This window comes from Rhizobium sp. PRIMUS64, assembly GCF_023006465.1.
GTDB classification, from domain to species: domain Bacteria; phylum Pseudomonadota; class Alphaproteobacteria; order Rhizobiales; family Rhizobiaceae; genus Rhizobium; species Rhizobium leguminosarum.
The window spans coordinates 1-57,160 of the sequence record NZ_JALBGX010000023.1 but is presented as its reverse complement, the minus strand read 5'-3'; the positions used below and the strand labels follow the sequence as shown (position 1 = coordinate 57,160).

Below are 57,160 nucleotides of genomic sequence, written 5' to 3'. Positions count from 1 at the left end.
CTTCAACGGATCGGTCCTGGTGATCGAGAAGGACTGGACCTATCAGCGATCGGCGACGGCACTGTCTTCCAGCTCCATCCGCCATCAGTTCTCGAATGCGATCAATGTCAAAGTCTCGCAGTTCGGGACGGAGTTCATCCGCCACTTCAAGGAAAACGTCGCCATCGACGACGACACGCCCGAGATTGGTTTTCACGAGGCCGGTTATCTGTTCCTCGCCGAGGACGAACGCGGCGATCAGGTTCTCCGGCGCAACCACGAGACCCAGGTCTCGTGCGGCGCGGAGGTGACGCTGCTCGATCCGGATGGTCTCGGCCGCCGGTTTCCCTGGCTGAACCTCGAAGGATTGACGCTCGGCAGCACCGGTGAGCGGGGCGAGGGCTGGTTCGACAGTGTCGGTCTGCTGCAGGGCTTTCGCAAGAAGGCGCGCTCGCTCGGCGTCGAATACATCGAAGACGAAGTCGTCGCCATCAACCGAGAGGGAGACCGCATCGTTTCCGTGTCGACGAAGAGCGGCCAGACGATCGCCTGTGGCACAATGGTCAATACATCAGGCACCAACGGCAAGAAAATTGCCCGGATGGCCGGGCTCGACGTCCCCGTGGAGCCACGCCGACGCTCGCTGTTCGTCGTCGATTGCCGAACGCCCCTGGAAGGAAAGGTGGGGCTGACGATCGACCCCACCGGCGTTTTCTTCCGGCCCGAGGGCAAGTTCTATCTGATGGGCACCTATCCCAAACATGACCCTGAGGTAGATCCGAACGATTTCGACGTCATGCATGACGAATTCGACGAGGAAATCTGGCCGATCCTAGCGAACCGGGTGCCGGCCTTCGAGGCGATCAAGGCCGTCAATTCCTGGGCCGGCCACTACGACTATTGCACCCTCGATCACAATGTCGTCCTCGGACCGCATACTGAGGTCAGCAATTTCCTCTTCGCAAACGGCTTCTCGGGGCACGGTCTTCAGCAGTCGCCGGCCATGGGACGGGGTCTCTCGGAACTGATTACCTATGGCGGCTTCAAGACGCTTGATCTATCGCCATTCGGCTACGAGCGGGTAGTAGCACAGCGGCCCTTCCTCGAAGACGCCGTCATTTAACGAACAGCAGAGGGGCTCCCGATGACAAACGAAACATCCAAGCGCAGCGGCGGCCAGGTGCTCGTCGATGCCTTGCGCATCCATGGTGTCGAGCGCGTGTTCGGCGTGCCGGGCGAAAGCTATCTTGCTGCCCTCGACGCCCTTCACGACGTGGAAGACGCCATCGAATTCATCGTCTGCCGGCAGGAAGGCGGCGCCGCCTACATGGCGGAAGCCTACGGCAAGATGACTGGCAGGCCCGGCATCTGCTTCGTGACCCGCGGGCCGGGCGCGACGAACGCGTCCGTGGGCGTGCATACCGCCTTCCAGGATTCGACACCGATGATCCTGTTCATCGGGCAGGTGGCGCGCGATCAGATGGAGCGCGAAGCCTTCCAGGAAATCGATTATCGCCGCATGTTCGGCCAGATGGCGAAGTGGGTCGTCGAGATCGAGGATGCCGCCCGCATCCCTGAGCTCATCAGCCAGGCATTCCACCGAGCCGTCAACGGCCGGCCAGGACCGGTGGTCGTCGCTCTTCCCGAAGACATGCTGACCGATATGGTCGATGTCGCCGACACCCCGCCCTACAAGCGAGTTGAGGGCTTTGCCGGCCCGCCGCAATTCGAGGAATTGCTCGGCCTTCTCTCCGAGGCGAAACGCCCGATGGTTGTCGTTGGCGGCGCCGGCTGGACGCAGCAGGCCGTTGCCGACCTGAAGGCGTTTTCGGAAGCCTTCTGCCTGCCTGTCGCAGCTTCCTTCCGCTGCCAGGATCTGTTCGACAATACGCACGAAAACTATGCCGGCGACCTCGGTCTTGCCGCAGGGCCGAAGCTGATCCGCCATGTGAAGGATTGCGACCTTCTGATCTCCATCGGCGCCCGTCTCGGGGAAATGACCACTGGCGCCTATACGCTGATCGACATTCCGGTCCCGAAGCAGTTGCTCGTTCACATTCATCCGGGCGCGGAGGAACTGGGGCGCGTTTATCACGCGCGATTGCCGATCAATGCCAGCGTCGCGGGTTTCCTGTCGCAGGCGGCAAAGCTGAAGCCGCCGGCTGCGCCGGTGTGGAAGGACTGGACCAGGACGGCCCATGCCGACTATCTCGAAAATCTCGCGCATCCTGAGGTGCCCGGTCCGGTGCAGATGGGCGATATCATGGAATGGCTGCGCGGCCATCTGAAGCCCGACGCCATATTGACCACCGGCGCCGGCAATTATTCCGCCTGGGCGCATCGCTTCTATCAGTATCGCACCTTTCGCACCCAGCTCGGACCGACGAACGGTTCCATGGGCTACGGCGTGCCGGCGGCGATCGCCGCCAAGATCACCGATCCCGCGCGCACGGTCGTTGCCTTTGCCGGCGACGGATGTTTCCTGATGAATGGTCAGGAACTCGCAACCGCCATGCAGTATGACGCTCGCGTCATCTTCCTCGTCATCAACAACGGCATGTATGGCACGATCCGCATGCATCAGGAGCGTGAGTATCCCGGCCGCGTCTCCGGCACTCGCCTGACGAACCCTGACTTTGCCTCGCTGGCGCGATCCTATGGCCTCCACGGTGAGACCGTGGAAAGGACCGAGGACTTCGCCGGCGCCTTCCAACGCTGCGAGACTTCCGGCAAGCCGGGTCTCATCGAAATCCGGATCGACCCGGAAGCGCTGACGCCGAAAATGAGCCTGACGCAAATTCGCGACCAGGCGATCGCACAGGGAAAGTGATCGCAGGAAAAGGCGCCGCCTCAAAAAGCCGGGCGGCGCCGCAGCAGACCAGCGGAAAGTGAAGTCGCTTGAGGGGCGCCGACAAGGATCATCCCCAACGGCCAGCCAGCGGCGCTGATCCTTGATCCTTTCGGTCGTGGAAAACGGTAAGATAGGAGCGCAGGAAACGTCGCAGCAGGCGGATCATCCTTTCCTTCCCCTGACTTAATTCTCCGTTTCGCTGCTCGTCGGCTCATTGAGCATCGTGCGGTATCGATGGAGGCTTTCCTCCAGATGGACGATCAGCGCGGCCTTCGCAGCCTTGGCATCACCCTGGGTGATGGCGGCCAGGATCGCGGCATGTTCCTTGTTGATCTTCTTCAGGTAGGTGCTGTAGCCGCGCGCCGATTGGCGATGCTTGAGCACGAGGTCGAAATTGATGCTCTCTATCACCGCTTCCAGAAAACTCGGGAAGTGAGGATTGCGGGTGGCGCGGGCGATCGCAAGGTGAAACTCGAAATCGGCGCGTGCTTCGACCTCGGCATCGTCCGTCACCAGGTTTTCGAGGTTGTCGTAGGCGCGGGCAATTTCAGCCAGCGCCTCCGGCGTGCGCCTCGACGCTGCAAGGGCGACGGATTGTATCTCGACGCCGAGCCGCAATTCCAGGATCTGCATCGCGGAGCGAATGTCCTCGATGCGGCTGATTTCGAAATTGAGGGTCTTTGCGTCCTTGTCGCTCACGTAGACGCCGGCACCCTGTCGCGCGGTCACACGTCCGCCAACCTTGAGAGAGGTGAGCGCCTCGCGAATGACGGTTCGGGACACGCCGAACTCTTCGCACAGCTGGGCACTTGACGGAATTTTCTCGCCGGGAGCATAAAGACCGGAGTCGATCCGTTCCATCAGCTTCGCAACGACGATTTCCGCGAGATTGCCTCGTTGCGTGATGATTGACACTGGTTTGCTCCGATTTTCACGATCAAATTTAGCACATATCACATATCATGCCACGTCTGATTGCGGAATGTCGGCTCTTTCAGACATTATCTTATCGATGACCTGAAAGGGGTGCGGGAGGCGCTTGTTGTCGATTTCCTTCACCTGCGAGCGGCATGAATATCCGGTGGCCATGAGACTGTCGTTGTCGCCGGCGGCATCGACCTCCGGCTTCCAGTTCATCGCATAGAGGCGCTCGGAGATCGGTCGATTGCGGGCCTCGTGGCCAAAGGTACCGGCCATTCCGCAACAACCCGTTTCTGCTGCCTGAAGGTCGATGCCGAGGCTGCCGAACACCTGTTTCCATTGCGCAATGGAGGCGGGCGCATTGGTGCGTTCGGTGCAATGGGCCATCAACCGGAAGCTCTTGCCTTTGGCGGCGGAGGGTGATGCGGCAAGGCGGCCGAGGTTGGCGGCCAGCCATTCCTGCGGAAGGAGGATGCTCGCCTTCAGCACCCCCTTGTATTCGCTGCGGAACGCAAGCGTCATCGACGGATCGAGCCCCACAAGCACCACGCCCGCGTCATTCAACTGCTGAAGATAGTGCGCGGTCCGCCCGGCCGCAGCCTCGAAACGTCCGAGGTAGCCATGAACGTGCAGGGCTTTGCCATTGACGTGGGACGCGGCGAGGAACGGCGAAAGCCCCATTTTCCGCGCAAGCCCGATCGCGGCAAGGGCGACCTCAGGATCGAAATAGGCGGTAAACGCATCGGCGACGAAGATGACGCTCTGCTCCCTCTCACGCGGCGACAATGCCTCGATCCGCCGAGGGGTCGCAAGCGGCACGCCAAGGCGGGCGGCCTCCTTCGCCAGAGAGAGCCGCGGCAGGTGGGGCAGGGACGTCAGTCCGGCAACGCGCATCATCATCCTGCCGGCTCGCGTGCCGACGACCAGGTTGTAGGCCGGCCGTATCCGATGGACCAGGGGCAGGGTGGTCTCGATGGCAGCTACCAGCGGATCCTTCAGCGGACGGAGGTAGCGTCCGTAATAAAGCTCCAGGAATTTGGAGCGGAAGGCTGGGACGCTGACTTTCACGGGACATTGCCCCGCACAGGCCTTGCAGGCCAGACAGGTATCCATCGAAGCGCGGACCTCATGGGAAAAGTCGTCCCGATTTTGAGGATTCAGCGAGTTGAAGACACGCCGCGCGAAGCTCGCGAGTGGAACGCTCTGTCGCAGGCGTTTTGCCTCATGGCGGGGATCGATGCCCTTCTCGGCAAGCAGCCTCAGCCATTCCCGCATCAGAGCGGCGCGGCCCTTGGGCGAAAAACGCCGATCGCGTGTCGCCTTGTAGGAGGGGCACATGGGGCTCGTTTCGTCGAAATCGAAACAGGCGCCGTTGCCGTTGCAATAGGCGGCGTTGTCGAAGGCTGCGCGGATCTCGTTGCCGATGATGCGGTCGACGTCTCCCCGCAGCGGAACCTCGTCGATCTTCAGCAGCGCTTGGCCGCCGGAAGGCGTTGCGATCTTGCCCGGGTTGAGGCGGTTTTCCGGATCGAAAGCCCGTTTGATCTCCTGCAGGCTGGGATAGAGGTCGCCGAAGAATTCAGGCACATATTCGGAACGTACCCCCTTGCCGTGCTCCCCCCAGAGCACGCCGCCATATCTACGCGTCAGCGCCACGACGGCGTCGCTGACCTCCCGGACCAGCCGGACATGGTCATCGCGGGTGAGATCGAGGGCAGGCCGCACGTGCAGGACGCCGGCATCGACATGGCCGAACATGCCGTAGGAAAGGCCCGCGCCATCAAGCAATGCGCGGAATTCGCGAATATAGGCCGCGAGGTTTTCCGGCGGCACGGCGGTGTCCTCGACGAAGGCGACAGGCCTGACCGGTCCGTCCACATTGCCGAGCAGGCCGACCGCCCGTTTGCGCATCGACCAGATCGCCTCGACATCGGCATGATCTCGCGCGATCGTATAACCCAGGTGACGGGCATTCGCGCCCGTGGCAAGCGCGGCGGTCACCTCGGCCAGTTTGCGTTCGAGTTCAACTTCATCGTCGGCGAGCACTTCGGCGATATTGATGCCGTTCGTGGTTCCGCCTGCATTGTCGGGAAAAAAGCGGGCAATGCCCGTCCAAACGATGTCGCCCCTGGCGAGCCCGAGAACTTTCTCATCGACCGTTTCCACCGAGGCGACCTTGAGTGCCACAAGCGTGCGGGCATCCTCCAATGCGGTGTTGAAGTCCCCGTAGCGAATGTTGATCAATGCCGCATGGGCGGGGATTGGCAGAAGGTTGAGTTCGGCTTCGGCGATCATCGCCAGCGTTCCCTCCGAGCCGCAGAGGATGGCATTGAGGTCGAAGCGTCCGTCGTCCCGCCGGATGTGAGCGAGGTCGTAACCGGTCATATAGCGGTTGAGTTTCGGAAAAATCTCGGCGATCCGGTCGCGTTTTTCGCGCGCGATGCGGTCGACCGTCCTGTGGATTTCGCCGACACGGTCCGGTCGCCCGGCGATCTCCGCGAGTACCTCAGGATCGAGCGGGCGCGACCACCAGTCGGTCCCATTCGCAAGCACGATGCGCAATCCCAGCACATGGTTGCTGGTTTTGCCGTAGAGGCATGAACCCTGGCCGCAGGCATCGGTGGAGACCATGCCGCCGATGGTGGCGCGATTGGAGGTGGAGAGTTCAGGCGCAAAAAACAGGCCGTAGGGTTTCAGCGCCCGGTTCAACTGATCCTTGACCACACCCGCCTGGACCCGCGCAATTCTCCTGATCGGGTCGATCTCGAGAATGGAATTCATATGTCGCGAGCAGTCGACGACGATGCCCGACGTGAGGGATTGACCGTTCGTGCCGGTTCCGCCGCCGCGCGGGGCGACAGTGATCCCGCGAAAGGCCGGTTCCGACAGCACGGCCGCCGTAATCTGCAGGTCTTCGATGCCCTTGGGGAAGAGGATACCGGTCGGCTCGATCTGATAGATGGAATTGTCGGTCGAAAAAACGGTCCGGCTCGCCGCACCGGTTTCGATGTCGCCATCGAACCCTGCCTCGATGAGCCGCTGGAAGAATCCCACAGCGGGAAGGGGGATTGAACCGTTCGGCCGGAGGCGTGGAATCATTTCGAGACCTTCAGAATGCACTTGAGCTTTGTCGAAGTTGGCATATAAGTGATAACATACAATACTAGCGGCGTAACTGAAAATACTGAGGTGGAACTTTGAAGAACCAGACCGCAATCATCGTCGGCGGCGCTTCCGGGCTCGGATTGACGACGGCCAAGCTGATGATCTCGCATGGGGCGACCAGGATTGGGCTCATCGATCGCAATGAGCAACTGCTCGATGTCTCGGCCGCGGCGCTTCGCGCTCTCGGCGCCGAGGTGGCAACGGCGGTTGCCGACATTTCCCGGGCGGAAACGGCTCATCGCGGGTTCAACGAGATCGCCGGCAAGCTCGGTCGGATCCACGTGCTCGTCAACAGCGCCGCCATCTATCCGAGACGCCCTATTCTCGAGATCACCGACGAGGAATGGGACCTCGAAAATGCGATCAACGTGAAGGGTACCTATCATATGATGGTGGCCGCCGTTCTTCATATGCGCCAGCACGTGAACGCGCCTGCGGTTACCGGGCGGATTGTCAACGTGACCTCGGTCGATGCTTTCAAGGCTCATCCCCAGAATGCGCATTACGCCGCAACCAAGGCGGCTGTCGTCAGTCTGACGAAATCCTTTGCCCAGGAATGCGCCAAGGACCAGATCCTTGTCAATTCCGTCGCTCCTGCCGGTTTTGCGACGGATCGCGCCCGGGAGCTGGGATTTCTTCCGGAGCTGGCCAAGGCCAGCGCGCTTGGCCGCGCGGCCGAGCCGGTCGAAATGGCGGAGTGGATCGTCATGATGGCATCGAGCCGCAACACCTATGCCACCGGCGAAAATGTCGTCGTCAGCGGAGGCTATATCTATGTCTGAGCCGCTGCCCTATCAGGTCGCCCTTGTCACCGGTGCGACGAGCGGCATCGGTCGCGCCACCGTCGGCAAACTACGCGAGATGGGGCTGACGGTTTATGCCGTTGGCCGAAACGCAGAGGCGCTCGAGGAACTGGCGCGAGAAAGCGGGGCGAAGCCGGTCCGTGCCGATGTGCGCGATACCGCCGAAATCGTCAAGCAGCTTCACGGAACAGACGTCGACATCCTGGTCAACAATGCCGGCATTCTCTCGACACGGGCGACATTCAGCGAGATCGAACCGTCCGAGATCGATGCCATGATCGACATCAATCTCAAAGCCCCGATGCATCTGACCCGCGCATTCCTGCCTGCTATGGTCGAGCGAAAGCGCGGCCACCTGATCTATATCGGTTCGAGCGGCGGCCAGGCACCCTATCCGAACATGGCGGCCTACGGCCCGTCGAAGGCCGGGCTCAGCCTGTTTTGCGACAATCTGCGCTGCGACCTGCTCGGGACCTCGGTTCGAGTGACCGAGGTGGTGCCGGGCCGTGTTCAGACGGAGCTTTATCGAACCGCAATAGCGGGCAACCAGGCGCGGACCCTGCTTTATGACGGCTACCGTCCGATCCAGCCTTCCCACATCGCCTCGATCATCTCGAACGCCATCGAGCTTCCCGTCTTCGTCGACGTCGCCAGGATAGAGGTCTTCCCGACGGACCAGGCGACCGGCGGCGGCAGCATGGTCAAATTCCCTGAGCAGTAGGCGGGCGCTCGCTCGCTTCGAAGAGGCCGCGGGCCGCCTCGACCATCGACTGCAGGTGATCGGGGTCGCGCACGCCCTGTCGGTAGAGCTCGATGACGATGCTCGCCATTCGTTCGGCTTCGTCGCTGTCCCTTGCCACCCCGTAATCGGCGCTGAGCCTGTCGAAGACGCGCTGGCAGGTTTCAAGATCGCGGGAGTCCAGCGGCACCTGCGATCGGTTTTTGATCGTTTGAACCATCTCTATTCCCTCGGATGAGGCCCGCCCGGCGAGGCCGGCGGGCCGGCAAACGCCTTAGAAGTCCATGCCGGGGCCGGCGGGCATTGGCGGCGGCGCGTCCTTCTTGGGCTTCTCGGCGATCATGGCTTCCGTCGTGACGAGGAGGCCGGCGATGGAGGCCGCATCCTGCAGCGCGGTGCGAACCACCTTGGCCGGATCGATGACGCCCTGTGCATAAAGGTCGCCATATTCGCCCGTCTGAGCGTTCCATCCGTAGGAGAACTCGCTTTTCTCGCGCAGCTTGCCGACAATGACCGAGCCTTCCGCTCCGGCGTTTTCGGCGATCTGGCGAGCCGGCGCCTCGACCGCGCGGCGAACGATGTCGACACCGACGCGCTGGTCACCATTGGCGGTCTTGACGGCGTCGAGCGCCTTGACGGCGCGCAGCAGCGCCACACCGCCGCCCGGCAGAATGCCTTCCTCGACCGCCGCGCGGGTTGCGTGAAGCGCGTCGTCGACGCGATCCTTCTTCTCCTTCACTTCGACTTCCGTCGAGCCGCCGACGCGGATGACGGCAACGCCGCCAGCGAGCTTGGCAAGACGTTCCTGCAGCTTCTCGCGGTCATAGTCGGATGTGGTCTCTTCGATCTGGGCCTTGATCTGGGCCACACGACCTTCGATGTCGGACTTGGCGCCCGAACCGTCGACGATTGTGGTGTTCTCCTTCTCGATCGACACCTTCTTGGCTCGGCCGAGCATGTCGAGCGTGACGGATTCAAGCTTGATGCCGAGATCTTCGGAGATGACGGTGCCGGCGGTCAGGATGGCGATGTCTTCGAGCATGGCCTTGCGGCGGTCGCCGAAGCCGGGCGCCTTGACGGCAGCGATCTTGAGGCCACCGCGCAGCTTGTTGACAACGAGGGTTGCCAGGGCTTCGCCTTCGACATCTTCAGCGATGATGAGCAGCGGCTTGCTGGACTGGACGACGGCTTCGAGAACCGGCAGCATCGACTGCAGGTTCGAGAGCTTCTTCTCGTGGATGAGGATATAAGGGTCTTCGAACTCCACCCGCATCTTGTCGGCATTAGTCACGAAGTAGGGGCTGAGATAGCCGCGATCGAACTGCATGCCTTCGACAACTTCGAGTTCGGTTTCGGCGGTCTTGGCTTCTTCGACGGTGATGACGCCATCATTGCCGACCTTTTCCATGGCTTCCGCCAAAAAGCGGCCGATTTCGGCATCGCCATTGGCGGAGATCGTGCCGACCTGGGCGATTTCGGAATTGTTTGAGATCTTGCGGGCATTGGCCTTCAGTTCCGCGACGATGGCGGCGACCGCAAGATCGATGCCGCGTTTCAGGTCCATCGGGTTCATCCCTGAGGTAACTGCCTTGGCGCCCTCCTTGACGATCGCCTGGGCCAGCACCGTTGCGGTGGTGGTGCCGTCGCCGGCAATGTCGCTGGTCTTCGAAGCAACTTCGCGGACCATCTGGGCGCCCATATTCTCGAACTTGTCTTCGAGTTCGATTTCCTTGGCGACCGAAACCCCGTCCTTGGTGATGCGCGGGGCGCCGAACGACTTGTCGATCACGACGTTGCGGCCCTTCGGGCCGAGGGTCGCCTTCACGGCGTTGGCCAGGATGTCGACGCCACGCAACATCTTCTCGCGGGCTTCGGTGCTGAATTTGATTTCTTTAGCAGCCATGTCCTCACTCCTTCATAGGCAGCCAGAGCAATTCCAGGAAAAGTGCGTAGCGGTTTTTCCGTTCGGAATTGCGTCAGAAATAAAAGCTTGGAGCGGTTCTGCGTTTCCATGAAAAGCTGATGCGCTCCTGCCCTGCATTGACTGATGTCCGCAGGGATCTCATGCGGCCTGCTTCTTTTCGCCCTGGGCTTCGATGATGCCCATCACGTCGCTTTCCTTCATGATCAGCAGGTCTTCGCCGTTGATCTTGATCTCGGTACCGGACCATTTGCCGAATAGGATGCGATCGCCGGCCTTGACGTCGAGCGCCTGTATCTGGCCGGCGTCGTTGCGTGCGCCGGGGCCGACGGCGATGACCTCGCCTTCCTGCGGTTTCTCCTTGGCGGTATCGGGAATGATGATGCCGCCCTTGGTCTTTTCCTCTGAATCGACCCGGCGGACGAGAATGCGGTCATGAAGCGGTCGGAACGACATGTCTTCCTCCATCGACAAACAATGATGACGTTGTTCCCTAGCCGGACCGGATGACCAATCCGGGCGGGTGCGCAGCGCGCGAGCCGCGAGCCGTGCGAGAATGATTTGGTTCGACGGCTTTGCAATTCAAGAGGGATGAAAGAAAAATTAGCACTCCCTGCCCGTGAGTGCCAACGCCTGGCAGGGAACAGAAAATCGGCTCCCGCGTTCGAATGATGAAGGCGATGGCGCCGTACCGGAGGCGAGTTCGAGCTATACTGAACTTGAATCCGGATTTCGGCGTTCCCAACTCTTTGATGATCGAGGCTTAATGAGCTCGAGCAGCGTCCCACGTCTTTTGGAGTGAGTGACATGGAAGAGAAGACCAACATAATCAAAGACCTCAGTATCGAAGAACGCGAGGAAATCCTCGTCGATATCGCTAGAACGCTGGAGGACACGGCGCGTGAGGCCTACGTCGAAGGCAATACGCATTTCGCGACGCTTTCCAACAACATGGCTGAAGCGATCCGCGTCAATGCCGATGAACTCGCCCGTGACGATCCAGAAAATGCCGAGCTCGTATTTCAGCAGGCGACGGCGATGATCTCGCAATTCGAGGCCGTGCACCCCTATCGAATGGTGAGTATGGCCGTTCATTGATTGCCGCCCGGACGGTGCGGCTCGATCGCCCGCTCAAATCAATCGCAACCCACGCGGAACTCTCACTGCTTGCAAAGGTTATTGGATCACAACATCGAGAGGTGATCCATGATGACTTCCAGATCCAACGTGCCGCCCGAGAGCGGGACAGATGACGCTCGTTCCGCCGATACGGAGCGAGCCGAGACCGATCGCAAGCGAGCATTGGAAAATGCCCGGCGCAACGTGAGTTCGACATCAGATCGCGATAGCGGCACTGAAACCCCAAGCCTGAAGCTTGCGAAAGAATATCTCAGCCTTGGCGGCCACCGTCGGTCCATGATCGACGACAACATCACCGATGTTCGCCAATGGGATGAGGATCCACCCGAGGCCGAGCGGTTCTGGAAGGAACGGGTGGAGACGCTTTCGAAGGGCAAGCGCAAACAGGTGGAGGATTTTCTTCCAACCGTCAACACGCCGTGAAAGCGACTGGGCCCGTTCCTCGGATGGCTCATCAAATGCCCTTGGAGGCGATCATGGCTATAGACAAGCACGAGCAGATCCGTCGCCGTGCCTACGAGATCTGGGAGGCCGAGGGCCGCCCGGATGGCGCCGACGAGCGCCATTGGCTTCAAGCCTGCGACGAACTTGCCGGCGAGGATGAGCATGAGACGCTGCAGAACCTGCTCGATGAAGACGATAGGGATGATGCAGCGCTGCTTCAAGGCGCCGGTGAGAGCGGCGATCTCGATCGGCGGCCGGCGAGGCCTGTCCAGGCCGCCGTGGCTCCCGTCCCTGGCATCGAGATGACGACGGGCGAAAAGCCTTCCCGACGGAAGATCAGGAAGACCGAGGGACCGTGATCGCCATGCAGCATCTCGACCATGCCATCCAGATTGCTCTTACGGCCCATGAAGGTAAGGCGGACAAAACCGGCCGGCCGTTCTTCGAGCACTGCCAGCGGGTAGCCCTTCTGGTTTCCGGTGACGAGACGCGAACGGTCGCCTATCTTCATGACGTCGTCGAGAAGGGAAGCGGCTGGACGCTCGACAGGCTGAGGGAAGAAGGCTTTCCGCCGGCGATCATCTCGGCGGTGAATGCTCTGACAAGGCGGCCGGACGAGCCGGATGACGACTTCGTCAGACGTGCGGCATCAAACCCGCTGGCCTTGCCCGTCAAACGGGCCGATCTCGAAGATAATCTCCGGCAGGCCGAACAAGCTGGCAAGAAAACGGAAAAATACCAGCGCGGCCTGGATCTTCTGCGCGACATCAGGAACGGACAATAGGAGTTCGGACAAATTTGCGCAGTTCGCCTGCAACTGCCACCAAGGTTGGCAATCGGCGCAAGAGCGCACTGCTCGGCTTCCATGTCATGTGCCGAGCGCGACTGCAACCTGGCCTCCGCTTGCAGCGGCGGAGGTCGTTGGCTCTATTTCATGCTTTGTTGGTAAACCACACGGTCGGCGCGCCGAGCACGCCTCCCGTGCGCATCGCCGTCTTCAGCTCGTCCAGCTTGCTGAACGTTTGCGCCGCTTCAAGCGTGGCAAACTCGTGGGTGACGGTAATATCGTTCGGATTGTCGATGGCTCGATAAACGGCTTGCGCCGTCACCCCATTGGCCTTCTGCACCGGCGAAAACGCATCATATATCTTGCGCCAGGCGGCGTAATCGGAGACCTCGTGCCTTACGAATAACGTCGTCATATCATCCTCCCGCGTTGCATTTCCAGGTTTGGTTGAGAGGCGTTTTACGATTGCACGAGGAACACCATGGTCTCGGGCAAGACACCATCATTCGCCATCGCATCGGCCGCTGCCTTGGTCTGCATGAAGGCCATCAACTTTTCCATATCAGCAACGTCCATGACCAAACCAACGCGATTAGACGTTTGAGGGTCTGTAAACGTGCGAATGTTCGTGACGCCAATCGGTTCCAATACCTGCTTGCGGATGGGTGAAGCGAGCCAGTGCTTCGTGTCTTTGACATTGTGATGGACCATTATGGTAGGCATTGCATCCTCCTCTGGCCTTGAAAAATGAAAGGCCAGTACATCACTACGCTTTGCTAAACTTTAGTTCAACAATATTGCGATGAGGGGGTGTTTTGCTATTTCTACCGAAGATATAAATATAATTATTTGGAGTAATCCGAAAATATTACGGTTGGCCACCGGTTTTGGCGCGTGTTATTTTTCCGGCAATGGCTTTCGCAATAGTTCAGGCGTCCGCGACCGCCGCGCGAGAGACGACGGAGGTTCAGGATGAACGAACGCCGACCATTTGATCTCAGGGCCTATGTGCACGACATCGGAACAAGGTCATGCTTTATCTGCGGATTGGTCAGGAATGACCCCGACTTCTTTCATCATCGCGTTTTTGAAGACGACGAGACGATCATCTTCCTGAGCAAGTATCCCACTCTGCCCGGCTATTGCCTTGTCTGTCCGAGGGAGCACCTCGAGGATCTGGCGCGAGACATGTCGACCGATGAATATCTTCGACTACAGGAGAATGTGCATATTTTGTCTCGCGCGCTCAAAAGCGTGTTCGACGCCGAACGAATTTATGTGCTTTCGCTCGGCAGCCAGCAAGCCAATAGCCACCTGCATTTTCATGTCGTTCCCTTACCCTCTGGTGTGCCTCTTGAAGAGCAGCAATACCACGCGCTGATGGCGGAGTACGGGGTTCTGCAGATACCTGACGATCAAATGGCACAGTTGGCGCAGCGCATTGCCGAAGCATATCGTTCCGAGTTGACCGCCCGATAATCAACCGTCCGGCTCGCGGTTGAAACCCGGAAGCCAGTGCCTCCGAGCTACGTCCCGAGAGCGAATGCCGGCACCCCCGCGCCTTTCTCTCGAAAGAGCCGCTCCACCTCGTCGAGGCGGGGGTTGGCGGGCGGGTTATCGAGCGCATTTGCCCAATTCTCGCGACTGGGCAGGGCCATTGCCGCAGTTGCGAGCACGATGGTTCCGGGGCCGATTTCGCCGCGCAGCTGCGGCAGCAGGGTCTTGGCGTGGATGAGGTTGGTGTTTGGGATCGGGCTCATCGCATGGCCGGCCCTCGGATTGGGCGATAGATCCACGATAGCGCTGACGTCGGTCTGCCCGTACCAGACAGCCCGGCCATCCCTTGCATCGGAGCGGTCGGCATTGAAATCCGCGCGTTCGATCGCAAAGCCGCCTTCGATGGTGCTGAGGGCGCGCGGCGTAGCGATGCGGTGTAGGCGGATGTGCCACGGGTTTTCGGGAAGCAGCCAGGTTTCGATGGTGACGTCGTTCCAGGGGCGCCAGCGCGAATAGAGCAGGTCGCCTGTTATCAACGCCTCTTCGAGGGTTTCCCGCATGCGGAAATGGACGCCGTCGTCTGAGAGACCGATCATGCCGTCGAAGCTTGCGGCGGAGAAATTCCGGTCGTCGGCTTCGATGTTGAAAGCGTAGCGCGTGGAATAGACGAATTTCGAATATTTCTCGTTTGCGCCGAGCATCTTGTCGTGCTGCTGCCCCGAGGAGAGCACAACCACGTTTCCCGGCGTGTGCATGGCGACCATTCCCGCCGGCGTCAAAGCGACCGGCTCCGGAAATTCCGGCTGCGGCGCCTCCTCGGCGGTCCAGAACGGATGATCCCCCGCAAGAGCGAGCGGCAGGAAGAATTTCAGCGCCCAATAGGGTGACCCGGGAGAATTGTAGCTCTCGCTCATGAAGAGGTTCGGATAGCCGTAGCCGACGGAGAGAACGCCGTCGCGCTCGGCAATCGGCATCGCCGACCACCAGCGGATATGGCGCATGTAATAGCCCTTGATCTCAGCCCAGGGCAGCGCTTCGACGCCGGCAAAGGCAAGCGCGCCCCAAAAGCCGCCCGCCGCGAAGCGGTAGGTCTGGCTGCGGCCGAAGGCAAGTGCCGCGCCATCGGGGCCGAACCAGTGGCGGATATCCCCGGCAAAGGTCTGGGCGCGACGCCGGAAGCGGTCCTTGCGCGCCTCGTCGCCTCGCGCCAGCACCGCATAGATCAGGCCGTAGAAATGCATGGCGAAGGGAATGTAATGATCGACCCGCCGGACCGGTCCGTCGCGATACCAGCCTTCCCCGAGGTCGAAAGCTTCCAGTTCTTCGAGATAGGCGAGGGTTTTCCGGTGATCGAACGCCACGCTTACGCGTTCCAGCCCGAGATCGATGAGCACACGAAAGAATTTCCAGTTGTTGTCGATGAATTCCAGCTCGCGCGCTCTGAGAAGATAGGCAGCGACCGTCTTCTTATCGCTGTCGTCAAGCGGTTCCCAGATATGCTCGGGGACAAGCGCCAGGGCGAAGCCGACGGCGGCGAGCTCGACCAGCCGCTGATTGCGGTCGGTAAGATCGCCCCAATATTCGGGATGAGCAGGATTGGTGCCGTTTGCGAGCCCGCGCCGATAGAGCTCCCAATGCGGGAACGCACCGCCGCCGGCAGCGAGCGGAACAATTCCCCAGAGCGGCCGCGCAAATCCTTCCAGTTCCGCCGCTGCCCGGTCGAAGATCGCGCCGGCTGCACCGAGGCGCACACGAGCGCCGCCTTCGGAAAAATACGGCAGCAGCGGTTCGAACAGATCGATGACGGCCTTGGAGAGGTCGTCGCGTGTCTTCAGGGGATTGCCGAAAAGCGGATTGGCCCGGGCGGGATCATATATCATTGTCAGCTCGAAATTCATGAAAAACCCGATCGGCCGCGGGCGGATGGTAACCCGCGGCCGTCGATATCTCGTGGGCCTACTTGATGGCCTTCACGCCTTCGGTCATTTCCTTCAACCCGTCGTCGACGGTGGTGTTGTCGGTCATGATCGCGTCATGCACACGGTTGAGCACCACCTCGATCTTGGCGGCGTTTGGGTTGACCGCCATCTCAAGGTAGGTTTTCAACGGCTTCAGCGCCTCCTTGCTGGCCGCATCCTCAGGAAAGCCCGGCGTTGCCGCGATCTTGGCGCTGACGTCATCCGTCTTGAGCGCGGGGAAGGTGCCCGTCGACGCGATGACATCAGCGCCCTCAGGACCGGTGACGAACTTGATGAAATCGAGAGCTGCATCCTTGTGGTCGGAATTGGCGTTGACCGCCAGCCCGGAGATCTGCGCGGCCGTTGTCCCGGCCGCGACGCCGTCGGGATGCGGGAACTTGACGATGCCCCAGTTCTTGCTCTTCGATTCACCCGATTTCACCTTGGTGATCTGGGTGCCGACGAACCAGGTTCCCATCGGCAGCATGCCGATCGTGCCGTTGAAGAAGAGCGCCGAATAATGCGTGTTTGACGTCTTCAGGAAGGCGTAGGAGGGAATCGCCCCATCCTTCTGCAGGGTGAGCGCCCTATCGTACCAGGGCTTGAGGAAGTCGTAGTCGCCGTCGACCAGCGTGTGTTTTCCGTCGAGGACGCCGGGCAGCTGAACGGTCGACCGCCAGGTATGCAGGAGCGCGCCGTAGGTCTTGTTGGTGCCCATGCCGCCGGTAAGCTTCTCGGCAGTCGCGTCGAATTGCGCCCAGGTCATGTCATTGGTAGGGTAGGGGACGCCTGCTTTGTCGAATATGTCTTTATTGTAATAGACGATCCAGAAGTCGGAGCGGAACGGCAGCGAATAGACCTTGCCGTCGATGGTCAGTTCCTCGATCAGGCCGCCATAGGGAGCCGGGTCGATCTTCTGATCCTTCACGAAGCTGCTGAGATCGGCGATGTTGCCGGCGCGCACCAGGTTGGTGTAGCCCGGCACGTCCTTGATGGTGACGATGTCGATATCCTTGGAGCCGCCGGTCAGCTGCGTCGAGATCATCTGCTGATAGTCCTGCGAGCCGAGGTCCATCGGCTCGAACTTCACGTTGGGGTGTTTGGCCTGATAGGCCTCGATCAACGGCTTGTAATAGGCGGTCTTGTCCCAGTCCCACAAAGCCCATTTGAGCGTCACGGCGTCCTCGGCAAGCGCTGCGCCGGCCGTCGTTGCGGCCAAGGTGAAACCTGCCAAGGCAAGTCTCATCGTCCTCCCGAATTTATCCAAATACATTCCCGTTCTCCTTCCCTGGATCATCTCTGGATCAGTTGTTTTATGAAGCGTCTCGTATATGCGGTTCGCGGTGCGGCTGCGTTGCGTTTGGCAGGTCTAGAACCGTCACCGCCGCCCGATGGACGCCGAATGCGACGGCGAACATTCCGAGTGAAAAATTGAAGGTTGCCGGCATGAACACCGAAACCGGATAGAAGAGGATATGCGCCAGCCACAGGCTGGCGGCGAAGGCGAGCGCGGCTAGCGCCGGGAGCGGGCGGATGACCGAGGCGAGCGCGGCGAGGCGCAGCAGCCTAGAAGCCGGCAGATCGCGCATCACCATGAGAACGATGAGATGGCAGGCGAGGACCGCGATGAAAGCGGTGGCGACGAGGGCGATCGTCAGTGGTGCGCTCAGCAACAGATTGTCGCGTGCGCCGGCGGCATAGGTGACAATCGCATGGATACCGATTGCAAGCGCGCCGCTCAACGCCAGGCCCCAGGCGGTGGCGCGCCAGAAGTAGCGCAGAAAGGCTTCCGTGAAGTCCCGCAGCAGATAGGTGTTGCGATCTTCCACCAAGGCGACCGAGACCCGGGCCATGGCGGCGAGGGCTGCCGGCAGCGTCACGACGAAGAGGCCGGCCAGGATGAAGAGGATGTTCAGCTTGACCATCTCCCACCATTCGCGGACGAGGATCTCGGCGAACAGAGCAAGGCCGGTCCTCTTCGGCGCATCCTTCGCAATGCCCGGTCCCTCCCTCGTCCACATGTCCCGCAACCACTGCATAGCCGTCTCCCGCAGGCGCCTCAGTATAGAATCGAGCGTTCCGTTTCCTTGTCGAACAGCTGCGCATTGGTCATATCGGCGACCAGCGTCGCCTCCTCGCCGATATCAGGCCGGTAGCGCGGCGAGACGCGGGCGATGAGATTGCGCCCGCCTGCCACCATGTTCAGATGCACTTCCGAGCCCATGGGCTCGGCCAGTTCGACGACCGCCTTGAGGGGCGCCAGGTTCTCCGGTGCGATGTCGGCCGGCGGCAGCTCGTGGAAATTCTCCGGACGGATGCCAAGCACCAGTTCGCGGCCCTCGTAGGGGGCGATCCTGCCCTTGTCGAAATGGGCAGGCAGCGGCAGTTCCCGGCCGTCGAAGACGGCGATATAGCCGTCGTCCCGGCGCAAAATGGTCGAGGGCAGCATGTTCATCTGCGGCGCGCCGATGAAGCCGGCGACGAACATGTTGACGGGACGGTCGTAGAGGTTCTGCGGCGTATCCACCTGCTGGATGTGCCCGTCCTTCATGACGACGATCCGGTCCGCCATGGTCATGGCCTCCACCTGGTCGTGGGTGACGTAGATGAAGGTGGCGTTGAGGCGCTTGTGCAGCTTGGTGATTTCCGAACGCATCGTGCCGCGCAGTTTGGCATCGAGATTGGAAAGCGGCTCGTCGAGAAGGAAGACCGCCGGATTGCGCACCATCGCACGGCCGAGCGCGACGCGCTGGCGCTGCCCGCCCGAAAGCGCCTTCGGCTTGCGGTTCAGGAGATGAGAGATGTCGAGGATCCTGGCGGCGTCCTGCACCTGGGCATCGATGAAGTCGCGCGACACCTTCCTCAGCTGCAGACCGAAAGCCATGTTCTTGTAGACGGTCATATGCGGGTACAGCGCATAGTTCTGGAAAACCATGGCGATATCCCGATCCTTGGAGGGAACGTCGTTCATGACGTCGCCGCCGATCTTGAGCTCTCCTCCCGATATCTCCTCGAGGCCGGCGATCATCCGCAGCGTCGTCGATTTACCGCAGCCGGAGGGGCCGACCAGGATGATGAATTCCTTGTCAGCGATTTCGAGGTCGATGTCGTGGACGACGGTGAGCGCGCCGTAGGATTTGTTCAGCTCTTTAAGCGAAATGCTGGCCATCGGGTCCTCCTGAATTCACCAATAGGAAGACCAGCTGCGCGAAAGGCGCGTCAAAGCTTCCATGTAATAATAATCTCCCCAGGAGACGCATTCATCGACACCCTCGCCGCGGCAGGTGTTGAACGGCGATTTCTTCGAATAGGTGGCGTGCAGCACCAGGCCGTTGGAGACGGCTGGGTCCTTGACCGCGTAGTGATCGGCAAGGCTCTTCATCATGCGGCGCGCCAGGGTGCGATAGCGTGCGGCCGGTTCCGGCTCGACGAGATCGGCCATTTCCAGAAGGCCGCAGGCGGTGATCGACGCCGACGAGCTGTCGCGCGGCTCGCCGTCGCCGTCCGAAAAGACGAGATCCCAATAGGGCACCATGTCGGCCGGCAGCCGGTTGAGATAGAAGGCGAGCAGCCGGTCGAAGGTTTGGCGGTATTCCTCGATCCGCTCATAGCGATAGGAGAGCGCCATTCCCGAGATGGCCCAGGCCTGTCCGCGCGCCCAGGCGCTGTCGTCCCTGTAACCTTGCTTGGTGGCGCCGCGCACCGGCGCTCCCGTGACCGGGTCCATGTAGAAGGTGTGATAGGTGGAATCGTCCGGCCGAACCGAATTGGCGAGCGTGGTGCGGGCGTGAATGAGAGCGATCTCGCGATATTTCGGATCGCCGGTCTCGCGGCTCGCCCAGTAGAGAAGCGGCAGGTTCAGCAAGCAGTCGATGATGTAGCGGTATTCTTCCGCCACCCCCTTGCGGCCCCAGGCCTGGATGAACTGGCCGACGGGTTGGAAACGCTCGATCAACTGGTCGGCTGCCAGGATGGCGGCCCTGCGGCCATCCTCATCTCCGACAAGCTTCCAGGCGGCGATGCAGGAGGGCGAATAGAGAAAGCCCATGTCGTGATGATCCGTCTCGATGCGGTTCACGATCCGATGCAGGAACGATTGGACCTGGATCTGCGCGGCATCGCGGAAAACCGCCTCGCCGCTGTGCTCGAAAGCGAGCCACAGCTCTCCGGGCCAGAAACCCGCGGTCCATTGGTCGTTCGCCACCGCGGGATAGAAATTTCCGACGCTTGAATGGTTCTGCGAGGCATGGGTGAAGGCGGGAAGGTTGCGCCTGATCTGCCCGACGGCAAGATCGAGCGCGGCTTTGACCTCCTGGTCGGTGATCGGCTGCGGGGCGACGGACGAGACGGCGTTCATGGATTTAACCCTTCAGTCCGGTCGAGGCGATACCCTCGACGAAGAAGCGCTGGAGAGAGAGGAAGACGACGAGAACCGGAATGAGGGCGACGACAGAGGCCGCCATGATGAGCCCGTATTCGGCCGAATATTGCGAGATGAACATGCGAAGGCCGATCTGGACGGTCTTCAGCTCGGTCTTGGTCAGGTAGATCATCGGCCCGAGAAAATCGTTCCAGGTGGTGACGAAGGTGAAGATCGTCAGTGTCGAGAGCGCGGGCTTCGACAGCGGCAGCATGATGCGCGCCCAGATCTGGTACTCGTTCATGCCGTCGATGCGGGCCGCCTCGCAGAGCTCGGTCGGGATCGACATGTAGAACTGCCGCATCAGGAAGACGCCGAAGGCGGTGAAAGCCTGCAGGCAGATCAGTGCCAGATGGGTGTTGTTGAGGCCGAATTCGCGCATCAGCAGGAATTGCGGCACCATATAGACCTGCCAGGGCATGGCGATGGTGGCGATGTAGCCGAGGAACAGGGTGTTCTTGTAGGGGAAATTCAGCTTGGCGAAGGCGTAGGCGGCAAAGCTGGAGGTCAAAAGTTGCAGCAGCGTGACGATGATCGTCAGCTTCGAGGTGTTGTAGATGAAGAGCGCAAGCGGGATCTTCGTCCAGATATCGACGTAGTTATGCCATTGCGGCTCGGACGGTATCCACTCGATCGGGAAGGCGAAGACGTCGCGGCTGAGCTTCAGGGATGCCGAGAGCATCCAGGCGAAGGGCATCAGCATGATGAGCGTGACGGCGATGACGATGGCGTAGATCGCGACCGATTTGAGGGTCACCTTGCGTCCTGCGATCCTCATTCACCATCCTCCCTCTGGCGCCGGAACTGGAAGACGGTGACGGCGAGCACGAGGAAGAACAGAACGAGCGCAACCATGCTGGAATAGCCGAGATCCCAGGAAATGAAGGCCTCGTTGTAGATGTGGTAGACGAGGACGAGCGTCGAGGTGCCGGGTCCGCCCTGGGTGATCATGTAGATCTGGTCGAACACCTTGAAGGACTGGATCGTCAGCATGACGGTGACGAAGAAGGTCGTCGGCCCGAGCTGCGGCACCGTGACATGGATGAACTTCTGCCAGGAATTGGCGCCATCGAGATCGGCGGCCTCATAGAGCTCCGAATTGATGCCCTGCAGGCCGGCCAGATAGATGACCATGTAATAACCCATGTTCTTCCAGATGCCGAAGAGGATCACCGTCACCATCGCCCAGTGGCGATCGGCCGCCCATCCCGGCATGTTCTTGGGATCGAGGCCGAGCGTGTAGAGGATCATGTTCACCGGTCCCATCTCGGGATTGAAGATCATGTTCCAGACGACCGCGACGGCCACCAGCGAGGCGACATAGGGGAAGAACATCGCTGTGCGGAAGAAATCGCGCCCCGCGATCTTCTGGTTGAGAAGTACGGCAAGGCCAAGCGCGCATATGAGCGTCGCCGGCACGGAAGCGACCGTATAGATGACCGTGTTCCAGAACGCCGCGATAAAAGCCTTGTCATCGAAGAGCCGCCAGAAATTGTCGAGGCCGGCGAAGGTGATCGCATTCGAACCGTCCCAATGCATGAAGGCAAGCACGAAGGCGAACAGGATCGGGCCGAGCGTGAAGACGGCAAAGCCGATGAAGTTCGGCGCGATGAAGGAATAGGCGACGAGCGCGTTGCGGATCCTGCGCTGGCGCTTGGACAGGACCGCGACCTTCCGACCGGAGGTTGCCATGGCGCCATCCGTCGCGATGACCGAATTCGATAGGGACACCGATGCCTCCTCTTCCTCCAGCAACGACATAGCACATATCCGGTATTGGTCAAACAAGTTCTGAATAGGTCATACGAATTTTATGGAAAGCGCAAAATACATATGATAGGTGAGCATGCAGACCAAACGCCCATCGATGCTTTTCCGGTACGGGGAGAGACATGCTCAGCGAGATTTCAGGGGAGCTGCCGGATGTGCTGGGCGATTTCACGCCCGGGGCGGTCTGCTCCGATCGCGCCAGATGGAGCGCTGTGCCGCAAGCGGTACGGGATCTGATCATTCGCGAGGCCGAAGAGACGCTTGCGCGCGCCTTGCCGCTGATTGCGGCTTCGGATTACCGGGAGTTCACCGCAACGGGCAACCGCGCGCGCTTCGAGGAGCTTTATTTCACGCGGCGGCGGATGCTCAACAATCTGGTGCTCGGCGAACTCATCGAAGGCAAGGCGCGGTTCCTGCCGAAGGTCGTCGACGGCATCTTCCTGATTGCGGAGGAGAGCGGGTGGCAGCTTCCGGCGCATAACGCCTATGAACGAAGCGGCGCGCGCCTGCCGCTTCCCGACAATTCGCAGCCTGTCGTCGATCTCTTCGCCGCCGAAACGGCGGCGCTGCTTGCCACCATCGTTGCATTGCTTCGCGACGAGCTCGACGGCATCAGCCCCGAGATTACGGCACGCGTGGAACGCGAGATCGAAACCCGCATCCTTTCGCCCTATCTCGGCCGGCATTTCTGGTGGATGGGCCGCGGTCAGGAGCGGATGAACAACTGGACGGCGTGGATAAGCCAGAACGTCCTGTTGACGGTCTTCTCCCTGAAAACCGATCAGCCCACGCGTCACGCCGTCGTCAGAAAGGCGCTCGGCAGCCTCGACGCCTTCCTGAAGGACTATGCCGAGGACGGGGCCTGCGAGGAGGGCGTGCTCTACTACCGCCACGCCGCACTCTGCCTGCATGGCGCGTTGACCATCCTGGATGCCGTGGCGCCGGGCCTGTTCGCCGGGGTCTGGCAGCAGCCGAAGATCCGCAACATGGCCGAATATATTGCCCATATGCATGTGGCCGGCCGCTACTATTTCAACTTCGCGGATTCCTCCGCGGTGGTCGAACCCTGCAGCGCGCGGGAATACCTGTTCGGACAGGCGGTCGGCTCTGAGATGCTGGCTGAGTTCGCTGCATCCGACAGGGCCGCTTCCGACAATCCGCACCTGCCCGGGGAATGGAACCTCTGGTATCGCGTGCAGGAACTGCTGGTCGGCCCTGCAATCCCCGCCGCCGCCGAGCCACCTCCTGCATCCGGGCGCGATATCTTCTATCCCGGCATCGGCCTGTTCATCGCCCGCGACCGGCAGTTTTCGCTTGCCGTCAAGGGCGGCAACAATGGCGAGGGCCACAATCATAACGATGTCGGAAGTGTCACGCTTTACAAGAACGGACATCCGTTCCTGATCGATGTCGGCGTCGAGACCTATACCGCAAAGACCTTTTCGGCGCGGCGCTACGAGATATGGACGATGCAGTCGGCTTTCCACAACCTGCCGACATTCGCAGGCGTCATGCAGTCGGCCGGCGAAGCCTTTGGCGCGCGCGATGTCGAGGTCGAGTTTGACGAGGAGCACGCGCGCATATCGCTCGATATATCAGGCGCCTATTCCCCCGAGGCGCAGCTGCACAGCTACCGGCGCGTCGTTTCCCTGCTGCGCGGCCGCCACGTCGAGATCGTCGATACCTATGACGGGGGCAAGCCGGCGGTCCTGTCTCTGATGACATGCGTGGTGCCGACTGTCGGCCCCGATAGGATCGATCTGGCCGACCTCGGCAGAATTTTCGTCGATGGCACCGGCGAGATCGAAATTGATGAAATCGTCGTGGACGACGCCCGGCTGAGATCGGCCTGGCCCGAGAAAATCTATCGGCTGCGCCTGCCGTTTGCCGGCAGGCTCCTGAGATTGCGGATCGTCTAGAACAGGATGATTTTAGGCCGGGTCGGCCTGAAATCTGAATCCTGTTCTAAATTAAAGAGTTAGAGCATGATGTCGTCCGAAAATCGCTCACACTTTTCGGCATCATGCTCTGGGGAGGACGAGCATGGAATTGACGCTGAAGATCGTGGATGCCGATGGGGCAGTGCTGGCCAGTTCCACAGGCCGGGACGAGACGTTCCTGGTCTATCGCCAGAGCTATCGCGAAGGCGATCGCGTGGTCGTGGAGGTCTCCGAGCCCGGACATGTCTTCCTCTCCCTGGACGGCGCGATCCAACCCGGCCTGGTCTATATGAAGGAATGCGCCTATTCGCTCGCTGTGCCCTTCGGCGACAAACGCAAGCCCTATTCCCCGAATGCCTTCAGGGGCGATATCCACCGGCTATCAGCGCGAAGCACGCGGCCGGACGAGATCATTCACCGGCGCAATCTCGCTCTCAACCCCTGGGACGATCACGCCAATCGGACGCTGTTTCCGCATGCGCGCGCCAATGTCGAAACCCGGGGCGAAGCGGTCTTTGCCGCGCGTAACGCGATCGACGGCGAAAAGGCCAACGATGATCACGGCTTCTGGCCCTATACGAGCTGGGGCATCAATCGCGATCCTCACGCGGCGCTAACGGTGGAATTCGGCCGGCCGGTCAGGATCGACGAGATCGTTTTCTATCTCCGGGCCGACTTTCCGCATGATTCCTGGTGGGAAAAGGCCAGCGTCACCTTCTCGAACGGCAAGACCTCCTGTTTTCCGTTGGTGAAATCGGGCGTCGCTCAAGCCTTTCTGATAGAGCCCTGCATCGTCGAATGGGTGGAACTGCACAGGCTGATCAAGGCCGAGGACGCCTCGCCCTATCCGGCGCTGACCCAGATCGAAATCTGGGGAATCGAGGCGTCGGGTGCTGGAGACCAGGACGTCCCGGTTGCGGTCGAAGGCGATTCCGGGAGGGCTCATGGGCGCCTGAAAACTTCCGTTCCTGTCAGCGTTCGTCTTGACGACGCGGAGACCGATCGCAGGTGATACCATCTCCTTCTGCTTCGGTCGGGAACAGAGGCCAGGTATCAGCGGTGGAAACTGTGTCACGCTTGTCAGACCGTTTGCACGTGCTAGGAAGGTCAGATGAGACTGCTTGTGGTGGAGGACAACAAGGATCTGGCGGCCTGGCTGGGTAAAGCCCTGCGACAGGCGCAATACGCTATCGACATTGCCCATGACGGCGAGGACGCGGAGCATATGCTCAAGGTGGCGGAGTATTCGGCGATGATCCTCGACCTGGCGCTGCCCAAGCTTGACGGATTGACGCTGTTGAAGCGATTGCGGCAGTCCGGAAACAAGCTGCCGGTCATCATCTTGACCGCGAATGCGAGCCTGGACGGCCGTGTTGCAGGGCTTGACAGCGGCGCCGACGACTATCTCGCCAAACCCTTCGAAATCGCCGAGCTCGAAGCGAGGATTCGTGCGGTGGTCCGCCGCGGCCAGGACCGGGCATCATCCGAGATTACCGTCGGCAACCTGCGCTTCTCCGGCGGGACGCGGCAGTTTTTCGTCGCAGGCGAGCCGCTGCAACTGACGCCGCGTGAATATGCCGTGCTTGAGCAACTCGTCATGAAGCTTGGCAACACCGTCTCGAAAGCCGCCCTTTCCGAAAGCGTGTTCGGTTTCGACGACGAGGCGGATCCGAGCGCCATCGAAATCTACGTCCACAGGCTGCGAAAGAAGCTCGAGGGCAGTTCGGTTCAGATTGCCACGTTGCGCGGGCTTGGCTATCTCCTCAGACATGTCCAGTAGCCTCGTCACCAAGGTGGGCGCGACGATCGCGCGGCTCAGCCAGAGCCTGAGGGTGCAGTTGCTCTGCTGGGTGCTGCTGACCCTGTTCGGCGCGATCGGTTTCAATCTTTACGACAGCTTCTGGACGGCTGACGCCACAGCAAAGCTGGTGACGGATCGAACACTTCTGGCGTCGGCGCGCGTCATTGCCGAAGCCGTCCGTGTCGACGAGGGCGGCAATGTTCAGGTGGACGTGCCGCCTTCCGCGCTGGAGATGTTTGATACGGGCTTCGGCGACCGTGTATCTTATCAGGTCATCACCGCATGGGGCAGTCTGGTCAGCGGCTTTCCCGACCTGCCGTTGCCGGCCGTCCAGCGCACCGGTGAGGATCGCACGTTCCACGGTGCCGATGTTCGCGTCATGATGCTCGACCATCCTGTCGTCGGCCTTCCCGATGACGGCGCGATCTCCGTGACCGTCGCCGTTACGCATAACAGCCAGTATGCGATGCGAAGGCAATTGTGGCTCTCAGATTTTTCGAAGCAGTTCGTGCTCGTCTTCGTCGCAAGCCTGGTGACCATCCTCGGCCTGCAGCGTGGCCTGGCTCCTGCGCTGAGGCTGCGGGACGCCCTGCGCCAGCGCGGGCGCAACCGTCTCGATCCGCTGCCGCCGGAGATGGTGCAGAGCGAGCTGCAGCCGCTCGTTCACGCCCTGAACGACTACATGGAGCGCGTCCAGAACCAGATGGCCGCGCAGCGACGGTTCGTATCGAATGCGGCGCATCAACTGCGAACCCCCCTGGCGCTGATTTCGACGCAGGCGAGCGTGGCGGCCCGCGAAGCCGATGCTGCTCGCCGCGACGAGGCGCTTTTCGCCCTTCGCACCAGCACGAAACAGATTTCGCGTCTTGCCAGCCAGCTCCTCACCTTATCGCGGGCCGAGCCCGGAAGCCGGCGCCCCCGGAGCGATGCGACCGACCTTACGAAGGCTGCCCGCGAGATCCTGGAAGCGCATGCTGAAGAGGCGCTCAAGCGCAACATCGACGTCGGCCTGGAAGCCGTCCGCCCGGTCATTGTCGACGGCGACGCGACGATGCTGCGCGAGATGTTGGTCAACCTCATAGACAATGCGATCCGCTATACCCGCCCGAACGGACGGGTGACCGTCGCCGTCGGGCAGGCGGACGGCAACGCCGTCGTGACCGTCGAGGACAACGGGCCGGGTATTCCGAGCGGGGAGCGCGAACAGGTTTTCGAACGGTTCTACCGGATCATGGGGACTGAAGCCGAGGGGAGTGGTCTGGGGCTAGCGATCGTTCGGGAGGTCGTCGAAGGCGCTGGAGGTTCAGTCTCGCTCGATGACGCGGAAGGCGGTGGGCTCGTCGTGACGGTGCGGCTGCCGCTCGCTTAGACCTAAGTGCATCAAATGAAAAGAAGGCCGGGCATCGCGCCCGGCCTTCAGTTCGATCTGCCTTGGGAGGAGGTCGATTTGATCACTGGGTATCGAGGTGCTGCTGCGGACGCCATTTCGCCAGGCGGTTCTCGATCAATGTCATGATGTATTCGGCAAAAAGCGTGACGACCATGACGAGGAGGATTGCCGCGAACATGCCGGCCGCGTCGAACGTCCCCTTGGCGATCGAGATGAGCTGGCCGATACCGAAGCGGGCGCCGACGAATTCGCCGACGATTGCGCCGATGATCGCGAAACCGAAGGACACGTGCAGACTGGCGAAGATCCAGCTCATCGCCGATGGGATGACCACGGTGCGGGTGACCTGCCAATCCGAGGCGCCGAGAATGCGGGCGTTGGCGATCATATTGCGGTCGGCCTCGCGCACGCCCTGGAAGGCGTTTGCAAACACCACGAAGAACACCATGATGAAGGCGAGTGCAACCTTGGAGGGCAGGCCGAGACCCATGATCATGATGAAGATGGGGGCGAGAACGACGCGCGGTATCGAGTTGATCGCCTTGATGTAGACGGAGAAAATGTCCGACAGGAAGCGGTTGCGGCCAAGACCGATGCCGACGAAGACGCCGGTGATCGATCCCGCGAAGAAGCCGATCAGGGCCTCCTCCATCGTCACCCATAGATTATACCAGAGAGAACCTTCCGTGGTGCCCTCGGTTGCCCATTCGTAGAGGCGCTGAACGACGCCGCTTGGGCTCGAATAGAAGAACGGATCGATCCACTGCATGTTGGAAGACAGCTCCCACATGCCGATCACGAAGACCAGGATGGCGATCTGCCAGAAGCGCACCAGCGTCTTGCGCCGGCGCATTGCCTTCAGCGCCGATGCCTCGATTTCTGTGTCCGACGTGCCCGGCCGAAACATGGTGGCCGAACCGGCCTCAAGTGTGGTGTGTGCCATGATATCCTCCCTCAGGCCGCTTCGCTTGCGCGGCGGTAGCTGGTCTCGACCTCCTCGCGCAGGTCCTCCCAGATCGTCTTGCAATAGTCGATGAAGCTCTGCTCGTAGCGGATTTCCGACACGACGCGCGGGCGGGGGAGATCGATCGTATAGACCGACTTTACCGTCGCAGGGCCGGCGGTCAGGACGTAGACCTTGTCGGCGAGGGCGACAGCCTCTTCGAGGTCGTGGGTCACGAACACCACCGAGGCCTTGCGCTCCGCCCACAGTTTCAAGAGCTCTTCATGCATCACCGTGCGGGTCTGCACGTCGAGAGCCGAAAACGGCTCGTCCATCAGCAGGATTTCCGGCTCGTTGATGAATGTCTGGGCCAGGGAGACGCGCTTGCGCATACCGCCAGAAAGCTGGTGGGGATAGTGATGGAGAAATTTCGAAAGGCCGACGCGGGCCAGCCAGTCGCGTGCGCTCTTTTCCGCTTCAGTGCGCGACTTGCCCCGAAACAGCGGGCCGGCCATGACGTTGTCGATCACGTTCTTCCAGGGAAAGAGTGCGTCGGTCTGGAACGCGAAGCCGACACGCGGGTCAATGCCGGTGATCGGCCCGCCCATCAGCCGGACTTCACCGGCGCTCGGGCGTGCGAGACCCGTCACAAGATTGAGCGTCGTCGATTTACCGCAGCCGGTAGGGCCGACGACGGCGACGAACTCCCCGCGGGCGACCGTCATGTTGAAATCGCGCAAGGCCGTAAGGGACTTGCCGGTCGGCGAGACGAAGCGGCGGCTGACGTTGATCAGCTCGATCGCCGGGATCTGGTTCTTGTCATGTTGCATGATGATACCTGAGGCGTGCTTTGGGCGCGTGCACGCAATGCCCATGGATCGATCGGGAGGCCGCTTCCGGTTGGGACCGGAAGCGACGCGACGCCTTACTTGACGTTCTTGACGAACTCCGTCGTATAGGTCTTGGAAAGGTCGATCTGCTTGCCCTTGACGTTCTTGGAGAACTCCGAGAGCACGGCAAGCACGGTCTTCGGACCGTCTTCCGGCATGACGCCATCCGGTGTGAACATGCCCTTGCCGTCGTCGAGAGCCTTGATGTAACCGTCCTTGTCGCCGACGTAGAAGTCTTTCGGCATCTTGTCCGCGATCTCGGCAGCTGAATGCGTGTTGATGTAGCGCAGCGTCTTGACGAAGGCGTTGGCGAGCTTCTGCGCCTCTTCCTTGTGTGCGTCGACCCAGGAGGCTTCCATGTAGAGTGAGGCGGCCGGATAGGTGCCACCGAGCGCCTGACGGGTCGACTCGACCGTGCGCATGTCGACAAGCACGCTCGCCTCGCCGGTCTTGATCATGCGCGAGATCGTCGGCTCTGTCGTCATGCCGGCCTGGATCTGATCCTGTTGCATGGCGGCGATGAAGGTGCCGCCGGCGCCGACCGGGACCGTCACGACGTCGCCGGGCTTCAGGCCGGCCTTCGAGGCCATGAAGAGGGTCAGGAAGTTCGTGGACGAGCCGAGACCAGTGACGCCGAGGCTCTTGCCCTTGAAGTCGGCCGGCGACTTGATGTCAGGGTGCTTGCTCGAAACCATCTCGACTTCGCCCGGCGCCTGGCTGAACTGGACGATGGATTCGACGAATTTGCCTTTGGCCTGCAGGTCCACACAATGGTCGTAGAAGCCGACCACGCCCTGGACGGCGCCGGCCAGAAGCTGGTTTTCGGCATCGACGCCGGCAGCTTCATTCAGCAGTTCGACGTCGAGACCCTCGTCCTTGAAGTATCCCAGCGATTCGGCAAGCTTGGCGGGCAGATAGATCTGCTTCTCATAACCGCCGACCATGATGGTGATCTTATCGGCCGCATGTGCGGCGCTGGTAGCCAAAGATGCTGCGGCGAGAAGCGTCGAAAAAGCGACGGTGTGAAAAAGGCTGCGTGAAGAACGCATGGAAATCTCCTCCTGTGGTTTGCTAGCATCGTCGTCTCGCCACTTTGACCGTGTCTCCTCCACGATGCTGCCCCTTCCTATGACGTCGAAGCTTTCAACTAGCTTTCAGTCACGGATGGGTAAGCAGCCCGTGGAATTCCATCCATGCATCCCCCGTCGTGGCAAGCGCTTCAACGTGAAAATTGGGAGAGAATATGTCCGCGACCGTCATCGCGATCTGGTGACCGGTGGTGAGCAGCCTATGAACCTGCGGGCAGCCTTGCCCGCGCCGCGCTCGGCGGGCCGTCATTCAAACGGTTCCAGGCGCGGCGGAGCTGCCGCGCCGAGCCGAAGCCGGCGCGCATCGCGACGGCCTCCATGTCCAGCCGCGAACCAGAGAGCATCTCGCGGGCAAGAGCCACGCGCATGCGGTTGACGAAATCCGTAACGCTCATGCCCGTCTGCTCGTTGAACAGCCGTGAAAGGTTGCGCGGGCTGGCGCCGCTGAGGCGGGCGAGGGACGCCACCGACCAGTCCTGAGTGGGGTTGGCGACCACCGCATCCTGTGCACGGTGAATGACCGGGTGAATATGGTTGCGACCTTCAAGCCAGGGCGAAAGCTGCGGATCCGAGCCGCCGCGCCTGAGATAGACGACAAGATATCGCGCCACCGCAAGCGCGCAGGCATGCCCCACCGCTTCGGCGACGATATGCAACATGAGGTCTATGCCGGCGGTGATGCCGGCACTCGTGAGGCGGTCTCCGTCCTCGACATAGAGCCGGTTGTCCCGGACGCGCGCGGTGGGCGCGAGCCTGATCAGATCTTCCATACAGCCGTGATGGGTGGTGCATTCGCGACCGTCGAGCATTCCGGCCTCGGCAGCGAGCAATGCGCCCGAGCAGATCGAAGCCAGTCGAATTCCCGGACGGATGGCGCGCTTCAGCCATGCGATAATGGCAGCCTGGTCAGCGCGTTCCTGTTTGTCCCACGGACGACTGTTTGCCATCGGGGCGTCGGCGCTGCCGGCAATGACGACAAGCGCGCTATCGGGCAAGCGTTCCGGCAATGCGACGACACCCGTAACGGCAAGACCGATCGAACTGCCGACCGTCGCTGATGGGCCGATATAGGTGACGGTAAAGCGGACTGTGCGCTGTTCGAGGTTCGCCTTGCGCAGCACTTCGATCGGGCCGGCGACGTCGAGCAGCAGCACGCGCGGCGGCACGACGACGAAGACCGGGATATCGAAGGGCTGCGCGGCGTCCGTCATGCGGCGAGTGACTTTTCGCGCCCCGCCAATGCCTGTTCGACGGTCGCGATCCGAGCGAAACGGCCTGAGAGGACCAGTTCGGTCCGGTCCCGGATTTCCCTTGCGCTCCAAGTGCGTCCCGTTGCGTCGGTCATCGGGAAGGTCAGGGTCGCTTCGCCGACATAGTCGACCTGATAGCCGAGATCGGAGGCGTGTCGGGTGGTGGTCTCGCAGCACTGTTCCGTGCGAATGCCGGAGACGAGGATACGACGGACGCCGTTCTCGGTCAGCCACACGTCGAGACCGGAACCGACCAGGGCGCTGTGGCGCCCCTTCCTGAACGTCGCCTTGGGAGTGATCCTGAGCGGGGCGAGTGTGCTGACGAATCCGGATGCTTCCGAAAACGGCCCGTTTTCATCGACATGGAAGATCTGGATGATGGGTATTCCATCGGCTTCCGCGCCGTCGATCAGAGCCTGCTGACGATCGATGTAGGCGGATGCCAGGTTTTCATCCCAGTAATCGCGTTGTCTGAAAGACTCTTGGGCGTCGATAACGAGAAGGACAGTATCATGACCGGACATTTTTTGCTCCATGGCGGTTGATCATGAAGCCATATTCGGCAATTTGATGGCACGAGAAAATGCGCGCACCGGACAAATAGCGGACAATTCGCGCCAATCGCTGCGGACGCTTCCAGACAGTTCCGGGATCAACTATCAGCTCGTAAAGCTTCGCAGATCCTTCAGCAGGTTGCGGTACCTTGCCTGGCTACCGACCAGGTGCTCACGCATGGCGTTGCGGGCAGCCTGATCGTCCCTGTCGGAGATGGCGATGACGATCGCTTCGTGCTCCCTGTGTATCAGCTTTCGGTAGGCGGTCTGCTCGGCTGTCCTTGTTTCCGGGACCAGCCGCGACTGCGGGATGATCGCCGAGCCCTGGGACTCCAGGAACTGCCGGAAGAGCGGATTGTTCGTGGCTTCGGCGATGGCGGCATGGAGTTCGAGATCCGCCTCGCGAATGGAGTGATCGCTCTCGATGCACAGGAGGATTTTCCGGTGGCATTCGAAAATCGCCTCCTCCTGCGCGGGCGAGCGGCGCAAGGCCGCAAGGCCCGCCGCTTCGATTTCGACAGGCGTTCTGATCTCGAGCACTTCCAGATCGGAAACAACGCGGGCCTTGTCGGCTTTCCCAGCGGAGAGAACCGGATCGGCGCCGAGGACGAAGATACCCGCTCCCTGTCGCACCTCGACAAGCCCGTCGGAGCGAAGCGCGGCCACGGCCTCGCGCACGACGGTGCGGCTGACGCTGTGCGTTTCGGTCAGTTCATGCTCACTCGGAAGCTTGTCGCCGGCCGAATACTGGCCGCTCAATATGGCTTGCCGGAGGCTTTCGCCGACCTGTGAGACCAGCGACCCGGAGCCTTTGCTGCGATCCTTCATCTGCATAGCCACGCACGCCCCCGCATCGGCTTTGATCCGCATGCCGTTCAAACGCGGCATTGCGAAATTCACAATTCATCACACATGTATGACAAATTTTTCCGACTTTCAATGGATAAGGGCCGGCCAGTGAAAATCCGGCACTGCGCTTACATCTCTCGACGCGGCTTTGGCATATGCGTGAGGACCGGTGGAAGCACTCACAACCGCCTGGTCGATTCCCCGCGTACGAATCTCGGCGTCAGGATGAAGTCCTCAGGCGGCGCGGCGGCACCCTCCGGGCTTGCTATTCTTGCCAGCAGACGCTGTGCCGCCAATTCCCCGAGCTTCTGCGCATCCTGCACCACCATCGTGATGCGAGGCGTGATGACATTGCTCCAGGGCACGTCATCGACCATCGCCAGCGATACGTCGTCAGGGCAACGGAAACCCATCTCCTGCATCACCTGCAGTGCTGCGAGGCCCGTCATGTTATTGGCGCCGATGATGGCGGTCGGCCGGTCGCGGCGGGTCAAGAGCCGCATCGCCTGTGCATGGCCGCCGGTCCTGGTGTAGCCGCCTTCGACCACCAGCGAAGGATCGATGTCGACGCCGGCGCCGGCCATCGTGTTCATGAAGCCCTTCAGGCGCTCGTCGGCGGTGTGCAGGCCGCTCGGCCCGGAGATGAAGCCGATGCGCCTGTGGCCGAGCTGCAGCAGATGTTCCGTCAGGATGGTGGTGGTCAGCGGATTGTCGGAACCGACAAAATCACGCTCGGCGCCCTCCACTTTCTGGTCGAACATCACGATCGGGGTTTTGAAGTCGCGCAGGAACGTGGCGTACTCCTCGCCGCGCCCATTTGCCGCCAGCGCAATGCCGGCGATCTTCTGCGCCTCCAGCCGCTCCAGCAGCGCCCGTTCAAGATCGGCCCTGCCGGAGGAGTCGGCGATCAGGACGAAATAGCCGTGGTCGAGCGCCTGGTGCTCGATCTCTCGACGGATGTCGCCGAAGAACATGTTGCCGAGATTGGCCGAAACGAAACCGATCAGCGAACTGCGTCCGCGCGCCAGCGTCTGGGCCACCGGGTCGATGCGGTAACCGGTCGATTTTATCGCCTGCTGGATGCGGTCAAGCGTCTCGGCGCCGACCCGCTTCGGGCTGTTGAGCGCCAGCGAGACGGTCGAGATTGAAACCCCCGCAAGGCGCGCGACATCTCGTATGGTGGTCATAGCTATCGAACCGGTTCTAATGTCTTGTTATGTCCGATTTTATTGGTCGGCGCAACATGCATGCCTCAAATCGGTTGTTTTGCAGGGATCGCTTTTCTGGTCTTGTGCTCGCGAATTTCGGCTTGACAGATATTGGATCAGGCGAGATGATCATTTACCGAACCGGTTCGATATGATGTTGAACCGGAAAACAGGGAGGAGAAACCTGTGATGAGTTCGGAACGCCAGCCGGAAAATCCGGCATCGGGAGGGGCGGACAAACACGCCTGGTTCAGCCAGGATCGCCTGGGCATGTTCATCCATTGGGGCCTCTATGCCTTGGGAGCCCGGCACGAGTGGTTGAAGAACCGCGAAGAGCTGACCGACGACCACTACCAGCGCTATTTCGACAATTTCGATCCCGATCTCTACGATCCCAAGGAGTGGGCGCGGCGGGCACGTCTTGCCGGCATGAAATATGTCGTGGTGACGACCAAGCACCACGAGGGTTTCTGCCTCTGGGACAGCAAGGTGACGGACTACAAGGCGACGAACACGCCCTGTGGCAAAGATCTGCTCACGCCGCTGGTCGACGCCTTCCGTGCCGAGGGGCTGAAGATTGGCTTCTACTATTCGCTGCTTGACTGGCACCATCCCGATTTCCCGATCGACGTTCACCATCCGCTACGCAACCATCCCGACGCCAAGGCGCTGAACGCTGGCCGAAACATAGCCAACTACGCTGCTTATATGCGCGAACAGGTGCGCGAGCTTCTGACCGGCTTCGGCCGCATCGACATCATCTGGTTCGATTTCAGCTATCCCGGGCGCGAATATCGCGGCCTGCCCGGCAAGGGGCGCGCCGACTGGGAGAGCGAGCGCCTGGTCGATCTGGTGCGCGGGCTGCAGCCTGAAATCATTGTCAACAACCGCCTCGACCTGCCGCCCGGCAATCTGCCAGACGTGACGACGCCGGAGCAATATACACCGCGCGTGGCCCCCGCCATCGCCAGCCAGGGGGTACTCTGGGAAGCCTGCCACACCTTCAGCGGCTCTTGGGGTTATCACCGCGACGAAGATACCTGGAAGAGCCCGGAACAGATCATCCAGCTGCTGATCGATTCTGTCGCGCTCGGCGGCAACCTGCTGATGAATGTCGGTCCGACCGGCCGAGGCACGCTCGATGCACGCGCCATTGGCGCGCTCGAGGTCTATCAGAACTGGATGGAAGTCAACGCGCGCTCTATCTACGGGGCAGGGCCATCCGGCCATCCGGTGCCGGCCGGCTGTCGTTATACCCAGCGCGGCAACCGCCTTTATCTGCATGTTTACAACTGGCCTTACCGCCACATCCACATCGAAGGTCTCGCTGACAGGATCGCCTATGCGCAGTTCCTGCATGACGCCAGCGAGGTGCACTGGCTGAGCCATGCCAAAGATGTGGATTCCAATATCGGCGTGACGGTGCCGGAAGGCATGATCACGCTCGAACTGCCGGTCCGGCGCCCGGACGTTACCGTGCCGGTGATCGAGATCGTCCTGAAGGCGTGAGCTCGATCGCACTCGCGTGTCCTTTGCGTTCATGGAGGGAGGAGAAACCCATGAAGGTTCTGAAGAAAACGCTTTTGCTTGCCGCTATCGGCAGCAGTCTTTTTGCCACCGCCGCATCGGCCGAACAGGTCAACCTGACCTGGCAGATGTGGACCGGCTCCGAAACCGACACCAAGAGCTGGCAACACCTGGCTGAGATGGTGACCGCCAAGTATCCCGACATCAAGGTGACGCTGACGACGACGGGCTGGGTCGATTATTGGACGAGGCTGCCGGTGCTGGCGGCATCGGGACAACTCGCCGACATCGTTTCCATGCAGTCGCTGCGCATGCCGAACTTCTATTCGCTGCTCGAGCCTCTGAATGACCGGATCGAGGCTGACAAATTCGACGTCGGCGCCTTTACCCCCTCGATCATTGGCGGCATGTCCGTCGAAAAGCAGCTTTACGGCCTGCCCTACGATGTCGGTCCGTGGGTCATCTATTATAACCAGGACGCGCTCGAAGCCGCCGGCGTACCGCTGCCGAAGCCGGGCTGGACGCTTGCCGAGTTCACCGATGCCGCCAAGAAGCTGACGAAGGACGGCAAGTACGGCTTCGGTATCACTCCGACCAACTATTCGGTCCTGGCCGCGGCCTGGGGCGACAAATACGTCAACGACGCCGGCGAGCTTGACTTGACCAGTGCGAGCGCAGTTGCCGCCGCCGAGAGAGTGATCGGTTTCGCCGCCAAGGATAAGATCGCGCCGCTGGTTCCCTCGGGTGGCGCGGATCCCGGTGATGTCATCCAGGGGCGGTTCAATTCGGGCAATGTCGCCATGTATATCGACGGCCCCTGGTCGATCATCGGCATGAAGGATCAGGCCAAGTTCAAGATCGGCCTCACCACCCTGCCGCGCGATGAGGGCGAACTTTCCGCCGTCACCGCAGGCTCCGGTTTCGGCATCGCCACGACGAGCAAGAACAAGGATGCTGCCTGGAAGGCGATCCAGGTGCTGACCAGCCCTGAAGCCTTATCCTATCTCGCTGAGCAGGGCCGTGCCCTGCCGGCGCGCACGGCGTCGCAATCCGCCTGGTACAAGGTGGCGGCCAAGGACATCACCAATGGCGGCGAGGCCATCGACTATTCCCTGGCGCACTCCGTGCCCTACGTGATCACCAACAACTGGGCGGCGGTGGAAAACCTGTTCAACCAGTATTTCCCGCCGGCTTTCGCCGGCAGCGCCGATGCCAAGCAGACGATGGAGTCTATCCAGAGCCTTGCACAGCAATAGAGCCCGCGCGTCCGACAGGACGCGCGGTCGCTTTGAAATCTGCGCATGATCCTATCGGAAAATCGATTCCGATTTTCGGGTCATGCGCCAGCTCGCGCTGCGGCAGGTCCTGCCGCGCATGGAGGAAGACATGTCGCAAAGCGCTGTTGCCGCAGTTCCCTTGCAGCCCGGTCAGCCACGGCGCTTCCTGAAGCCGGAGACGCAGACAGCCATGCTGTTCCTGCTGCCGAGCTTCCTCGGCTTCATGGTCTTCATGGCGCTGCCGATCCTGGCGTCGCTGGCGCTCAGCTTTACCAATTGGCAGCTGATCTCGACGCCATCCTTCGTGGGCTTTCAGAATTATATCAGGCTCTTCACTGTCGATCCGGCCTTCTACACCGTATTGAGCAACACGCTGTTCTTCGCCGTCGAGTATCTGGCGCTGAATATTATCGTCTCGCTAACGCTCGCGGTCTGGATATCGAGCCTGAAGCGCGGCAAGGCGGTCTTCCGGGTGATCTTCTTCCTGCCGACCTTCACGCCCACCATCGCCGCATCGGTGGTATGGCTGCTGATCTTCACGCCGGACGGGCTGGCCGACAGCATCATCCGCGCGCTCGGCCTCGGTCTGCCGAATTTCCTGTTGAGCTCGAGCTGGGCCATGCAGGCGGTCGTGCTCGTCACCCTGTGGGCGAATGTCGGCTACAACGTTGTGATGTTCAACGCCGCGCTCGACCTCGTGCCGAAGCATTACCTCGAGGCGGCGACGATCGACGGTGCCAATGCCTGGCAGCGCTTCTGGCGCATCCGCCTGCCGCTCATATCGCCGACCATCTTCTTTGGCACCGTGATGACGGCGATCACCTCGCTGCAGGTCTTCGACGAGATATTCGCGATGACGCGCGGCGGCCCGGGCTCGGCGACGGCCACGCTCGGTTTCGCCATCTACCAGAAGGGCTTCACCAACTTCCAGATGGGCTATGCCTCCGCATTGGCCTGGGTGATGTTCGTCATGATCATGGCGCTCACCATCCTGCAATTCCACATGCAGCGCAAATGGGTGCATTATGACGATTGATCCGACCTCACGGCATCCGCATTCCGTGTCCCAGCATCGTCACCGCATATTGCGGCGCGTCGGCACCTTCGTCAGCTACACGGCACTTTCGCTGATCGCACTGCTTTTCCTCTTCCCCTTCTTCTGGATGGTGTCGAACGCGGTGCGCTCCAATGCCGAGGTGATGGCCGTGCCGGTCCGCATCTTCCCCGAGGAGTATCGTTGGGGAACATTCGTCGAAGCCCTGGTTTCCCTGCCGTTCGGAACCTTCCTGTTGAATTCCTTCGTGGTCGCCTGCGGCGTCACGGCGATCGTGATTGCGGTATCCTGCCTGTCTGCCTACGCTTTTGCCCGGCTAAAGTTTCCCGGCCGGGAGGGGCTGCTGCTCACCTATCTCAGTACGCTGATGATCCCGCAGGTGATGCTGGTCATCCCGCTGTTTCTCATCGTCAGCAAGTTCGGCTGGATCAACACCTATCACGGCATGATCCTGCCGGTCGCCTTCAGCTCCTTCGGCACCTTTCTGCTGCGGCAGTTCATCCTCGGCATTCCCAAGGATCTCGACGAGGCGGCGATGATGGACGGGGCTTCGCGCCTGCGCATCCTGGTCACGGTCATCGTTCCGCTTGCCATGCCGGCCATCGGCCTCTTGTCGCTGTTCACCTTCATCGCGCAGTGGAAGAGCTTCCTCTGGCCGCTGATCGCCACCAGCGGCGTTGAAAAAGCCACGCTGCCGCTCGGGCTCACCCTGTTCCAGACACAGCAAGGCACCGCGTGGAACTACATCATGGCGGGTGCGACGATCTCCATGCTGCCGGGCGTCGTCCTAGCCATCGTGCTGCAGAGGGTGATCTACAAGGGTATCACCGTCAGCTCCGGCTTTGGTGGACGCTAATAGTTAAAAAACAAAGATTTAAGCGCATCGCATCAAGTTTGTTGTGATGCCCTTCAAGTCCGCTCGGTTGCCGCCCAAGAAGGCGCTCGTGCCGTCGCAATCATCTCCTCGCGCCTAACTTTTGCTTCCGGCCGAAAAGTAAAATTTAACCAAAATTTGAAATAACGCATTTCATATCCGAATTGTGCAGGGGAATTCATGAAAACGGCCACGCTTGCATCCATCGCCTTGGCGATATCGATCTCTGCTGCCCATGCCCAGACGATCGGGGTTTCGATGTCCGATCTCGACAAATTCAGAACGGTGCTTCTCAACGGCGTCGTCTCGCATGGGCAGACGATATCCGGCCTCAAGCTCGTCACCGAGAATGCCAAGGGCGACAACGAAGTCCAGAAGCAGCAGGTGCAGAAGCTCATTGCCGACAAGGTCGACGCGATCATTCTTGCCGTCTCCGATGGCGACCTTGGGCCGCAAATGACCAAGATGGCGGCAGATGCCGGCATTCCGCTTGTGTACATTAACAACGTTCCTTCCAACCTGTTGGACCTGCCGGACAATCAGGTGGTGGTCGCCTCCAACGAGAAGGAGTCCGGAACGCTGGAGACCAAGCAGGTCTGCGCGCTCCTCAAAGGCAAAGGCCGCGTCGTCGTGCTGATGGGCGAACCCTTCCACGCGGCCGCCCGCGCCCGCACCCAGGACATCTCCGACGTCATCGCCACGCCGGACTGCAAGGGCCTTCAGATCGCCGAGCGGCAGGCCGCCTATTGGTCGCGCGATTATGCCGACCAGCAGATGCAGGAATGGCTGTCGGCCGGCGTCAAGTTCGATGCGGTCATCGCCAATAATGACGAGATGGCGCTCGGCGCGATCCGGGCCATGAAGAAAGCCGGCATGCCGATGAAGGATGTTGTCGTCGCCGGCGTCGACGCGACCGACGACGCGCTCGCCGCGATGGTGGCAGGCGATCTCGACGTCACCATTCTCCAGAGCGCCGTCGGACAGGGGGCCGCCGCTGTCGATGCCGCCGTCAAGCTGATCCGCAAAGAGAAGGTACCGCGCGAAAACAACGTTCCCTTCGAACTCGTCACACCTGAGAACATTGCCACCTATCTGCCGAAGAGCCAGTGAGCATAAGAGGACTATGATGTTGCATATCTGGAATAAATTCGGCATTCGCGCGCAGATCACCTCCGGCTTCGTGCCGCTGATCCTGTTGATGAGCCTGCTCACGGTCAGCGCGATCTCGGGCATGAATGGGCTCGCCTCCATCTTCGCGTCCTATCGCGCCACGGCTGGTCAAAGTCTCGCCATCTCGGACTACAGCGACCAGCTGAACGAGATTCAGATGTCGGCGGAAGCCTTCCGCTCCACGCCGACGCAGGATGTCGTCGATCGCTTCCGCGCCGGTGTGAAAGCGTTCGACGCCGACGACCCGCGTTTTGCCGGCAACAAGGACCTGCAGTCCGGCCTTGCGGCGATCCGCCAGGACATTGCCGCCTACGGCAAGGCTTTCGAACAGATCGTCTCCCTTCAGGCCAGGCGTGACGCCTTGATTTCCAAGGTCACCGAATTCGGCCCCTGGACCAGCATCGCGCTCAACGACGTCGTGCGCAGCGCCTGGCGCCAGAACGATGTGGCCCTGTTGCAGATGACGGCAGCGACGCTGGAGGCTTTGAACCGCAGCCTCTATTTCTCCGAACGTTTCGTGCATTCCAACGATTTTGCGGCCTATGACACCGCGCAGGCGGCACTCGCCGAGGCGGTCACGCTCAACGAAGCCGCCGCCAAGGCCGCGAAGAACGAGCTGCAGAAGAAGCGCCTGATGGGCGCCGGCCAGCTCATGCAGAACTACACCGCCCGTCTCGGCGACATGAAGGACGTCTTGCAGGCCTCCGGCAATATTCGCCAGACGCAGCTCAGCGTGCTCGCTCCGAAAATATCAGGCGGCTTCAAGGACCTGCAGGCCACCGTCACGGGCGCGCAGAAGACCCTGGACGGTTCGGTGGACGCAACGGTTGCCTCTGCGACCAGCACGACGCTGGTCATCAGCGGGCTGCTGATCGTGATCGGTCTCGTCCTTTCCTATTTCGTCGGCCGGCTGATTTCCTCTGCGGTCCGTAACATGGCACAGTCCATGGAGCAGCTTGCCCGCGGCGAGGAAGGGATCGTGATAACGGGCGTTGAGCACCGCCACGAACTGGGGGCCATGGCGCGTTCGCTGAAGGTTTTCCAGGAAACGGGGCGCGCCAAGCTGATCGCCGAAGCCAATGCCGAACGCGCCCGCCTGGCCGCCGAGGAAGAGCGGCTCCGCCAGGAGGCGGAGCGGCTCAGCGATGCGCAGGTGATGGAGCATGCCTTCCGCCAGATTTCCGTCGGGTTGGACGCGCTTTCCAAGGGCGATCTCACCGTCCGCGTCGGCGAAGTCGACCATCGCTATGTGAGGATCCGGGATCATTTCAACAATTCGGTCGCGAGCCTCGAAGAGGCGGTCGACTCGGTCATTCGCGCCGTCGCCACCATCCGGTCCGGCCTTGCGGAAATCTCCACGGCGTCCAACGATCTCGCCCGCCGCACCGAGCAGCAGGCAGCCTCGCTGGAGGAGACCGTCGCGGCGCTGGGTGACGTGACCCGCGGCGTCAACGGAACGGCGGAGGGCGCAAGCCGCGCCCAGGGTGTCGTGGCAACGGCCCGCACCAATGCCGAAAAGGGCGGCGAGATCGTTGCCCGCGCCATCGACGCGATGACGGAAATTCAAAATTCGTCGTCGAAGATCGGCAACATCATCAGCGTCATCGACGAGATCGCCTTCCAGACCAACCTGCTGGCGCTGAACGCCGGCGTGGAAGCGGCGCGCGCCGGCGAGGCAGGCAAGGGCTTTGCCGTCGTCGCCCAGGAAGTCCGCGAGCTCGCCCAGCGCTCCGCCAACGCGGCAAGGGAGATCAAGCAGCTGATCTCCACCTCCTCGGCGCAGGTCAAGACCGGCGTCCAGCTGGTGGGTGAATCCGGCCTCTCGCTCGAACAGATCGTCGAGCAGGTCACCGCCATGAATGCGACCGTGGCCGAGATCGCCGTTGCCGCCCGCGAGCAGGCGACGAGCCTGCGCGAGGTCTCGGCCGCCGGCGACCAGATGGACAAGGTGACGCAGCAGAACGCCGCAATGGTCGAAGAGACCACGGCGGCCGCCCAGAGCCTGACACATGAAACCGAAAGCCTCGCCGAGCTGCTGCGGCGGTTCAGGACGGGCAGCGGCCGGGCGGCGGAACATCGCCACTACGCGATGGCATCCTGACGTTCGGATGCAGGCAAGCAAACGCCGCCGCCTCGAAAGGGCGGCGGTGAGCGAATGTCTGGCGTCGCTTCAGTGGCTTCCGGATGCCGGACCGGCGGAGTGGCCGGCAATGCTCTTGCGAACGTGACGAACCGCTGTCCAGACGGCAAAGAGCACGAGCGGGATGGCGCCGAGAACGGCGAGCTTCGCCACGTGGGGATCGACACCCAGTTCGGAAATACTTTCGAGGCAGATCTTCGCCAGGCCGACGGTGTAATAGGTGATGGCGATGACGGAGAAGCCTTCGACCGCCTGCTGGATATGAACCTGGATGCGCGCCCGTTCTTCCATCGATGTCAACAGCGATGCGTTCTGATCTTCGAGCTGAACCTGCACGGTGGTTCTAAGGAGGTCTCCGGCAAGGCTGACGCGTTCGGCCAGTTCATCGAGGCGGCGTTCGGCGGCTTCGACCGAGCGGACGGCTGGTTGAAAGCGCCGATCGATAAAGGTGCCGAGCCGCTGGCGCTGTTCGACACGTTCCTCACGAAGCTCCGACACTCTGCTCGCGACAATTTCGGCATAGGCTTTCGTCGCGCCGAAGCGGTGGCGGGCGAGCGCCGAGAAGTTGAGAACGTCCGAAGAGAGCCTGGTCACCTCGGAAAGCAGTGCCTTGTCGACCTTGATCGCACTCTGCATATGCGCGATCAGCAGGTCGAGGCGTCGGTCGAAGACGGAGAGCTTCGAGACCGTCTCGCGGGCCATCGGCAACGCCAGCAGCGCCATCATCCGGTATGTCTCGATCTCCAGGAAACGCCTGACCATGCGGCCGGTGCGATAGGCATTGAGGTTGCGGTTGAAGAACAGAAATTCGACGAAACCGCTGTCGGTCAGCCGGAAGTTCGAATGCACTTCCGCGTCGCCGCCGCCGACCTGAGAGGCGACATAGTCGAGCCTCGGTTTTTCCGGACGCTGCCCGTCCTTCTCGTCCCGCACCAGCACCCGAACGGCCGCGATAATCTTCCCGTCGATCTGGCGGCAGCAGGCCTGAAAGGCTTCAGGCGGATTGCTGCCGGGTTCGGCCGACGCGGGAACGACGAAGGTCAGGGTGAGGAACTCGGTATGCGCCTCCCACTTCAGCCGGCCGTCGCCGATGCGGCCGATGCCGTGGTTGCCCTCGCGGGTCGTGGAGACATCCTCCAGTCCCGGCAGGGAATTCGGTATCTGAGGAGGGGCATTTTCTCCAACGATAGCGACGTGCCACACATCCGTGTCGCCATCGAAGTAAAGCGACGGCCGCGCGTGGAGCTCGTTGTGAAGTTCCCTTCGCAGCGGATGCTCGGAGCCCATCGGCATGGAAATGCACCTCTATAAGGTAGACAGTCGCTGGGTCGCCGGACGTAACCGGGTTGCCGGCATGTGTGAATTGACCTGGATCCGCAGGCTGACGCAGACCGATAACGCCTATAGCCTCTCCCAAACCGGATGTCACGACGCCTTCGCCAGCGGAGGCGCCATGCACGAAACGAAAAAGCCACGGCCCTGTTGCGAGGCCGTGGCTGCAGCATGCGCGCATTGTGCGGGACAACGCGTGACCGGTTACTTGGCGGCGAGCGCCTCGTTGACCTTGTCGACGTCGGCACTCATTGCCTTGAAGGTCTCGTCTAGGGAGAGCTCGCCGACGATCAGCTGGCTCATCCTCTGAACGATGAGCTGATAGATGGCGGAGGATCCCTTGAGACGTTCCAGGTCCCGGGCTGCCTGCGGCACGCTATTGCGGCTTCCGAGGAAGACGGCCATCGCCTCCTTGGCATTCTTGCTCTCGAGCTTGTATTGCGGGTCCTTGATGTCGGCGCCCGTCAGGATGACGTAGTTTTCAGCGATTTCACGCTGGACCTTTTCAGAGCCAAGGAATTCGATGAACGCGGCAACGGCCTCCGGAGACTTGGTGCGCTTGAAGCCGACGATCGCGGTGCCACCCGGCATCGCATAGCAGCCGGCATCGCCGCACGGCGCGCTGATCGCCGTCCAGTCGAAGGCGTCGCCGATCTTCTTCTGGAACGGATTGACCATCCAGTTGCCGGCGAGATAGGTCACGACGTTGCCGTTGACGAACTCGTCACCCATGTTCTTGTACTGGGTTCCGCCGGCAGCACCCCACATTTCCTTCGGGAAGGAGCCGTCCTTCGTCCAGCCGTAGAGATCCGTGACATAGCGCTTGGCGGCATCGTCGGGGAAGAAGAACTTGCCGTCCTTGACGTAGTTCGAGCCGTAGGAGAATGCCGCGCCGGAGAAGCGATGGCCCGAGCGATCCATCGTGAAGGGGATCTGGGCACCGGTCGCCTTGGCAACACGCGCCGAAGCTTCGACGATGTCCTTCAGCGTGGCGGTGGGCTTCGGAAGCGGTTCGCCGGCCTGTTCGAACAGCGTCTTGTTGACGAAAGGCAGGTTGAAGGTCTGCGACGCGATATAGCCGTTGATCGACTGCGGATCGTTGACGCCGGGGAAGCGAAGTGTGTTCAGGCTGTCGCCGTGCAGCTTAGCGAAGCCATCCGGGTCCTTCATGTAGGGACGCATGTCGAGGTAATAGGGGGCAAGCTGCCAGTCGGTGATCTTGGCGATGTCAGGGCCTTCGCCGACGGCAAGCTGTACCGGCAGCTGCTTGGCGACCGCATCATAGCCCGAAGAGACGAAATTGACCTTGATGTCTGGATGCGCCGTCTCGAATTCCTTGCTGAGCGCTTCCATCCGCTCGACGTAAGCCTGGTCGTCGTCGGTGAACAGAAAGGTGATTGTCTTGGTTTCCGCCATGGCCGCGCCGGACCATGCGAAAGAAGCGGTAGCCAGCGCCACTGCGAGGGCACCTGAAAGATAGGTTTTCATTTTCATCCTCCCATGAAAACATTTTCATCAATCGCGGCCTCGGCCATCGATAAATCAATTTCATATACTTGACATTCGTTCCGTCAAGCTATTTTCTGCGGCAATAGCGATGTTTTTGAGCAATTTGCAAAAATAGCGCGCACAAAAACCTAATGAAAATATTTTCATAGGATTGCGGAGGAGGCGGTCTGTGAAAACGGAATGCATCAAGCAGCCGGACGATATGGCGCCAGCATACAGCGTGGCTGAAGGGCAAACGATCACGGCATGGGCCGTTTCCGGCCTCATCGCCAGCTATTTTCCCGGCGAGCCCGCGCCGGCCGAAGACCGCGTGAACTATCGTTTCATCAACGGTTTCGTCGATGTAGGCGACCTGCCCTGCCGCAAGGCGTTCTGGTCCACCATGGTGGGGCGGCCGCTCTCGCCCGACACCTCCTGGCCGACCGAAAGCCTCAATCTTCCCGGCTCGAACCGCCGCGTCGAGTTCACCGGCTTCTGGCATGTGCCGACGCATCTCAGGCGATGGCTGAAGGGCACGTTCAGAACGGAGACTGCGCGAACGCTCAATCTCAGACTGAAGACCTGCGGCGGCGTTCGCATATGGGTCAACGGGCAGGAGGCGGTGCGCTTCGAACCCTTCAAGCGCAATGTCGAGAGCGCGACCGACATAAGCCTGTCCCTTGAAACTGGCGACAACCAGATTCTCGTTCACACCGAAGACCTGGCCGAGCGCGACACGACGTGGTTTTTCGAGCTCGAGATCCTGGACGAGGAGCCGCTCTGCGTATTGTTGCCCGTATCGCTGGATCAGAATGAGGTCCGCGAGCTGGAGGCCCTTGCCCGTGGCGTCCGCCCGGCCCGCGACGTCTTCGTCAATCAGCCGCTGGAGATCATATTCGGCACCGCGCCCGAACGCGACTTGCCTGTCGAGATCAAGGTCATCGGCCATGGTCATGAACGGCCCGTTCTCGCGCACTCACGATTGACGCTGCGCGCCCATCAGAGCAGCCTCACGGCCGACGATGTCTGGAACATTGCGGACGGTTATCACGGCGTCCACATGACGATCGGCTCCGGCACGGGCTCGGTCACCCGCGTCATCGATGCTGCCTTCATGAGCAGCATTTCACCGTTGCCATCAGAGGCATCGCTCGCCGCCCGCAAGCGGCAGGCGCTCGAATACAGCGCCCGCTTCGGCGCAAACCGCGTCGGGCGCCTCATTGCGATGATGGAAACCGGTCACCACGACCAGGAAAGCTTCGACCGCATCATCGACGCGACGCTCGCCTCCATCGATGCGCGAGAGGATTGCTCGGATTTCATCATGGTGCCGCTCTTGTGGCTGCTCGGCGCCTATGCCGACCGGATGTCCGATGCCGTGGTCGCTCGTATCCGGCATTCCGTTCGCTCCTATCGTTACTGGGTCGACGAGCCGGGCAACGACGCGATGTGGTTCTGGAGTGAGAACCATGTGCTCTGCTTTCATACGAGCCAGCTGCTGGCGGGACTTCTTCTGCCCGACGAGGTGTTTTCAGCCTCGGGCCGGACGGGGCGGCAGCAGGCGGAAATAGCCGGCGAGCGGCTCGGGCGCTGGTTCGACAGCGTCGAAGCCCATGGATTGGCGGAGTGGAACTCGGCGGCCTATTACCCGATCGACTTCATTGGCCTGCTGGCACTGGAGCGCTGGGCCGAGATGGCGATGTCAGCGCGCGCCCGCGCCCAGATCGATCTCATCTTCCGCATGATCGCCCTGCATACGCTCGCAGGCGTTCCGGCCGGATCGCAGGGGCGCGCTTACGACAAGGAGTTGCGTGCCGGCCCGCTGACCGAGCTTGCGCCCTTCGCCCAGGTCGCCTTTGGAACCGGCTGGTTGAACAACGGCGTTGCGGCATTGACCATGTTCTGCGCCGGCGGCTACGAGCCGCCCGACGATCTGGCCGAGCTTGCAGCACTTGCGCGGGGAAGAAGCGTCGAGGCGCGTTATAGCCAGGGGCTCGAGAGCGGAAAACTCGTGCTGTTCAAGAACGAGGCGGCGCAGCTTTCGACCGTCGTCGATCACAAGACCGGCCAGAAGGGACATCAGCAGCATGTCCTCGACATCCGGCTGGCCGGCCACCCGATGGCGAGGCTGTGGGTCAACCATCCCGGCGAGGACGATCCCTGGGGCAATCAAAGGCCATCCTATTGGGCCGGCAATGGCATCCTGCCGCGCGTTGCCCAGCATCGCGACGTCGCCCTGCTGATCGAGGACACAAGCGACGCACGCCATGCATGGACGCACGCCTATATCGGCCGCGACGGCCTGGACGATCTCATCATCGAAGACAAGTGGCTCATCGCGCGATCGGGCAGGGGATTTTCCGCGCTCTGGGCGTCGAACGGGCTGGAGCTGATCACCGACGGCCCGACCGCCGGCCGCGAGGCGCGCTCACACGGATCGCTTTGCGGCTGGGCTGGTATCGTCGGATGTGGCAACGACGACGCCTTCAAGGCTTTCATCGAACGCCTTTGCCGGACGGCAATTTCCTTCGATCACGGGCTTCGGCGTCTCTCCCTGACGCCGCCGGGTGGCCCGGCGATCTGCCTGTCCTATGCCGACGGCCTTTCGATCGGCGGCGAGGCGAGGCCCTTCACCCACGATCAGCCGCACCCGATCCTCACCCACGACAGTGCTGCCTCCGGCGCCGGCACTGACGGACCCTTCTACTCTTGAAACATAGGTCTCCAGCATGAACACAACATCTGTCGATAACGCCGCGCTCCTGACGACGATCGATCGCGTGGCAACGGCTTTCAGCCGGCTCAGGGGCATCAAGGAAGGTCTCGTGTCCGGAAATTCCGCCTCCGGAATCCAGTTCGACGAATGGGACTGGGAAGTCGGCGTCGGTCTCTACGGCTTCCTGCGGCGCGCCATTTCCACCAATGATCAGAAGGCGATGCAGGAACTGGTGACCTGGTATGCCGGACAGATCGAACGCGGCCTGCCGCCGCGCCAGATCAACAGCACGGCGCCGATGCTGCCGCTAGCGATCCTCGTCCAGCATGTCGACCGTCCGGATTTTCGCGCTCTCGTCGAGGATTGGGCCGAATGGCTCGTCAAGGAACTGCCCAAGACCGAGGACGGCGGCTTTCAACACGTCGTCAAGGAGCGCCTCAACGACGGCGAGTTGTGGGACGATACGCTGTTCATGGCCTGCCTGTTTCTCGCCCGGGCCGGCGTGCTCTGCGAACGCAGCGAATGGATCGACGAGGCCGTCTATCAGTTCGTGATCCACACCCGTTACCTCTCCGATCCGGTCAGCGGGCTCTGGTATCACGGCTGGACCTTCAACGGGCGGCACAATTTCGCCAATGCCTTCTGGGCGCGCGGCAATGCCTGGATCACGGTCGCCATCCCTGAGCTCTTCGACCTTGTTCCGACGCTCGGCGAGAAGGACCGGCGTTTTCTGTCGAACGTCCTCGTCAGCCAGGTGCGCTCCTTGAAAGCATACCAGCGGCCGGATGGCATGTTCACCACGCTTCTGGACGATCCGTCTTCGCCGTTGGAAACCTCGGCCACGGCAGGCATTGCCTATGGCATATTGCGGGCCATCGATGCCGGCATTCTCGACAAAGACGACAGGGCCTATGCGGAGCGCGCGCTTGCGGCGGTGTTGGCGCAGATCGACGAAGAAGGCGTCGTCCACGGCGTCTCGGACGGCACGCCGATGGGCCATGACCTCGATTTCTACAGGCGCATCCCCAACGTGCCGACGCCTTATGGCCAGGCGCTGACCATGCTGCTCCTGACGGAAGTCTTTCTCGAGAACGGCGAACGCCAATGAGCTCGGTGTCTCTTGTCGCGATCGAGCCGGCGGAGGGCGACGATACGGTCCGCCTGCAGGCGGCCATCGACGGCTTGTCGGCTTCGGGCGGCGGACGCGTGGAGCTCACGGCGGGTATCCATGTCTGCCGCGGGCTCCAGCTCAAATCCGGCGTCGGCCTTCATCTGGCCGCCGGCGCGATCCTGCGTCCCGTTCCGGATTATGCCGCCTACACGCATACGAGTGTTTCGGTGATTGCCGAAAAGTCGGATCGCGGCATGATCGTCGCCAAGGATGCGCGGCGGATCAGCCTGACCGGGGCGGGTCGCATCGAAGCCGGTTGCGATAGCTTCATTGTGGGGGACGACGAGACCGTCGGAACCTTCATCCCGGCCGAATTTCGGCCCCGCGTTGTGGTGTTCGAAGGCTGCGACGAGGTCGAGATCAGCTCCATCCATATCAGCCGCTCGCCGATGTGGACGTTGCACTTCGTCAACTGCACCGATGTCGCCGTCAGGAACGTGACCATCGACAACGACCGCCGCCTTCCCAACACGGACGGCATCGTTCTGGATGCCTGCCGCGGCGCCGTCATCGAGGACTGCCGGATATCGACGGCCGACGACGGCATATGCCTGAAGACGAGCATCGGTCCTGATCGTGTCGCCATCGGGCGATGTGAAAACATTCTCGTCCGCCGCTGCTCCGTTCAGAGCCTCAGCTGCGCGCTGAAGATCGGCACGGAAACGCATGGCGACGTCACCAACGTCGTGTTCGAGGATTGCAGCGTCTCATCCTCCAACAGGGCGCTCGGCGTCTTTTCGCGCGACGGCGGCCGGATATCCAACGTGAGGTTTTCGAGAATTGCGGTAGAGTGCCGCGAGACCCCCGATGGTTTCTGGGGCTCGGGGGAGGCGCTGACCGTCAATGTTGTCGACCGTGTCACGGAACGCACGGCGGGCGCCATCGAAAATCTCATCGTCGAGGACATAACCGGGCGGATGGAGGGGGCGATCACAGTCATTTCGACCTCGTCGGCCGGCATCGGCAACGCATCGCTGGCGCGCATCGCCTTGGACCAGCAGCCTGGGCAACTCGGCACCGCGCGGTCCTACGACCTGCGTCCGACGAACGCGGACCTTTCCCCAAAGGCCGATGGCGGCGGTCGGGCCAATGCCTGGACCCGCGGGTCGGACGGCCGGGTGATCGGTCTTGAGCACTATCCGGGAGGAATGCCGGCCGTCTACGTGGCGGGGGTCACCGGGATCTTGATGAACGAGGTGCGGGTCACAAGGCCGACACCGCTGCCGCAAGGCTGGAACAAAAACGACGCCGTCTTCGAAACGGCGGCACCTGATGGGAGTGGGGCATGGCAGAACTGAAGCTTTCCAACGTCAACAAGTCGTATGGCTCGGTCAAAGTCCTGCATGACGTCGAACTCGATATCAAGGACGGCGAGTTCGTCGTCTTCGTCGGTCCGTCGGGATGCGGCAAGTCTACCCTGCTGCGCGTCATCGCCGGCCTCGAAGAGGTGACGTCGGGCGCAATCGCGATCGGGGCGCGCGACGTCAGCGCGCTCTCGCCGGCCGAGCGCAAGATCGCGATGGTCTTCCAGTCCTACGCGCTCTATCCGCATATGAGCGTTCGCAAGAATCTCGCTTTCGGCCTGGAGAACCTGAAGTTCAAGCGCGCCGAGATTGAGGCGCGGATTGCCGAAGCTGCCAGGATGCTGGCAATCGAGCCCTATCTGGACCGACGCCCGAAGCAGCTTTCGGGCGGCCAGCGCCAGCGCGTGGCGATCGGCCGGGCCATCGTGCGCGAACCGGATATTTTCCTCTTCGACGAGCCGCTGTCCAATCTCGACGCGGCGCTGCGCGTCCAGACCCGGGCCGAGATCACCAAGCTCCACCGCGACATCAAGACGACGATGATCTATGTCACGCATGACCAGGTCGAGGCGATGACGATGGCCGACAAGATCGTCGTGCTGCGCGCCGGGCGGGTCGAGCAGGTCGGAGCACCGCTTGATCTGTTCGACAGCCCGCGCAATCTCTTCGTCGCGGGCTTCCTCGGCTCGCCGCGCATGAACATCATCAAGGGCAAGGTATCAGGCATCGGCGAAAGCGGCGTCACCATCGATGTCGGCAATGGCGGCAAGATCGTCAGCGATGTCGATCCTGCCGGCATTGCGGTCGGCCAGGCCGTTCTCGCCGGCATCCGGCCCGCGCATTTTTCACGCTCCAGCGAGCAGGGCCTGCCGTTCATCGTCCAGTATCACGAGGGCCTCGGCACCGAGACCTATGTCTACGGCAACCTTGCAGGACAGGACGAGCAGATCATCATTCATGAGGCCGGCCATTTCGCGCCGGCGCCTGGGGATCATATCCTGATCGACGCCGCCCCGGGGCGGGTTCATCTGTTCGATCCCGAGAGCGGCCTGGCTTTTGTCCGGCGGCCCGGACAGGGGAGGCGCTGAACATGGCGGCGCTCAAGGCAGGTGCATTGCTGTCACAGGCAGGCGAAGCGGCGATGAGGGTGGTCGAAGCCCCGATGAATGCGATCGAGCGCATCTTCGGCCGCAAGCGCATGCCATGGCTGTTCCTGGCGCCGAACCTCGTTCTGTTCGCCATCTTCACGTTCCTTCCGATCGCGATTGCGATTGGTTACGCCTTCACCGGCGGCACCAATCTTTTCGTGTCGGAGCGCCCCTTCGTCGGCCTGGACAATTTCCGCACGCTGCTTTCCTGCGGCAATTATCTGCAGCCGGGAACCTGCCAGGAATCGCTGTTCTGGACCGCTGTGTGGAACACGCTCTGGTTCGTGGCCTTCAATGTCGTCGCCACATTGCTGGTGGCGCTGATCACGGCGCTGATCCTCAATCGGGCGATCGTCGCGCGTGGCTTCTTCAGGGCGATGTTCTTCTATCCCGTCTTGCTGTCTCCCGTCGTCATCGGCCTCATCTGGAAATGGTTCCTCGATCGCAACGGGCTGCTGAACGCCTTCTTCCAGATGATCGGCGTTCCCCCTGAAATCTTCCTGCTCGATGTCGGCTGGTCGCGCTTCTTCGTCGTCGTCGTATCGGTCTGGTTTCACATGGGTTTTTACACCCTCATCCTCCTCGCCGGCCTCCAGGCCATTCCGAAGGAGCTATACGAGGCTGCCTCCATCGATGCCGCCTCGCCACGCCGCACGCTGTTCAGGATCACGCTTCCCCTCTTGGCCCCGAACCTCTTAGTCGTGTTCATTCTGTTGATGATCAAATCCGTCCAGATCTTCGACGAGGCCTGGGTTTTGACCAATGGCGGCGGGCCCGGCACGGCCAACAGCTTCATCGTCCAATATATCTACCAGATGGCGTTCGGCAGCGATCTTCGCCTCTTCGGTCTCGCATCCGCGGCATCGGTTCTCATGGGGCTGGTGCTTCTGGTTCTCACCCTCATACAGCTGCGCATCGGCAAGCGAATGGAGTCCTGAGATGAACCCGATCAGCTTTTTCACGCGCACACGCCGGGCCGGACGCATCGATATAACCGACATATTGTCATGGGTCTGGCTGATCGGCGGAACCTTTGTGGTGTTGCTTCCGGTCCTCTGGGCGGGCCTCTCCTCGCTGAAGCCGGCCGCCGAGATCACCCGGTTTCCGCCGACGCTGCTTCCCCGGGCCGCCGTCGAACAGACCGTGCCCGGCTTCGACAAGCCGCTCAGCCTCTGGCAAGTCACTGTCGACGGCCAGCAGCGTGAAATGGCCATGGTCCGCCGCATCGGCCTCAAAGCCCAGATGGTCGACCCTGCAAATCCGGGACCACCCGTCAGCGTCGACGTCAAGGGGATGACGCCGGTACAGAAGCTGACGGTCGCCACGCAAAATTACACCGATCCGCTGACGCGCTTCAACTTCCTGACCTTCCTCAAGAATTCAGTGTTCGTCACCTTCGTCGCAACGCTCCTGACGCTGATCGTCAACGCCATGGCGGCCTTCGCCCTGTCGAAATACAAATTTGCTGGTGATACGACGGTCTTCGTCATCATCATTTCGACGCTGATGATCCCGCTCGCCGTCGTCATGGTGCCGGCCTATCTTGTTATCGTCGGGGTCGGGCTTGCCGACAACCTCTGGGGCGTCATCCTTCCGACGGTCGCCTCTCCGACCGCCGTCTTCCTGCTACGGCAATATATGCTGACCATCCCCGACGAGCTGATAGAGGCGGCGCGCGTCGATGCGGCGAGCGAATTCTGCATCTTCTGGCGCATCATCCTGCCGCTGACGGCACCGGCTCTCGCGGTGCTGGCGATCTTTTCGGTGCTCTGGCGGTGGAACGATTTCCTCTGGCCGCTCATCGTCCTCAACAGCCGCGAGAATTTCACCCTGCAGGTCGGTCTGAACGCGTTTCAGGGCGAGTTCTCGGTGCAGTGGCACTATATCTTGGCGATGACGTTCCTCAGCCTGCTGCCTGTCACCGTCGTCTTCCTGTTCCTGCAGAAGTACATCACCACGGGCATCGCCGGAACAGGCATGAAATGAACGGCGAGGCGGGGAGAAAGATCTCCTCGCGGCCGCCGAAGAACCATACTGTCTTCCTCCCGGCTGAGGCGCGTCGCATTGAACTTGTTTCATGCGGCGCGCTTCGGTCTTTGTCTTGGGCATGGCTCTCAAGCGGTCGTCCATTGTTGAGTGACATGCACCCTTGCTGGGCAGTGAAGTTCACACCTATTCGTCTGAACCGCTCCAAATTTGTTCAGGCAAATGCCGGGGAGTTGAGCACAATCCCCGGCACCCAACCATCTAGCGCGGCGGCGCGATGCTGCCGCGCAGGACGAGATGGCATCCGAGTTCCAGGCGATGGGCGGGCCGCTGCGGATCGTTGGCAATCAGCCGCTGTTCGATGAGCGCCAAAGCGGCGGCACCGAGCCTGTCGGTGGGAACGCTGATTGTCGAAAGCGGCGGACGGCTGAATTCGCCGGGGACGATGTCGTCGAAGCCCAGGACGGAGATCGCTTCGGGCACGCGTATGTCGCGATCGGCCAATGCCTTCAGGCAGCCAAGCGCCAGATTGTCGGCGGCGCAGAAGACGGCGGTCGCCCCTTTCATCGTGGGATCGCGGTCGAGCAGCGTGTTGATGGCAGCCTCGCCGTGCCTGGGCTCATATCCCTCGGCCTCGACGATCATATCGTCCGGCACGGGAAGCTGGGCGGCGAAAAAGGCGTCGGTAAAGCCGTCATATCGGCGCTGGATCGTTGTGCGGCCCTTCCAGGTCAGGTGCAGGATGCGGCGATGCCCGAGTGCGAGCAGGTGCTCGATGCCGAGCCTTGCCCCGAAGCGGTTTTCGGGGGTGACCGTATCGACCAGCATGGCTGGGTCTTCGCCGTTGACGATGACGACGGGCATATCAGGGGAGGCGAGGCTTCGGATGAGTTCCGGCTGATCATCGTTCAGAACCACGATGCCATCGGCGCGCTCGGAGAGGGCGATCTGCCTGACCTGGGCGCCGTCGATGCGACGGCCGGTGCTGACAAAGGGCACTATCCTGATGCCGCGACGCTCGCACTCCCTGCGAAGGCCGTTGAGGATCGTCCAGCTCACCAGGTTGAGGTCGCTCTCCGGCGCGGCATCGTCGGGAATGGCGAGAAGCAGGACGCGTAAGGTCGCGATCGTTGCCTTCTTCCTCCGGCGGTCGAGGTAACCTAGGCGTTTTGCCGAATCCAGAACCCTCTCGCGCACCTCGATCGTCAGCGGTGCGGTTCCGTTCAGTGCGTGCGAGGCCGTGCTCAGCGATACGTCAGCATCGCGCGCGACATCCTTGAGATTGACTTTGCGTTCCACTTTTTCCGTCACGAATTGAGGCCGTACCTTCGAAGGTATGGCTAACTCAATGTTTTTACATAAAAACTTGAGAAAAGCTACGTGCCTTGCGCGGTATTTTTCGTCATTCGGCGATCAGTTCTTGGCAAGCAGGCCGTTGAGCAACAGGTCGAAATAGGCCCGCAGGAAGGCTTCCTTGTTGGGCGTGGGTACGCGGCGGTCGTCGAATATCAGCCGCAGAACTGTCGTCGTCAGGATGGGCGCGACGACGATTTCGGAGAATTCCACCGGAATTTCGCGAAACTCCCCCGACGCCACACCCTCCAGAATGAGAGCGTCGACCTTGGCGATGATCGGCTCAATGAACTGATCGTGGTGGCGGTCGATCAGGTCGGGGAACCGGTGCCCTTCGGCAATGACGAGCCGCGTCAGCTCGCGAGTCGTGCGATCTTCGGCGATTTGGTCGTAGAGCAGGCCGAGAATGGAAAGCAGCCGGTCGGTGGCGCTGCCGCTGAGGCTTGCAGTGATCCCCAGCAACTCCTGAAACGGCACGGAGAAGTGGTTGATCATGGCTTCGAAAAGCTTCTCCTTCGTCTCGAAGTAGACGTACACCGTACCCTTGGTGACGCCGACCCTGTCGGCGATGTCTTCGACGCGCGTGCCGGTGAAACCGCTTCTCACGAACTCCTCGAAGGCGGCATCCAGGATCTGGATGGGCCGCAGCGCTTTCTGTTCCGCGCGCGTGATCTTCTTCTGATTCTGAGCTGCCATTTGCCTCGCCTCCCGTGTTGCGCACGCCCTCGTTCCTGCGGCACAAAGTTTCATTGACTAATGCGTCAGTCAATTATATAGGAGCTGCCGTTGAGAGCAAGAGGTCAACTATGAGAACCATTCTGGTCGCCACAGCGATCGTATGCGCCATCGGTCTCGGATCATGCAGCGATGAGCGCGGACCGACTGAGCCAACCCCACGGCAGGTCGGCGTTGTCGTCGCCAAGCCTGAGCCGTTGGTCCAAGGTGGCGCAATCACCGGAGATGTCCGCGCCCGTGTCCAGACCGATCTGTCCTTCCGCGTCAGCGGCAAGATCGTCGAGCGGCTGGTGGAGGTCGGGCAGTCCGTGAAGGCGGGGCAACTCCTCGCGCGCATCGATCCGGAAGAGCAGAAGGCTGACCTGGATGTGGCGGCAGCCAATCTTCAGTCGGCTGAGGCGCAACAGACCCAGGCGCAGCTCGCATACGACCGCCAGCAGAGCCTGTTTCGAACGCAGGTGACGACGCGTGCGGCACTCGACCAGGCGCAGGAGGCACTTCTGACCGCGCAGGCATCGACGAAGTCGGCGCAGGCGCTTTTCGAAACCGCCCAGGATACCCTGTCTTATACGGAGCTGAAGGCGGATGCCGACGGGGTGATCACCGCGCGCAACGCCGAGGTCGGGCAGGTGGCGCAGGCCGCCCAGGTCGTCTTCACCCTTGCCCATGACGGCGACCGGGATGCCGTCTTTGAGGTGGTCGAAAGCGCGTTCCTGCGCCCGATCGACGGCGACGGGACCGTGACCCTTCTGTCGAACCCGACGCAGAAGATCGCGGCGAAGGTTCGCGAGATTTCGCCGACGATCGATTCTTCCACCGGAACCATCAAGGTCAAGGTCGCGATATCGAGCGACGCTCCGATCCCTCTCGGCGCTCCCGTCGTCGGAAGGTTCAATTACGTCTCGCAGGACGTCATCCAGCTTCCCTGGTCGGCCATGACGTCCAAGGGCGGCAAGCCTGCCGTCTGGATCGTCGATCCCGCATCGTCTGCGGTTTCGGCAAGGGCAGTGGATGTCGCCGGCTACGAGACCGGGAGCTTCATCGTGAAGTCGGGTGTGTCGGAAGGAGATGTCGTGGTGACCGACGGGACCAAGTTCCTCAGGGCGGGTGAAAATGTGTCTTATGTCAAGGAAGCTTCCAAGTGAGTATTCGTTTCAACATAGTCGCACTGATGGTGGGCACGGCCCTGATCTCCTCTTGCGCAGCGCAGGAGGAAAGCAAGGACGAAGCGCCCCGTCCCGTGCTGTCGATGACAGTCAAGCAGATGGCCGCTACGAGCCTAGGCCTGACCGGTACGATCGAGCCGACGATCGAGACCGAACTCGGCTTCCGGATTCTCGGACGGATGATCGCCCGCAACGTCAATGTCGGAGATCTCGTTAAGAAGGATGATGTCGTTGCCGCGATCGATCCGCTGGCGCTGGAGCTTGCCGTGCGCAACGCGCAGTCGGACGTGGAAAATAGCGACGCCCAGCTCAGAAACGCGGTGACGTCGGAGCAGCGCCAGCGCGCGCTGCTGGAGTCGCGCTCCGGCACCGAAGCCTCACTCGAGGAGGCCGAGCAGGCAAGGCGAACCG

Annotated in this window: 51 protein-coding genes and 1 pseudogene (1 of these 52 cut by a window edge); 27 read left to right on the top strand and 25 right to left on the bottom strand. The window is 61.4% G+C overall.

All coding sequences use genetic code 11. From position 1 onward, the window contains the following. Positions 1-1,102: the 3' portion of an FAD-binding oxidoreductase gene (locus tag MOV76_RS12405; protein ID WP_247264624.1), read on the top strand. It extends 92 nt beyond the left edge of the window; 1,102 of the gene's 1,194 nt are visible here — the last part of the coding sequence; the start codon falls outside the window, past its left edge; the stop codon is at positions 1,100-1,102. A gap of 21 nt (positions 1,103-1,123) precedes the next feature. Continuing rightward, positions 1,124-2,809: a thiamine pyrophosphate-binding protein gene (locus MOV76_RS12400; protein WP_247264623.1), complete on the top strand. Its 1,686-nt coding sequence runs from the start codon at positions 1,124-1,126 to the stop codon at positions 2,807-2,809. Between the two features lie 204 nt (positions 2,810-3,013). Here the strand turns inward: MOV76_RS12400 and MOV76_RS12395 are convergent, their stop codons facing one another. Both MOV76_RS12395 and MOV76_RS12390 read right to left on the bottom strand, forming a co-directional pair. Further along, complete coding sequence (locus tag MOV76_RS12395; RefSeq protein ID WP_018245953.1) at positions 3,014-3,745, bottom strand: FadR/GntR family transcriptional regulator; 732 nt, start codon at positions 3,743-3,745, stop codon at positions 3,014-3,016. A 45-nt stretch (positions 3,746-3,790) separates the two neighbouring features. Next, on the bottom strand, positions 3,791-6,850 hold the full coding sequence (locus MOV76_RS12390) for an FAD-binding and (Fe-S)-binding domain-containing protein (protein ID WP_247264622.1): 3,060 nt from the start codon (positions 6,848-6,850) through the stop codon (positions 3,791-3,793). Between the two features lie 98 nt (positions 6,851-6,948). Between MOV76_RS12390 and MOV76_RS12385 the strand changes: the two genes are divergently transcribed. Together MOV76_RS12385 and MOV76_RS12380 are read left to right on the top strand one after the other, a co-directional pair. Continuing rightward, positions 6,949-7,698, top strand: a complete 750-nt coding sequence (locus MOV76_RS12385) for an SDR family NAD(P)-dependent oxidoreductase (RefSeq protein ID WP_113542737.1) — start codon at positions 6,949-6,951, stop codon at positions 7,696-7,698. Next, the gene (locus MOV76_RS12380; protein WP_247264621.1) at positions 7,691-8,440 is read left to right on the top strand and encodes an SDR family oxidoreductase; all 750 of its coding nucleotides are present in this window, start codon (positions 7,691-7,693) and stop codon (positions 8,438-8,440) included. Before MOV76_RS12385 ends, MOV76_RS12380 begins: the two co-directional genes overlap by 8 nt. Here MOV76_RS12380 and MOV76_RS12375 read toward each other — a convergent pair. The 3 genes from MOV76_RS12375 to groES form a co-directional block, all read right to left on the bottom strand. Beyond that, complete coding sequence (locus MOV76_RS12375) at positions 8,421-8,678, bottom strand: hypothetical protein (RefSeq protein WP_112907257.1); 258 nt, start codon at positions 8,676-8,678, stop codon at positions 8,421-8,423. The genes MOV76_RS12380 and MOV76_RS12375 overlap by 20 nt on opposite strands. A gap of 54 nt (positions 8,679-8,732) precedes the next feature. After that, on the bottom strand, positions 8,733-10,361 hold the full coding sequence (gene groL, locus MOV76_RS12370) for a chaperonin GroEL (RefSeq protein WP_018445053.1): 1,629 nt from the start codon (positions 10,359-10,361) through the stop codon (positions 8,733-8,735). 159 nt (positions 10,362-10,520) lie between these two features. After that, on the bottom strand, positions 10,521-10,835 hold the full coding sequence (gene groES, locus MOV76_RS12365) for a co-chaperone GroES (RefSeq protein ID WP_018245947.1): 315 nt from the start codon (positions 10,833-10,835) through the stop codon (positions 10,521-10,523). A gap of 351 nt (positions 10,836-11,186) precedes the next feature. Here groES and MOV76_RS12360 point away from each other — a divergent pair, with 351 nt between their 5' ends. From MOV76_RS12360 to MOV76_RS12345, 4 genes are all read left to right on the top strand, one after another. Further along, positions 11,187-11,477, top strand: a complete 291-nt coding sequence (locus MOV76_RS12360; protein ID WP_130729566.1) for a hypothetical protein — start codon at positions 11,187-11,189, stop codon at positions 11,475-11,477. A gap of 108 nt (positions 11,478-11,585) precedes the next feature. Next, entirely contained in the window at positions 11,586-11,942 is a 357-nt protein-coding gene (locus MOV76_RS12355) for a hypothetical protein (RefSeq protein ID WP_018245945.1), read from the top strand. Positions 11,943-11,995: 53 nt separating this feature from the next. Next, the gene (locus tag MOV76_RS12350; RefSeq protein WP_026188723.1) at positions 11,996-12,322 is read left to right on the top strand and encodes a DUF2934 domain-containing protein; all 327 of its coding nucleotides are present in this window, start codon (positions 11,996-11,998) and stop codon (positions 12,320-12,322) included. A gap of 5 nt (positions 12,323-12,327) precedes the next feature. Next, the gene (locus MOV76_RS12345) at positions 12,328-12,747 is read left to right on the top strand and encodes an HD domain-containing protein (protein WP_032981504.1); all 420 of its coding nucleotides are present in this window, start codon (positions 12,328-12,330) and stop codon (positions 12,745-12,747) included. Positions 12,748-12,895: 148 nt separating this feature from the next. Here the strand turns inward: MOV76_RS12345 and MOV76_RS12340 are convergent, their stop codons facing one another. Beyond that, positions 12,896-13,165, bottom strand: coding sequence for a hypothetical protein (locus tag MOV76_RS12340; protein WP_018245942.1), 270 nt, complete (start codon positions 13,163-13,165; stop codon positions 12,896-12,898). Between the two features lie 44 nt (positions 13,166-13,209). Next, on the bottom strand, positions 13,210-13,473 hold the full coding sequence (locus MOV76_RS12335; RefSeq protein WP_018245941.1) for a hypothetical protein: 264 nt from the start codon (positions 13,471-13,473) through the stop codon (positions 13,210-13,212). Between the two features lie 249 nt (positions 13,474-13,722). Here MOV76_RS12335 and MOV76_RS12330 point away from each other — a divergent pair, with 249 nt between their 5' ends. Continuing rightward, the gene (locus tag MOV76_RS12330; protein WP_047620770.1) at positions 13,723-14,229 is read left to right on the top strand and encodes an HIT family protein; all 507 of its coding nucleotides are present in this window, start codon (positions 13,723-13,725) and stop codon (positions 14,227-14,229) included. 47 nt (positions 14,230-14,276) lie between these two features. Here MOV76_RS12330 and MOV76_RS12325 read toward each other — a convergent pair whose 3' ends face one another. The 7 genes from MOV76_RS12325 to MOV76_RS12295 form a co-directional block, all read right to left on the bottom strand. Continuing rightward, complete coding sequence (locus MOV76_RS12325; RefSeq protein WP_247264620.1) at positions 14,277-16,127, bottom strand: DUF2264 domain-containing protein; 1,851 nt, start codon at positions 16,125-16,127, stop codon at positions 14,277-14,279. A 76-nt stretch (positions 16,128-16,203) separates the two neighbouring features. Continuing rightward, complete coding sequence (locus tag MOV76_RS12320; protein WP_026188722.1) at positions 16,204-17,478, bottom strand: sugar ABC transporter substrate-binding protein; 1,275 nt, start codon at positions 17,476-17,478, stop codon at positions 16,204-16,206. 40 nt (positions 17,479-17,518) lie between these two features. Next, a complete protein-coding gene (locus MOV76_RS12315; protein ID WP_018245937.1) occupies positions 17,519-18,244 on the bottom strand; it encodes a YesL family protein in 726 nt (241 codons plus the stop codon). A gap of 20 nt (positions 18,245-18,264) precedes the next feature. Further along, complete coding sequence (locus MOV76_RS12310) at positions 18,265-19,374, bottom strand: ABC transporter ATP-binding protein (protein WP_018245936.1); 1,110 nt, start codon at positions 19,372-19,374, stop codon at positions 18,265-18,267. Positions 19,375-19,389: 15 nt separating this feature from the next. After that, positions 19,390-20,562 carry a glycoside hydrolase family 88 protein gene (locus MOV76_RS12305; protein WP_018245935.1) on the bottom strand — a complete coding sequence of 391 codons (1,173 nt, stop codon included), beginning with the start codon at positions 20,560-20,562 and terminating at the stop codon, positions 19,390-19,392. Between the two features lie 4 nt (positions 20,563-20,566). Beyond that, the gene (locus MOV76_RS12300; protein ID WP_018245934.1) at positions 20,567-21,403 is read right to left on the bottom strand and encodes a carbohydrate ABC transporter permease; all 837 of its coding nucleotides are present in this window, start codon (positions 21,401-21,403) and stop codon (positions 20,567-20,569) included. After that, positions 21,400-22,386: a carbohydrate ABC transporter permease gene (locus MOV76_RS12295; RefSeq protein ID WP_018245933.1), complete on the bottom strand. Its 987-nt coding sequence runs from the start codon at positions 22,384-22,386 to the stop codon at positions 21,400-21,402. The genes MOV76_RS12300 and MOV76_RS12295 overlap by 4 nt, the downstream gene beginning before the upstream one ends. Positions 22,387-22,517: 131 nt before the next feature. Between MOV76_RS12295 and MOV76_RS12290 the strand changes: the two genes are divergently transcribed. The 4 genes from MOV76_RS12290 to MOV76_RS12275 all read left to right on the top strand — a co-directional run bounded on the left by MOV76_RS12290 (position 22,518) and on the right by MOV76_RS12275 (position 27,505). Beyond that, on the top strand, positions 22,518-24,314 hold the full coding sequence (locus tag MOV76_RS12290; protein WP_018445044.1) for a heparinase II/III family protein: 1,797 nt from the start codon (positions 22,518-22,520) through the stop codon (positions 24,312-24,314). Between the two features lie 124 nt (positions 24,315-24,438). After that, complete coding sequence (locus tag MOV76_RS12285) at positions 24,439-25,347, top strand: carbohydrate-binding protein (protein WP_247264619.1); 909 nt, start codon at positions 24,439-24,441, stop codon at positions 25,345-25,347. A 99-nt stretch (positions 25,348-25,446) separates the two neighbouring features. Next, positions 25,447-26,115 (top strand): response regulator, encoded by a 669-nt coding sequence (locus MOV76_RS12280; protein ID WP_018245930.1) that lies wholly within the window; start codon positions 25,447-25,449, stop codon positions 26,113-26,115. Next, the gene (locus MOV76_RS12275; protein WP_018245929.1) at positions 26,105-27,505 is read left to right on the top strand and encodes a sensor histidine kinase; all 1,401 of its coding nucleotides are present in this window, start codon (positions 26,105-26,107) and stop codon (positions 27,503-27,505) included. The genes MOV76_RS12280 and MOV76_RS12275 overlap by 11 nt, the downstream gene beginning before the upstream one ends. 82 nt (positions 27,506-27,587) lie before the next feature. On the opposite strand, the gene MOV76_RS12270 is transcribed toward MOV76_RS12275, so the two are convergent. From MOV76_RS12270 to MOV76_RS12240, 7 genes are all read right to left on the bottom strand, one after another. Then, positions 27,588-28,469 (bottom strand): ABC transporter permease, encoded by an 882-nt coding sequence (locus MOV76_RS12270; RefSeq protein ID WP_003549874.1) that lies wholly within the window; start codon positions 28,467-28,469, stop codon positions 27,588-27,590. A gap of 11 nt (positions 28,470-28,480) precedes the next feature. Continuing rightward, positions 28,481-29,299 (bottom strand): ABC transporter ATP-binding protein, encoded by an 819-nt coding sequence (locus tag MOV76_RS12265; RefSeq protein WP_026188721.1) that lies wholly within the window; start codon positions 29,297-29,299, stop codon positions 28,481-28,483. Positions 29,300-29,394: 95 nt separating this feature from the next. Further along, a complete protein-coding gene (locus MOV76_RS12260; RefSeq protein WP_018245927.1) occupies positions 29,395-30,408 on the bottom strand; it encodes an ABC transporter substrate-binding protein in 1,014 nt (337 codons plus the stop codon). Between the two features lie 239 nt (positions 30,409-30,647). Beyond that, the gene (locus MOV76_RS12255; protein WP_018245926.1) at positions 30,648-31,658 is read right to left on the bottom strand and encodes a GlxA family transcriptional regulator; all 1,011 of its coding nucleotides are present in this window, start codon (positions 31,656-31,658) and stop codon (positions 30,648-30,650) included. Continuing rightward, a complete protein-coding gene (locus MOV76_RS12250; RefSeq protein WP_018245925.1) occupies positions 31,655-32,233 on the bottom strand; it encodes an isochorismatase family protein in 579 nt (192 codons plus the stop codon). The genes MOV76_RS12255 and MOV76_RS12250 overlap by 4 nt, the downstream gene beginning before the upstream one ends. 123 nt (positions 32,234-32,356) lie before the next feature. Next, the gene (locus MOV76_RS12245) at positions 32,357-33,139 is read right to left on the bottom strand and encodes a FadR/GntR family transcriptional regulator (protein WP_020493439.1); all 783 of its coding nucleotides are present in this window, start codon (positions 33,137-33,139) and stop codon (positions 32,357-32,359) included. A 140-nt stretch (positions 33,140-33,279) separates the two neighbouring features. Then, on the bottom strand, positions 33,280-34,287 hold the full coding sequence (locus MOV76_RS12240) for a LacI family DNA-binding transcriptional regulator (protein WP_112907234.1): 1,008 nt from the start codon (positions 34,285-34,287) through the stop codon (positions 33,280-33,282). A 207-nt stretch (positions 34,288-34,494) separates the two neighbouring features. On the opposite strand from MOV76_RS12240, the gene MOV76_RS12235 reads away from it, so the two are divergent. From MOV76_RS12235 to MOV76_RS12210, 6 genes are all read left to right on the top strand, one after another. Continuing rightward, complete coding sequence (locus MOV76_RS12235) at positions 34,495-35,817, top strand: alpha-L-fucosidase (RefSeq protein ID WP_168298384.1); 1,323 nt, start codon at positions 34,495-34,497, stop codon at positions 35,815-35,817. A 50-nt stretch (positions 35,818-35,867) separates the two neighbouring features. Then, the gene (locus MOV76_RS12230; protein ID WP_247264618.1) at positions 35,868-37,091 is read left to right on the top strand and encodes a sugar ABC transporter substrate-binding protein; all 1,224 of its coding nucleotides are present in this window, start codon (positions 35,868-35,870) and stop codon (positions 37,089-37,091) included. An 82-nt stretch (positions 37,092-37,173) separates the two neighbouring features. Further along, positions 37,174-38,148, top strand: a complete 975-nt coding sequence (locus MOV76_RS12225) for a carbohydrate ABC transporter permease (RefSeq protein ID WP_247264617.1) — start codon at positions 37,174-37,176, stop codon at positions 38,146-38,148. Beyond that, the gene (locus tag MOV76_RS12220) at positions 38,138-39,022 is read left to right on the top strand and encodes a carbohydrate ABC transporter permease (protein WP_168298380.1); all 885 of its coding nucleotides are present in this window, start codon (positions 38,138-38,140) and stop codon (positions 39,020-39,022) included. The genes MOV76_RS12225 and MOV76_RS12220 overlap by 11 nt, the downstream gene beginning before the upstream one ends. 198 nt (positions 39,023-39,220) lie before the next feature. Further along, positions 39,221-40,150, top strand: a complete 930-nt coding sequence (locus tag MOV76_RS12215; RefSeq protein ID WP_247264616.1) for a substrate-binding domain-containing protein — start codon at positions 39,221-39,223, stop codon at positions 40,148-40,150. Positions 40,151-40,166: 16 nt separating this feature from the next. Next, positions 40,167-42,311, top strand: coding sequence for a methyl-accepting chemotaxis protein (locus MOV76_RS12210; RefSeq protein WP_026188719.1), 2,145 nt, complete (start codon positions 40,167-40,169; stop codon positions 42,309-42,311). Positions 42,312-42,380: 69 nt separating this feature from the next. Here MOV76_RS12210 and MOV76_RS12205 read toward each other — a convergent pair whose 3' ends face one another. Both MOV76_RS12205 and MOV76_RS12200 read right to left on the bottom strand, forming a co-directional pair. Continuing rightward, positions 42,381-43,643: a DUF3422 domain-containing protein gene (locus tag MOV76_RS12205; RefSeq protein WP_003562811.1), complete on the bottom strand. Its 1,263-nt coding sequence runs from the start codon at positions 43,641-43,643 to the stop codon at positions 42,381-42,383. A 243-nt stretch (positions 43,644-43,886) separates the two neighbouring features. After that, positions 43,887-45,170, bottom strand: coding sequence for an ABC transporter substrate-binding protein (locus MOV76_RS12200; RefSeq protein WP_032994176.1), 1,284 nt, complete (start codon positions 45,168-45,170; stop codon positions 43,887-43,889). 190 nt (positions 45,171-45,360) lie between these two features. Between MOV76_RS12200 and MOV76_RS12195 the strand changes: the two genes are divergently transcribed. From MOV76_RS12195 to MOV76_RS12170, 6 genes are read left to right on the top strand one after another with little or no spacing between them, the layout of a single operon-like run. Next, on the top strand, positions 45,361-47,883 hold the full coding sequence (locus MOV76_RS12195; RefSeq protein WP_247264615.1) for a hypothetical protein: 2,523 nt from the start codon (positions 45,361-45,363) through the stop codon (positions 47,881-47,883). 16 nt (positions 47,884-47,899) lie between these two features. After that, a complete protein-coding gene (locus tag MOV76_RS12190; RefSeq protein ID WP_247264614.1) occupies positions 47,900-48,994 on the top strand; it encodes a glycoside hydrolase family 105 protein in 1,095 nt (364 codons plus the stop codon). Then, positions 48,991-50,355 carry a glycoside hydrolase family 28 protein gene (locus MOV76_RS12185; protein ID WP_247264613.1) on the top strand — a complete coding sequence of 455 codons (1,365 nt, stop codon included), beginning with the start codon at positions 48,991-48,993 and terminating at the stop codon, positions 50,353-50,355. Before MOV76_RS12190 ends, MOV76_RS12185 begins: the two co-directional genes overlap by 4 nt. Further along, positions 50,343-51,449: an ABC transporter ATP-binding protein gene (locus tag MOV76_RS12180; protein WP_247264612.1), complete on the top strand. Its 1,107-nt coding sequence runs from the start codon at positions 50,343-50,345 to the stop codon at positions 51,447-51,449. Before MOV76_RS12185 ends, MOV76_RS12180 begins: the two co-directional genes overlap by 13 nt. 2 nt (positions 51,450-51,451) lie before the next feature. Next, positions 51,452-52,447, top strand: a complete 996-nt coding sequence (locus MOV76_RS12175; RefSeq protein WP_105009032.1) for a carbohydrate ABC transporter permease — start codon at positions 51,452-51,454, stop codon at positions 52,445-52,447. A gap of 1 nt (position 52,448) precedes the next feature. Then, positions 52,449-53,495, top strand: coding sequence for a carbohydrate ABC transporter permease (locus MOV76_RS12170; protein ID WP_003562795.1), 1,047 nt, complete (start codon positions 52,449-52,451; stop codon positions 53,493-53,495). Between the two features lie 261 nt (positions 53,496-53,756). Here MOV76_RS12170 and MOV76_RS12165 read toward each other — a convergent pair whose 3' ends face one another. Beyond that, complete coding sequence (locus MOV76_RS12165; protein ID WP_047620873.1) at positions 53,757-54,794, bottom strand: LacI family DNA-binding transcriptional regulator; 1,038 nt, start codon at positions 54,792-54,794, stop codon at positions 53,757-53,759. A 114-nt stretch (positions 54,795-54,908) separates the two neighbouring features. After that, positions 54,909-55,544 (bottom strand): TetR/AcrR family transcriptional regulator, encoded by a 636-nt coding sequence (locus MOV76_RS12160; protein ID WP_018245908.1) that lies wholly within the window; start codon positions 55,542-55,544, stop codon positions 54,909-54,911. Between the two features lie 110 nt (positions 55,545-55,654). On the opposite strand from MOV76_RS12160, the gene MOV76_RS12155 reads away from it, so the two are divergent. After that, positions 55,655-56,728: an efflux RND transporter periplasmic adaptor subunit gene (locus MOV76_RS12155; RefSeq protein ID WP_247264611.1), complete on the top strand. Its 1,074-nt coding sequence runs from the start codon at positions 55,655-55,657 to the stop codon at positions 56,726-56,728. After that, positions 56,725-57,160 (top strand): annotated as a pseudogene (locus MOV76_RS12150) (efflux transporter periplasmic adaptor subunit); the annotation flags it as partial. The gene MOV76_RS12155 and the pseudogene MOV76_RS12150, both read left to right, overlap by 4 nt.

Bases quoted from the DNA above. Each gene is read 5' to 3' on its own strand.
- MOV76_RS12360 (WP_130729566.1), top strand. From the start codon at position 11,187: ATGGAAGAGAAGACCAACATAATCAAAGACCTCAGTATCGAAGAACGC.
- MOV76_RS12380 (WP_247264621.1), top strand. From the start codon at position 7,691: ATGTCTGAGCCGCTGCCCTATCAGGTCGCCCTTGTCACCGGTGCGACG.
- MOV76_RS12200 (WP_032994176.1), bottom strand. From the start codon at position 45,170: ATGAAAACCTATCTTTCAGGTGCCCTCGCAGTGGCGCTGGCTACCGCT.
- MOV76_RS12225 (WP_247264617.1), top strand. From the start codon at position 37,174: ATGCGCCAGCTCGCGCTGCGGCAGGTCCTGCCGCGCATGGAGGAAGAC.
- groES (WP_018245947.1), bottom strand. From the start codon at position 10,835: ATGTCGTTCCGACCGCTTCATGACCGCATTCTCGTCCGCCGGGTCGAT.
- MOV76_RS12230 (WP_247264618.1), top strand. From the start codon at position 35,868: ATGAAGGTTCTGAAGAAAACGCTTTTGCTTGCCGCTATCGGCAGCAGT.
- MOV76_RS12245 (WP_020493439.1), bottom strand. From the start codon at position 33,139: ATGCCGCGTTTGAACGGCATGCGGATCAAAGCCGATGCGGGGGCGTGC.
- MOV76_RS12340 (WP_018245942.1), bottom strand. From the start codon at position 13,165: ATGACGACGTTATTCGTAAGGCACGAGGTCTCCGATTACGCCGCCTGG.
- MOV76_RS12375 (WP_112907257.1), bottom strand. From the start codon at position 8,678: ATGGTTCAAACGATCAAAAACCGATCGCAGGTGCCGCTGGACTCCCGC.
- MOV76_RS12275 (WP_018245929.1), top strand. From the start codon at position 26,105: ATGTCCAGTAGCCTCGTCACCAAGGTGGGCGCGACGATCGCGCGGCTC.
- MOV76_RS12400 (WP_247264623.1), top strand. From the start codon at position 1,124: ATGACAAACGAAACATCCAAGCGCAGCGGCGGCCAGGTGCTCGTCGAT.
- MOV76_RS12260 (WP_018245927.1), bottom strand. From the start codon at position 30,408: ATGCGTTCTTCACGCAGCCTTTTTCACACCGTCGCTTTTTCGACGCTT.
- MOV76_RS12185 (WP_247264613.1), top strand. From the start codon at position 48,991: ATGAGCTCGGTGTCTCTTGTCGCGATCGAGCCGGCGGAGGGCGACGAT.
- MOV76_RS12320 (WP_026188722.1), bottom strand. From the start codon at position 17,478: ATGTATTTGGATAAATTCGGGAGGACGATGAGACTTGCCTTGGCAGGT.
- MOV76_RS12330 (WP_047620770.1), top strand. From the start codon at position 13,723: ATGAACGAACGCCGACCATTTGATCTCAGGGCCTATGTGCACGACATC.
- MOV76_RS12220 (WP_168298380.1), top strand. From the start codon at position 38,138: ATGACGATTGATCCGACCTCACGGCATCCGCATTCCGTGTCCCAGCAT.
- MOV76_RS12255 (WP_018245926.1), bottom strand. From the start codon at position 31,658: ATGACGGACGCCGCGCAGCCCTTCGATATCCCGGTCTTCGTCGTCGTG.
- groL (WP_018445053.1), bottom strand. From the start codon at position 10,361: ATGGCTGCTAAAGAAATCAAATTCAGCACCGAAGCCCGCGAGAAGATG.
- MOV76_RS12175 (WP_105009032.1), top strand. From the start codon at position 51,452: ATGGCGGCGCTCAAGGCAGGTGCATTGCTGTCACAGGCAGGCGAAGCG.
- MOV76_RS12160 (WP_018245908.1), bottom strand. From the start codon at position 55,544: ATGGCAGCTCAGAATCAGAAGAAGATCACGCGCGCGGAACAGAAAGCG.
- MOV76_RS12270 (WP_003549874.1), bottom strand. From the start codon at position 28,469: ATGGCACACACCACACTTGAGGCCGGTTCGGCCACCATGTTTCGGCCG.
- MOV76_RS12155 (WP_247264611.1), top strand. From the start codon at position 55,655: ATGAGAACCATTCTGGTCGCCACAGCGATCGTATGCGCCATCGGTCTC.
- MOV76_RS12300 (WP_018245934.1), bottom strand. From the start codon at position 21,403: ATGAGGATCGCAGGACGCAAGGTGACCCTCAAATCGGTCGCGATCTAC.
- MOV76_RS12335 (WP_018245941.1), bottom strand. From the start codon at position 13,473: ATGCCTACCATAATGGTCCATCACAATGTCAAAGACACGAAGCACTGG.
- MOV76_RS12210 (WP_026188719.1), top strand. From the start codon at position 40,167: ATGTTGCATATCTGGAATAAATTCGGCATTCGCGCGCAGATCACCTCC.
- MOV76_RS12325 (WP_247264620.1), bottom strand. From the start codon at position 16,127: ATGATATATGATCCCGCCCGGGCCAATCCGCTTTTCGGCAATCCCCTG.
- MOV76_RS12355 (WP_018245945.1), top strand. From the start codon at position 11,586: ATGATGACTTCCAGATCCAACGTGCCGCCCGAGAGCGGGACAGATGAC.
- MOV76_RS12215 (WP_247264616.1), top strand. From the start codon at position 39,221: ATGAAAACGGCCACGCTTGCATCCATCGCCTTGGCGATATCGATCTCT.
- MOV76_RS12180 (WP_247264612.1), top strand. From the start codon at position 50,343: ATGGCAGAACTGAAGCTTTCCAACGTCAACAAGTCGTATGGCTCGGTC.
- MOV76_RS12390 (WP_247264622.1), bottom strand. From the start codon at position 6,850: ATGATTCCACGCCTCCGGCCGAACGGTTCAATCCCCCTTCCCGCTGTG.
- MOV76_RS12240 (WP_112907234.1), bottom strand. From the start codon at position 34,287: ATGACCACCATACGAGATGTCGCGCGCCTTGCGGGGGTTTCAATCTCG.
- MOV76_RS12315 (WP_018245937.1), bottom strand. From the start codon at position 18,244: ATGCAGTGGTTGCGGGACATGTGGACGAGGGAGGGACCGGGCATTGCG.
- MOV76_RS12170 (WP_003562795.1), top strand. From the start codon at position 52,449: ATGAACCCGATCAGCTTTTTCACGCGCACACGCCGGGCCGGACGCATC.
- MOV76_RS12205 (WP_003562811.1), bottom strand. From the start codon at position 43,643: ATGCCGATGGGCTCCGAGCATCCGCTGCGAAGGGAACTTCACAACGAG.
- MOV76_RS12190 (WP_247264614.1), top strand. From the start codon at position 47,900: ATGAACACAACATCTGTCGATAACGCCGCGCTCCTGACGACGATCGAT.
- MOV76_RS12310 (WP_018245936.1), bottom strand. From the start codon at position 19,374: ATGGCCAGCATTTCGCTTAAAGAGCTGAACAAATCCTACGGCGCGCTC.
- MOV76_RS12345 (WP_032981504.1), top strand. From the start codon at position 12,328: ATGCAGCATCTCGACCATGCCATCCAGATTGCTCTTACGGCCCATGAA.
- MOV76_RS12250 (WP_018245925.1), bottom strand. From the start codon at position 32,233: ATGGAGCAAAAAATGTCCGGTCATGATACTGTCCTTCTCGTTATCGAC.
- MOV76_RS12305 (WP_018245935.1), bottom strand. From the start codon at position 20,562: ATGAACGCCGTCTCGTCCGTCGCCCCGCAGCCGATCACCGACCAGGAG.
- MOV76_RS12295 (WP_018245933.1), bottom strand. From the start codon at position 22,386: ATGTCGTTGCTGGAGGAAGAGGAGGCATCGGTGTCCCTATCGAATTCG.
- MOV76_RS12290 (WP_018445044.1), top strand. From the start codon at position 22,518: ATGCTCAGCGAGATTTCAGGGGAGCTGCCGGATGTGCTGGGCGATTTC.
- MOV76_RS12285 (WP_247264619.1), top strand. From the start codon at position 24,439: ATGGAATTGACGCTGAAGATCGTGGATGCCGATGGGGCAGTGCTGGCC.
- MOV76_RS12350 (WP_026188723.1), top strand. From the start codon at position 11,996: ATGGCTATAGACAAGCACGAGCAGATCCGTCGCCGTGCCTACGAGATC.
- MOV76_RS12265 (WP_026188721.1), bottom strand. From the start codon at position 29,299: ATGCAACATGACAAGAACCAGATCCCGGCGATCGAGCTGATCAACGTC.
- MOV76_RS12280 (WP_018245930.1), top strand. From the start codon at position 25,447: ATGAGACTGCTTGTGGTGGAGGACAACAAGGATCTGGCGGCCTGGCTG.